Source organism: Desulfosporosinus sp. HMP52 (genome assembly GCF_000765145.1).
Lineage (GTDB): Bacteria > Bacillota > Desulfitobacteriia > Desulfitobacteriales > Desulfitobacteriaceae > Desulfosporosinus.
This window is the reverse complement of the sequence record NZ_JMGA01000020.1, coordinates 115,343-173,013: the sequence shown is the minus strand read 5'-3', so window position 1 is coordinate 173,013 and position 57,671 is coordinate 115,343. Positions and strand designations below refer to the sequence as shown.

Sequence of the window (57,671 nt, the reverse complement as noted above, 5' to 3'; positions counted from 1 at the left end):
GAGTAGTTTCCAAACTCATCTATATCTACCAGAATCCTTTGTCCTTCCTTGAATTCCCCCTCCAATAGTTTAAGCGCTAAGGAGTTTTGCAACCGCTGTTGGATTACTCGCTTAAGTGGCCTTGCTCCGTACACCGGATCATATCCCTCGTTAGTGAGTTGCTCTTTCGCCTTTAAGGACAGCTCCAATGTCAATTTCCTTTCGCTTAAACGCTTATGCAACTGATTGAGCTGGATATCGACAATTTGACCAATATGCTCCCGGCCGAGTGGATGGAAGACTATTATCTCATCGAGACGGTTAAGGAATTCTGGCCGGAAATAGTGTCGGAGTTCTCCGTTAATAGTGTTTCTAACTTCCTCTTTACTAGCATTACGTTGAGTCAGCTCTTGAATTGACGGACTGGCAATATTACTGGTTAAGATTACTACAGTATTTTTAAAATTAACGATTCTTCCCTGTCCATCCGTCAATCTTCCATCATCTAAAAGCTGAAGTAAAACATTTGAAACATCCGTATGAGCCTTCTCTACTTCATCAAACAGTATAACACTATAAGGTTTACGTCGTACCGCTTCTGTAAGTTGTCCGCCCTCTTCATAACCTACATATCCCGGAGGAGCTCCAATTAATCGTGAAACAGTATGCTTTTCCATATACTCGGACATATCAATTCTTACAATTGCCTGATCGTCATCAAACAAAAATTCTGCTAAGGCCCTCGATAATTCTGTCTTGCCAACACCTGTTGGACCTAAGAAAAGGAACGATCCTAACGGCCTATTGGGATCTTGCAGCCCGGCACGTGCACGACGAACAGCGTCAGCTACAGCGCGGACAGCTTCTTCTTGGCCAATAACTCTTCGATGAATCCGTTCTTCCATTTGTACAAGCTTTTGCATCTCACTTTCCAAAAGTTTAGTGACCGGAACATGAGTCCAGGTTGCAACGACTTCAGCAATATCTTGTTCTACGACTTCCTGCTTTAATAAAGTGTCTTTCTTAACTTGAAGCTTCTCTTCAGTAGCTTTAAGTTCTTTCTCTAAGCTCGGAATTATACCATATTGAAGTTCTGCAGCTTTATTATAGTCTAACTGCTGTTGGGCTTGCTCCATTAAGGTTCGGGATCGATCAACTTCTTCTTTAAGTTGTTGAATTCTAACCAGAGTCTCACGTTCCCCTTGCAACTGAGCTTCCATTCCATAGCGTTCTTCTTTTAGATTGCCTAGCTCTTCTTCGATCTTTGCCAAGCGTTCTTTACTTGCTTCATCTTTTTCCTTCTTCAATGCTTCCCGTTCAATTTCTAACTGCATCATTCGCCGCTTTATTTGATCTAATTCATAGGGATCACTGGTAATCTCCATACGCATCCGCGCACCAGCTTCATCAATTAAATCAATTGCTTTATCTGGAAGAAAGCGATCACTAATATAGCGATCTGATAACACTGCTGCAGCTATAATTGCGCCATCGGTGATTCGTACCCCATGGTGAGTTTCATAGCGTTCTTTAAGACCTCTCAGAATCGATATAGTATCTTCAACCGTAGGTGCATCAACCATAATCGGTTGGAATCGTCTCTCAAGAGCAGCATCCTTCTCAATGTACTTGCGGTATTCAGCGAGTGTTGTAGCCCCCAGCATGCTGAGTTCTCCCCGAGCGAGCATTGGCTTAAGCATGTTACTGGCATCCATGGCGCCCTCAGCTGCTCCTGCACCAACCACAGTATGCAACTCATCTATGAATAAGATTACATCATCTCGATCTTGGATTTCTTTTAGTACTGCTTTTAACCGTTCTTCAAATTCTCCTCGATATTTTGCCCCGGCAATTAAAGTTCCCATATCAAGTGAAATCACCTGTTTATCTTTAATTGCTTCAGGCACATCTCCCCTAACAATTCTTTGGGCTAAGCCTTCAACAATCGCCGTTTTCCCTACCCCCGGCTCGCCAATGAGAACCGGATTATTCTTAGTCCGTCTGGAAAGAGTTTGAATAACTCGGCGGATTTCTTCGTCACGGCCAATAACCGGATCAAGTCGACCTCGCCTTGCTTGTCGTACTAAATTTAGTCCATATTGCTCAAGGGCTGCATAAGTTCCTTCTGGGTTTGGACTTGTAACCCGCTGAGTCCCTCTGATTTCACGCAGGGCTTGGAGTAATTTTTCTCTAGTCAACCCGGCTTGCTTGAGTACTTTTTCCGCTGCCCCTCCAGATTTTTCCCAAATTCCAAGCAAGAGATGTTCTGTGCTTACATATTCATCCCCAAAAGGGGCCATTTCATCATGAGCTGCCACCAATACAGTTCTTAGACGAGGAGAGATACTCATTTGCACATTGCTTCCACTAATTCGCGGGAAACGGTTAATCTCTTGACGAATCGTCGAGATTAGACTCCCAACTGCTACACCTAATTTCGTTAAAACCTGAGGAACAACTCCATCACCTTGCTCTAATAAAGTGAGCAAAAGGTGTTCAGGCTCTACTTGACTGTTTCCATTTCTCTCGGCCATTGTTTGGGCTTCCGATATTGCTTCCTGAGATTTCTGGGTAAAACGATTTGTGTCAAATGACATAATGTACTCACTCCTTTTTCAAGCTGGTAAATAGTTTTCGAGGGATTAACTCAAATTGCTTTATACCTACTTTATACCACGATTAGCAGCCAGTTCACGCAGGGTTGAAAGCTCTGCATCACTCATATTCTCGGGCAGCTTGATTGTGACTTCAACAAAAAGATCTCCTTGTTGAGTGGGCTTTTCTAAACTTGGCATTCCTTTGCCCTTTAATCGAAATTTCTTTCCGCTTTGGGAAAGTGGGGGGATTTTTAGCAAGACTTCCCCATCGAATGTTCGGATACTGACTTCCCCGCCGAGAATAGCTCTATAAAAATCAACTGGAATTTCGGTTCTTAAGTTATCCCCTTCTCGAACAAAACTCGAATGAGGACTAACGGTTATGATTAAATATAGATTGCCTGCCGGGCCGCCAGATATCCCAGCTCCACCTTGACCTGATAGCCTTACCTTTGAACCAGTTCGTACACCCTTTGGAATCTTGGCCTCGATTTGTTTATCACCGGTTTTAACGACTCTTGTAGTTCCGGCATAAGATTCTTCAAGGGTTACTTGAACCTCTACTTCTAGATCCTGACCTGGTCGAGAACGCCCAACAGTAGCACCTCCGCCAAACCCCCGTCCCGCTCCCCCAATTCCCCCGAAAAGCGTAGAAAAGAAATCCGAATATCCTTCCCCGCCAAAACTGAACCCTCCGGTTCTACCTGTACCACCGAACAGATCTGCTATATCCTCCGGAGACATAGTGTAGGTATATCCTCCACTACCACCACTAGGGTTGGACTGCCAACGATCCCAATTATAGTCCCCTCTGCCTCCCCGTGCTTTCCATTGCTGGTAATCCTGACGGAGTTCATCGTATTTACGACGTTTTTCAGGATCACTGATTGCTTGATAGGCTTCTGTTGCCTCTTTAAATTTCTCTTCGGCACCCTTATCTCCAGGATTAACGTCGGGGTGATATTTTTTAGCTAATTTCTGATACGCTTTTTTTATTGTCTTTTCGTCGGCGTCAGGTGAAACACCTAAGCTGACATAGTAATCTTTAAAATCCATAAAAATCACCTCATCAACTCATTTTAAGTACTATTTATAGAATAACTATTCCCAACAAATTTCCATCTTAAAATTCTTTATTAGATTTTATACTATCTTAAGATTCTCAGTAATTTTTACTTGTTATCCAAATTATAGTCCATTTACACCTAAAGGTCAATATTGGTCAGACATTTTCTTGACCAATATTGACCTTTAGGGCGAATTAGGATAGGTTAGGTTATCATAATGAATTTGGGAATAAACTATTTCAAGTTGAATATCCTAATCTTATTTCTCATCCCCAGTTCACTTCTATATACATTGAAGCAAAAACGATCTTTTTCCGTTTGGCCTGTGGAAAAAGATCGTTTTTAGCATAAAAACATTGATTATAGGGCCAGATTTTCTCAAGGCCCCTCCTTGCCCCTCCGGAATTGATTAACATTAATATCCCCATAAACAAAGTATACTTGGCATAAGTCTAAACTGGATAGGACCTTGTCCGGGCTGCTCTCCATCCAGATCAAGCAAAATCCTTTGATCAGATGATACTGCCACGGATTGACCCCTATATACTCCAACACCAGGAATTTTCAGATGGGTTCCACGATAAATCTTAGGAATATTTCTTAATATTGTCCAAGTTGAGAAATCGCCTAAAACCACAATATCGAATAGAGCATCATCTAACTCAGCATGTGGAGCGATCATCATCCCACCGCCGATATAACGACCGTTGGCAACCATAATACTATTAAGGCGACCACTGCAGACGACCTTTCCATCAATTTCACAGCTCATCATTTTATTGCGATACTTAAAAATGCTTATAATTGAACCGATTAGAAATGAGAGCTTCCCTCCAAGGAGTTTACTTTGTTGGTTAACCCGTGCGACTGTTTCCCCACCTAAACCAACATCAGCAACATTGAGAAAATATCTTTGAAGCTGCTTTCCATAGTTATCGTAAAAGAGTACTTCCCCAACATCAACTTGACGCTTATTGCCTCGTTTTAAGATTTGGATAAAACCCTCAATCCCTTTGGGAATTTGTAATGTCCGAATAAAGTCACATCCAGTACCATGTGAAAAAACAGCCAGTTCAGCCTGTGGATTAATAAGGCGATTATCTGAGAAGAAACCGTTGACCACCTCATTCATGGTTCCGTCTCCTCCCACGGAGATAATATGTGTATACCCGTCCTTTAAGAGATTTCGGGTGATACGGGTACCCTCTCCCGGTCCAGTCGTATATGTATAATCAATAAGAAATCCTTCTTCAAGTAAACGTTTATGATAATGCGGCCATCGTTTCTGCGTTTTGCCGTTCGCGGAATGTGGATTAACAATAGCGAACCATTGGCTACTTTTATGCATTTAGATAATTCTCCCCTTTTGGTAGCGCCTCATCTCGGGAGAATTCGACGTTTACTATAAAATTCCTTTATTATAATTTACCAGTTCTAATTTTAGCTATCCGATACATAACATCTTCTTTTACACCATGAAGTAAATCTTCAGCTTCCTCCAAGGTAGTTCCTTTTACGGAGAAATAAAATTTGATTTTCGGCTCCGTTCCTGAGGGGCGTACCATCACAAATCCTCCCTCTGCAAAAGAATACCTTAAGACATTGGAGCGGGGAAGTTTAAGAGAATAGTTCTCACCGGTTCTTAAGTCTTTTCCTATTCTCTGTTCATAATCATCTACTCTTCCAATCAAGATGCCACACATTTCATGGATATCCAAGTTACGAAAAGAATCCATTATTAAAGCCATTTCTTCTTTACCACGTTTACCTTCGAAAGTCAGGGATTCTTGATCCTCTAGGTAATAACCAAATTGTTGATAGATACTATCAAGAACGGCAAAGAAATTACGCTTTTCTACTTGTTGATAATAAAGTGCCGCTTCAGCTAAGATAACCGAAGCTATAATTGCGTCTTTATCTCTAACAAAGTCCCCAGCTAAATATCCATAACTCTCTTCAAAGCCAAATTGGAAGGAACCCCATCCGCCTTCCTCCATTTCCTTTTCTTTTTCAGCAATGAATTTAAACCCAGTCAGTACATTCTCTGCGCGTACATTAAAATATTGCGCAACTTGATCTGCCAAGTCTGTTGAAGCCACTGTTTTGATGATTGCTGCATTGTCTGGTAGAATTCCTAAGGCTTTCTTCTGAGATAAAATATAATAAGTTAGAATAATTCCGATTTGATTTCCGGTAAGCTGCAGATAGTCCCCTTCAGGAGTGCGTAAAGCAACTCCTAAGCGATCAGCATCAGGGTCAGTCGCCAGTAATAAATCTGCCTCAAGAGCCTTACCATATTTTCGAGCAAGTTCAAAAGTTGCTGGAATTTCAGGGTTGGGATAGGGAACCGTCGTGAAGTTAGGGTCGGGATGCTCTTGTTCTGCTACAACAGTGACAGAACTAAAACCAAGTTCAGCCAGTGCCTTTCGAACCAGCATATTTCCTGCTCCATGCAGAGGGGTATAAACAATCTGAAGATCTTTCCCTTTTTCTTTGTCAAGTTCAGGATATAGTGCCAGCTCATGAACCCGGGCAAGATAAGGCTCATCAATATCCTGACCGATTATTTGCAGTAAACCCAGCTGTTTAGCTTCTTCAACTGAAAGAGTCTCAATACCAAGCCAGCTCTCACGAGCGTTAATACGAGCAAGAATTTGATCTGCTTTCGCCGGCGGTACCTGACCACCATCTTCCCAATATACTTTATAACCATTATAGGATTTTGGATTGTGACTTGCAGTAACTACAATCCCTGCTAAAGCCTGTAAATAGCGTACAGCAAAAGACAACTCCGGCGTGGGACGCAGTGCCTCAAACAGATATACTTTGATTCCATTACGTGCCAGCACTAAGGCTGCTTCGAGTGCGAATTCAGGTGAGAACCTCCGGGAATCGTAGGCAATAACGACTCCACGCTTCATGCCCTCTTCCCCTAAATCACAAACACATTCTGCTAAACCTTGGGTTACCTTTCGGATGACATATTTATTCATCCGATTTGTGCCCGCGCCAATAATCCCTCTTAGGCCACCTGTTCCGAATTCTAAATCCGTATAAAAACGCTCCTCAATTTCTTGTGGATCGGTAATGTTTTTGAGTTCTAATCTTGTCTCTTCATCAAAGTAGGAATTTTCCGACCATAAGCGATATCTATCTTGAATGCTCACCCAATAATCCTCCTTTTTGTATTTCATTTTTGTTCCGATTGAAAGAAGCCCCAGCAACTGGATAATCTTCCCTATTAAGTGAGTATAGCATACCGAAACTTAGTTTAACAACTTAGTTAATGCTAGATGATAATTTTTAGTGTTAATAGTAATTAGTCAGTAAACAAAAAGCTCAGTCTAAGACTGAGCTGTAACAACAGGAGAGATTATAACACCTACAAGCCCAGGGCCTGTGTGAACGCCCATCACCGGGCTAATCTGGTTAAAGAACAATTCTTTGATATTGGGTAGTTCTTTGGCTTTTTGCCAGAGCTTGCGCGCTTCCTGTTCAGCCCCACCGTGTACAATAGCCACCAGATATTGACCTGTTTGAGTGCTTTCAATCAAAATATCAAATAATTTTTTAAGAGATTGATCTCGTCCTCGGACTTTAGCATATGTAATATATTTACCTTCTGAATTTATGGAAATAATCGGTTTAATATTAAGTAGCTCACCTATAGTACCGGATACATATCCAATACGTCCACCACGTTTAAGATATTCTAATGTAGATAAGACGAAATATAGTTTGGTTTTGCCGGAAACGTTTTGTGCTAACTTAACTATTTCTTGAAAATCAGTAGAGGTCTGAAGTTTTCTAGCGGCTTCCAAAACGGGAAAACCCAGGCCCATTGAAAGTGCTTTTGAATCCATAACTTCGATCTTCATTTCTTTAAAGTCTCTTGCAACTTGACTTACTGTCTCGTAAGTGCCGCTTAGACCACTTGATATATGCATAGAGAGAACATGGGTATAGTTTTCATCTCTCAGTCGGCTAAACAAATTTGAAATTTCTGCAGGGGATGGTAGAGATGTTGTGGGAACTTCAACATCCATATTATCATATACCTCATTCGGACTGATATTTAGCCCATCAAGATATTCTCGATCTTTATAAACAACATGCAATGGAAGAATTTCAATTCCAAGTTCCTCGGTCATGTCTTTATTAAGATCGCTTGTGCTATCTGTGACAATCGCAATTTTAGGGTCTGAGTTTTGTCGCATGAAGCTTTGTTCCTTTCATAAAAGCATAATACTGTAATAATTAGTATAACACAATGAGCTATGATTCGACTAGATAAGTTTTTCTAATATTTAGGATATCAGCAACGATTGAGTGGCTCTATGTACTTCTACGAATGCATCAGGGGACTTTTCAATATCACCAGCCTGATCAATTCCACTATATAAGCATGCCTTAGTGTATTGAATATCCAACATATGAAAGAAAGTCTTTATAGAGCGCTCTGCACATTCAAAAACATTGGGCAACATTGTTCCTGCTGTAGAAATAAACAAACCCCTTCGCTCAGGCCCTACCGACTTAACCAATGTTTGATTGAGAAGATATTTACGCGCCCAGAAGGTTTGCATTCGATCAATCATAGTTTTTGTTTGAGAATTAATCCCCATAAAATATATCGGAGCAGCAATAATTAAGCGATTGCAGTTTACCAACTTGTCTTGGAGTTTTAAGATATCATCACGAATTACACAAACTCCTTTTGCAGAGCAAGCTCCGCATCCTTGGCAAGGGTTAATCTTAAGATCTGTCAGATAAATCAACTCTGCTTGATGTCCCTCAGCGTGAGCATCTTTTAGGCTTTCTAATAATAATCTGGTCGTATTACCGTTTCTCCGCGGACTACAGGCTATACCTAAAACTGATAAAGCCATATGACTTCACTCCATTCTATAAATTACTCTCACTAAGTACAAAAGCGAGGTTCTTAGCTCTTAAGAATCTCGCTTTCATATTTGGCTTTTTCCGAATGGGTCTAAGTTAATTAGGTTACACTTTAGGATTAGAATCCGGGTCAAAATACCGCTCCCTTTCTGTAACTACCTTATATTACTTATCCTTTTTCATGAATTCGCCTTTGGGTCTGAGTAGGCTTGATTGATTCTAGTCCCACAGACTCCAAAATTGCATTAATCATTAATTGATCTTGTTGTGTCATAAGCATTCTTCCTTTCCGTTTAGTTAACAATTGATTATATACTTTTTTCGAAAAAATTACAAGTATCTAGAAAAAATAATAAAAGTTTACAACGATTAGAATTTCATTACTGACTAGCAAACACCATTCTTATCAGTTGTACAAATACCGACCCGCTTTTAATTATCCAGACTCAAATAGTTTATGCACAGGTTAATAACTTTATGACAATTCAACACACATTTCATATTGGATTGCAGTTGGGTTTATCCCATATAAACGAAGGGCCGTAGAAATCCAATCATTAGGTTGATTGATAAGCGACAAGACAGAATCGGTACGATGTAGGATAGCTGAGAGAATTTCCTTTGCTCCTGCTAAGTTAGCACTCCAAACATCAAGCAATAATCCGGATTTATCACCGCTAAGCAAGGCACCAGCAGTTTCTGAATCATTTAGAAATGCCTTATAAGTGCTGTAACGTCTTAGATACCTTTCTCTTCTCTGCCAAGTAGGGCTGAAAAAAGAGTGACTACGATTGCTAAAATACTCTTCTAGTGTAGTCGAGAACACCGGAGGAATCCTGAGAATTTCATTTTTACACTCCTTAATATTCAGGGTACGATAGACATTAAGTTGGCGAGTGATGACAAATCCTACTGCTTGATAAGCTTGACGAGCATAATTCTGTTCTAATACTTCCAAGTAAATTTTTTTCAGAAAGATACTTTTTGCCAAATTTAATTGTGAAGCCAGTAATATTTTAAAAAGTCCATTATTACGGTATGCAGGGTCAATACAAGCCCCAGCAATCCATCCCTCATTTTTATCGATGGCAAGCAATGTAAATCCTACAACACGCCTGTCGTGGTAAATAGCTGTGGAATATTCCAAAGAAACTCGACTTAACTCAAGCCAAACTTTCATATGTTCTCTTGAATATGACATATTATAATAATAACCAAGCCAACAGCGATTCCATATTTCGGTAATATCCTGCAAGTTAAGATTGGCAAGTGTTTCAACATGTACATTTCTAATATTTATCTCCAAAATTATATCCCACAATTCTCTAATTGTTTTAAGGTTCATAGTCTGAGTGATTACTATTAGTATATACTTGATTTCATGTACAGGAAATAATTATTTGCCCCTTGCCTAATATTTACTTATAGTTAAATTGAGATGAGAAAGGTGGTTATGTAAATGACAACTTCATATATTAGTAAGAAGGAACTAGTATTTGCTCAAGAACTACTTGACTTTATTGAACAAAGCCCATCATCTTTCCATGCCGTAGACAGCATAAAAACCCTCCTTATTCCAGAAGGATTTCAGGAATTATCATTGTCAAACAAATGGACATTACACCCTGGCGGAAAGTATTTTGTTACTCGCAATAATTCTGCGCTTTTGGCCTTCATTGTGGGCTCGGGAGAACCGGAGGAACATGGTTTTCGTCTCGTTGCAGCTCATACAGATAGCCCTACTTTCCGCGTCAAACCCTTACCCGAGATGTCAGTCGAGGGTAAATATCTTAAATTAAATGTGGAGGCCTATGGTGGCCCAATCCTTAATACTTGGCTTGATCGTCCTCTTTCACTGGCAGGTCGCATAATTAAACGGGGGGTTTCTCCGTTTACGCCTGAAAACATTCTTTATCGTAGCCCTCAGCCCTTGCTAGTCATCCCGAATATATCGATTCATATGAACCGCAGAGTAAATGAGGGTTTAGAATTAAATAAACAAAAGGATATGCTGCCCTTATTGGCTCAAATCACCGAGGGTTTACAAAAAGAAAGGCTTTTGATTAACCATCTTGCCCAAAAGGTTAATTGTCTGCCAGAAGATATCCTGGACTTTGACTTATTCTTGTATGAAGCAGAAAAAGGCTGTCTTGTAGGACTTCAACAAGAGTTCTTATCAAGTTCACGTTTAGATGATTTGGCTATGATCCATGCGGGAGCACAAGCCATGGCCAAGGCAAAACAGACATTACCAACTCAAGTGCTCATCTGCTTTGACCATGAAGAATGTGGCAGCACCACAAGGCAAGGTGCAGCATCTCCTTTGCTCCCTCATGTTTTAGAACGTATTATGCTTGCCCTTAAAAAAGATCGTGAGGCATATTTTCGTGCCATCGAGCATTCGTTTCTAATTTCTGCTGATATGGCCCATGCTCTTCATCCAAATGCCAGCGAAAAGCATGATCCGATTAATCATCCAGTTCTTAACGGCGGTCCGGTTATAAAAATAAGTGCCAACCAAAGTTATACCACTGATGCCGAATCTTCAGCAATTTTTTCTTCCCTCTGTGAAGCTGTAGACGTTCCCGTTCAGAAATTTGTCAATCGGTCCGACGAACGCGGAGGATCAACCATTGGACCTATATCTAGTACACAGCTAGATATTCGTGCCGTAGATATTGGAAATCCTATCTTAGCCATGCATTCTGTTCGCGAGCTTGGAGGCGTTAAAGATCACTTAGCAATTACAAAAGTCTTAAGTGCATTCTATGAATCTATTTAAAGCACAGGTTATCCCGGAAATCTTACCTCCACTGTACTTCATCTCCGATTCGGGTATTGGTTAATTCCCCCCATCCTTCCGGGAATTCAATAATGCTATTGGCTCTATCTAGGCGAGGAGCAATTTGCCAGGGTTTTAAATTATCAATAATTGAGCATACCCGTCCATGATTATCCAAATACCAAATTGAAAGGGGAAACTTCATTCCTATCATATGAACTTGCTGACAACCCTTAAGCCAGAGCCCTTCTCCATGTTTAAGGGAAGACTTCCCAAGAAGGCCTCGAAAACGCAACCAAAAAGAATCGGCTATAACTAATTGAGCAGCAACCATCTGTCCTGTTCGAAGATTCCACAACTCTCCCGATTTCATCGTTCTGCACTTCCCTTTTCGTAAAGAAACTTGTCTTAAAGAACATAGTTCCAGTCACGCTTCTAAGTAATCTTTATTACTTCAAAACATTAATGATTTGGATAATCGCTGGTCCGATCACAATAATAAATATCGTAGGAAAAATGAAAAAGACTAATGGTATCATCATCTTAATGGGAGCCTTTTGGGCCTTTTCTTCAATACGTTGACGTTGTTTCTGTCTAATCTGGGCAGCTTGATTGCGAAGAACACCCCCTATGGATATCCCAAGCTGATCAGCTTGAACCAAAGAAGCAATCACATTGCCCAGATCTTTAGCATGTTTGTTTCGTCTTGCTAAGTCCCTCAGAGTCTCCCGCCGAGGCCGTCCCATTTTAATTTCTTGCAGCAGTCCAAGAAATTCTTCTGCAAGAACACCTTTTTTCTTCTCGACAACTTTAAGTAACGCTGCATCGAACCCTAGGCCAGCTTCCACACTCACTGTCAGAAGGTCTAGAATATCCGGCAAAGTCTTTTCTATTTCGCTTTGTCGTTGTTGAGCTTTAATTTTTAACCAATAATTGGGGATAAAATACCCAATTATTAAACCCATTAGACTAATTTCTAAGCGAACTATAAGTGAAGAATTAATGAATGAAGCTATCCCCAAAGTTGATAGACCAACAAAGATGCTCAAGACATATTGAAAGCTATTCCACTCCACCTCTTCCCATGTATCAGATATCCCAGCTGCACTAAGCTTAATTGCAATTTGCTCCTTTTGTCGATTAGGCGCGATTACCGACAATCGATGGGAAAATCTATGAAGTACCGGACGCAGTACACGATCAGTCAACGTTCTGGTATCTTCTTCAACCGAAATCTCTCTTTGTCCAAGTGCCCTAGATATCCGCAGTTTTGTCTCTTTAGCCTGGTTCTTGGAAAATACAGCAATAATAGCAAAGTAAACTGCCCCAAATACACTCAATAATATGACAATTAAGGACATTGAGGCCACTCCTTCTTTCGTCAAAAATTATTCTGTACAGTATCATACCTCGATGGTCACGATTTTTCGAATAACAATAAAACCGATGAATTGGGAAACTAGCCCCCCAGCAAGCATTACCATACCTATTTGATTAGCAAATAGTATGGAAAGATAATTGGGATTGATTATGCTGAGAACTGCCGCGATCCCAAAAGGTAAAGCTGCAATAATATACCCTGACATTCGGCCTTGAGCAGTGAGGGTTTTAATTTCTTGTTGGACACGCAAGCGATTCTGAATTGTTTCATGAATATTCAGAAGCACTTCAGCGAGATTTCCGCCGGCTTGACGCTGTATGAGCATGGCAGTGACGAGGAGATCTAACACATCACTCCCAACCCTCTCTGATAAATGAATCAGTGCTGTTTCTGTTGCAGTTCCGTAGATCATTTCTTTTAAAGCAAGCTGAAATTCTCCGGAGATAGGATTGGACATTTCTTGACTAACCATTTCCATAGCTTGCAAAAGACTAAAGCCAGCCTTCAGGGAATTGGCCAAAACCAGCAAGGCATCTGCAAGCTGATTATTAAATTGACGACGTTTCTTTTTTTGAGCAGATCTTAGCCACACCCTTGGAACAATCCATCCAACTACGGACAATATTAGCGCACCATAAATTTCACGAGTCAATATTAGACCAGTTAGAAAGAATAAAAGGACAAGTAGCCATTGGAGTGCTAGAAACTCTGCCCCCCTCAAAGGAACATTTCCCTGAATTAGTTGAATATCCAACCCTTGGCTCCACCGACGTGGTGCTAACCTTCCTAGTTTAGTGAGCATGAGTTTCGGATCACGTTTTTTACTCTCAATACTAATGGGTTCTCTTATTGCAGTAAATCGTTGGAGTTTTACTGCAAGAGTTTCCTCCCGACGTACTAAGGCCAATATACCCAGGTAAAACGCTAAAAAAGTTGTGCCAGAGGCAATCAAAATTGTTATTTTGTAAGTATCGCTTAGCATATCTTCCTCCTTTCGGAGATCTCAATTAATTAGAAAACAGCCCTTCAGAAAGCTTTTGACCAGCCGAAATTAATTTCTCAATAAAATGAGGCCGAATTCCCGTTGCACGGAAGTATCCTTGTACCTTTCCTTGCTTGTCAATTCCGGTTTGTTCGAAGCGAAAAATATCTTGCAGCACAATCACATCTCCCTCCATACCCATAACCTCGGTTATATGAGTAATTTTTCGACTTCCGTCTCGCAGACGACTCTGTTGAACAATAAGGTCAATAGCACTAGAAATCTGCTCGCGAATAGCTCGAACTGGCAAATCCATACCTGCCATTAACACCATTGTTTCAAGGCGGGAGAGCATATCACGAGGAGTATTTGCGTGCCCGGTTGTGAGAGACCCATCGTGTCCGGTATTCATAGCTTGTAACATATCTAAGGCTTCCCCGCTACGGACTTCTCCTACAATAATTCGTTCCGGCCTCATCCTTAAAGCATTACGAACCAGATCTCTTATCATCACTGCTCCCCTACCTTCAATGTTTGCCGGACGAGTTTCCAAAGTAACGACATGAGTCTGGCGAAGCTGTAGTTCTGCAGCATCTTCAATCGTAATTATTCGCTCATCCTCAGGAATGAAAGCTGAGATCACCCCTAAAGTCGTTGTTTTACCAGAACCTGTTCCTCCAGAAACAATGATATTTATACGTGATTTTACACAAGCATTAATAAATTCAGCCATTTCTGATGTTAAGGTTCCAAATCCAACAAGGTCTGCTACTCCAAATGGAATTTGAGAAAACTTTCTGATGGTCAAAATGGGGCCATTCAAGGCTAAAGGAGGAATAATAGCATTAACCCTAGACCCATCAGGTAACCTGGCATCAACCATCGGCTGACTCTCATCAATTCGGCGTCCTAAGGGCGCAACTATCTTTTCGATAATGTGCAAAACATGTTCATCATCATAAAAAGTAACCTTAGTTAACTCAAGCTTCCCCTTACGTTCAACGTACACTTGTTGAGATCCATTAACCATAATTTCACTAATAGAGGAGTCCTTGAGCAATGGGTCGATTGGACCAAAGCCCAGAATTTCATCCATGATCTCCTGTACCATACGAAGACGTTCTGTGCGCGGAGGTGTCAATCCTAGAGCGTCCGCTCGAAGGTCAAAGGTAAGGTCAACAATAGGCTGTAGTGTTTCGGAATTTAAATCTTCAATGCTATTTTTGTCCAGAGCTTGTATGACTTCATGATGGACTGCACTTTTAAAATCACGCCATGGATCCGCCGGAATAATGGGACGAGACGCTCTTAGTTCTTTTCTTGGCTCTTCTTGGGTATGAACTTTCTGTTTTTCTAAGCGCTTAAGCAAAGACATTTTCTCACCCCTCCCTAAAATCCAAACACCTTACGCAACCCTTTTAACGGACGGCGATTTCCAAGCTCCTGGTCTAGAGCCTCACTTTTAACTGCCTGGTTATGCGCTGACATTAGCTTTTTAGCCATGTTTTTTATTCCTTCTGTAGCTTTACTTTGAGGATGGGATGTAACAAATGGTATACCTTGGTTAAGAGCGGCAACGAGAGCCCTCCCATCGCTAGTAATTTCATAGTCAATTTTTACATTTAAACTCTTTTCAACATCTTGAGGGGTCATCCCCATTTCTTTGCTTGCACGATTCAGAACAACTTTAACTTTAGAAGTATGATGAAGACCCTCAATTACCTCAAGACTAAGTTTTGCATTTTTTAGTGTCGGGACATCCATAGCTAATACTAAACAAATCTGGGTGGATACATCGAAACTCACTAGGCTCACATCGTCAAATCGACTGATATTATCACAAATTATAAAGTCAAACTTATCCTTAACTTCTTTAAGAATCTGTTCTACGTGTTCCGCAGTAACTAAATCGGCATACTCAGGACGCGTTGGAGCAGCCAAGACTTGAAGCCCCGAAGAATGGGTCAATAAGTATGATTGAATCTCAGAGTACTTAATAACCCCAGATTGAGTTAAATCTGCGATGGTTCGTTTAGGAATAAGATTTAAGAAAACCGCAACATCACCGAACTGAAGGTTTAAATCGATTAGAAGGACTCGCAACTTTCCTGAACTTGCTAATTGCACTGCTAAATTTGTAGCTAATGTGGTGTTGCCAACTCCTCCTTTGGTGCTAAAGAACGAAATGATCTCACTATTTTGTCTCTTATGATTGGTATCCGATTTTATCTGATATCCCAAAACGTCTTTTTTTTGTTGATCCATTTCAAAGACTTTTGCAATCACATTTGACAACTCATCTCCAGTAAAAGGCTTAACGATATATTCTCGAGCTCCGGCCATCATAGCTCTCCGTAAGTACGCCTGTTCACCTTGAACTGACATAATAATCACCGAACAATCTGGTGCACGTTGAGCAAGGAGTTCAGTAGTACGTATTCCATCCATTTCAGGCATATTTATATCCATCAAGATAATATCCGGCCTTTCGACTTCTGCAAACAGTATTGCTTCAGATCCTGATCCAACATCACCTACTACCTCAATATCATTTTCAAACTGAAGCAGCCGCCGGATACTATCCCGAGTGTCACTGATATCATCGACAATCAATACACTGATGCGTTTCACAGTAGCCCTCCTTATTTGTAGTTATTAATATAATTTGGCTCCATATAGTTTTTCTCTGAAAACGGTGCATCTTGACGAATTTCCGTATTTAATGGATTCCTTAGCATTAATCGCAAGCTGCCCTTTTCACTCCCATGGGTTACTGCTAAAGCTTGAGGCACACTCAAGGATAAGATATATGATTTTGTTTCAACCTTGGCTTTCTCATCTTTAGCATCCCCCACACTCAACACTAAGACATCCTGAGCAGCTAAAGTGGTTGTCGTAAAGGATTGAGTATTAACGTTGGGGTCTTTTATTTCTATCGTAACCATTACATCCACATGATCCCCAGGTTTAATAGCATATCCCACACCACTAACTAAGCCGATGGGAACAGCAACTGCCCTTTTACCATTAGGTACAGTTAGGGAGGTTGTGCTTCCCGTCGCTTTTCCATCACTGTTAGTCCGGATACTTTGATGCTCTACCATAGCATTAACAACTAAATCACCAGCACTTAAATTTAGCAAAGCTACAGAACCCTCAACACTTTGAATCGTAGAAAAACCACCTTGTGGGTAGCCTTGGATAGGAATTTCTACAACCTCTAACTGGCTGGCTGTTATCACTGTCCGTGCTGGAATATTAGTTTTAGCTCTCACCAGTGGTTTTAAAGCGAATGTTTGGCTCTGGCTCGCTTTGTTCAGATAGATATACATAGAACCCGCTGCAATAAGTCCGCAGATTAAAGCAAGTAGAAAAAAACCTTTGCGCTGCATATAATTACCCCACAATTCAAGATCCTTCGGAAAACTTCTAACCTTAATTCATCACAAGTTTGGGAGAGTATAACCCAAAGTCATTACTAGTAACCCCATTTTCCATTTCCTGTTCAGTTTTAAGTAAATCAGAGAGAGAGTCTGCGGTATAACCATTGGGGACTAGTGCCTTAATAAACCAACCAGTAACAATTGATTGATTGCCATTGCCTCCAACCCCTTCGAGGAAAAATGCTGCGAATCCCGTTATTTGCACTTGATGAATAGAATTTCCACTTTCAGAAATAATCTTGACAATCGGGATATATACGATCTGTGGAGCGTTTCTTTCATAATTATCAATTGTATTTTTGGGAACTCGAAGATCTCGGCTTATACGTGTATTAATCCCATCAGCTGTAGGTCCACTCATATTTCCGTGCTTTACGCTTAAAATTTGTCCAACTGCTAAATCACCCTGATAACCATTAATTAGATCAGATTCATACGTATTTGCCCCAGTACCGCTAAGTTCTAGAACTCCGTACCACCCAGAGGTTCCAGATTCTTCGCCTGACTTCATAACACTATTTCTTTTATCTTCATCTAGGTACCATTCTGTCGTTCCAGACCCACCACCGGATTTCAGAACATACTTTTGCCCATAAACAAATTCCTGCTCTTGAATGCTAAGAGGTATTGCACCTGACAATGTCTTAGGGGGAACCATCATTGCTTTGGCTGAAGCTGAAATCTGTTCCTCATTAATCCCCCAAATGCGAGCAAAGAAGGTGGGAACCGTTTCCGTTGCTTGAACAATAATTTTCTTATTATTCGCTTCCAGTGCAATATCCACATTCTCAACTCCATTTTTGCTTGCATACTCTGTAGCTATACTTTCAGCTTCAGAGGGATTGTCTGGAAGTTCCTGGACGCCCGCGAGAGCTGCAGCATCTACCGAATTTTGCAGACTACTCTTTTGAGCATATAATAATCCCAGATCAGCAACAAATGCGCAAAATCCAAGCAAGACGGTTAATAATAGAGTCACGATTACAACAACACTTCCGCGTTCTTGGCAAGGATTAACTTGGGCCCTAGTCTTTACCTGAGTTAGAACCATACCACTCCTCCTTTGCACGGAATGGACATATCTTCTGTATTTTCTGTATTTACTCTTGACGCATAATAATACTTGTACTTACTTCGATTGGATTAGGAATCATATCGATTATCGGGGCAAGAAGATTAACCGAATATTTAACATTAACCGTTACCGTTTGACCTGACCTTCGGTCAGCTTCAATTGGGTATATTGTAATCACCATGACTGCAGAATCTAATAAAGGTGTTGCATTAATGACTGAGTTTTTGATTTCCAGGTCAGTTCCACCGATTGTAGCAACCCTCCCACCTTCCCTGGCTGCGTTACTGATAGAAATATAAGCATAACCCACCCTTGCCATCTCAATCACACCAAACAATAACAGTAACAACAGTGGCAATACTAGGGCCATCTCTACTAAAGCTTGGCCATGTTCACTTTTATCGAGTTTTCGAGTCATAAATTGAATCCCCCTTACGATAGAGCTAGGCTTATTAAAGCACCTAATACAATAGCAATACCATAAGGAAATTTTTCTTGGCGAGCATTGTTCATTGACTCGCTAAAATTATGTGGCTTCTTTAACAATGGCAAAAATAGCAGAAAATGCTTTATTGTATCAATCAATGCCTTACGGTGAGCTAACAGTATTCCTGAAATGATACCGCCGATAATAGCACCATAAAGAAAGCTTGTTATAACAAATTGAGAACCTCCGAAGGCACCAATTACCGTTAACAACTTCACATCCCCTGCGCCCATCCCGCCCATTAGATACGGCAACAATAATAACAAAAAACCTATTAATGCACCTAGAAGACTACTTGTCAATCCTAATCGACCACCATATATGGTGTTAAGCATTAGAGCTATGAAAAATGCGGGAACGAGAAGCTTATTATAAATCTTACGATCACGCCAATCTGTGAATGCTGCAATTCCTAATGTAAATCCTAACGCAATCTCATTGACTCCCATATGGCCCCCCTTTGATGAAGAACCCTACTGCGGACAGTAGGGTTCTAGTATTAAGCGCAACTTTAGAAAAGGAACCTTGATGAAGAGAAAGTTTAAAATTTTAGCTGTCCAGGGCGTCGCTTGTTGCTTGGAAATAATTCGTAATTTTCGGTCCAATTACTACTATTACCGCGATAGCAGCAATTGAAATGAGGGCAATAATCAGTCCATATTCTGTCATACCTTGCCCTTGCTCATCCTTGAAAAGTCCCTTTAATTTTTCTTTCATTACCAACACTTCCTTTTTTTAAAGTACTTCGGTACTTATGTAACTCATTATAAGTTCAGATTAAATATCATGATATAAGGCAATAGTCGCAAAAACGCAAAGGAAGTCCTAGTCTTTGGTCCTAACTTTCTGAGGCCTGTCTTCATGCCTAATTAACAAAGACCTCTAGATAAACAAAAATAGATAGAGCTTTTAGAGCTCTACCTACTGTTTTGTATATGTATTCTTCTACTATTGAAGACTAGCTAGACATTTTTGTACGAATTCTGGAGCATAATTGCTGCGCACAGCAACAATCTGATCAGATGTTGAACTTAATGGCAAAAAGATTGCCACCACTTCAGTAAGGTCATAGATTTTTTCGCCGCTAAACTGGCATATCAAATACCCATTTTCTATCAAAAGAGCTTCAAGTCTCTGAATGCCAACAATTCTATCTGGAAGTGTTCCCATATAATTATGGCTCATCTATATCACCTGTCTTTCGGTTTTTAAAGTTTAGAGTTAAGACTCACCTTTAGTTAATAACTTGTTAGGCAATTTTATTCTTATGCTATTCAGCTGATTATTATTACAAAACAAAGATTTCTTGTGTTTCGAGCCAGGCATTTACATTTTGTATTGTACTCACCAATTCTCAATATTAACCAATTTTTCAATAATTTAATCCTTAATATAGCATATAATGGTTGTTGTTCCACAAACAGGATTGACTAATATTTGGTATTTAGCTATAATTAAGTTGCTCGAAGTACTTGAGGATTTCCAAAAAGCTTCTCGATTGCCTAAGGCTGTGGGAAGATACAGAACTTCCCATGTCGCGGGTAATAAGATTTCGGAGGTTTTTTGATGTTTAGTGACAAAGTTTTGGTATGTAAAGAATGTGGTCGTGAATTTGAATTTACAGCCTCAGAGCAGGAATTCTACGCAGAAAAAGGGTTCACTAATGAGCCAGGTCGCTGCCCGGAATGCCGCGCTGCCAGAAAACAAAATAGAAATAACGGCGGCGGGGGATATTCTCGTCAACCTCGTGAAATGTTCTCAGCAATTTGTGCTACCTGCGGAAAAGAAACCACAGTCCCTTTTCAGCCCTCTGGCGATAGACCTGTTTATTGCAGAGACTGCTACCAACCAAGATCACGAAACAATTGGTAAACAGTAAAAAAATATGTTTCCGGTCAATTTATTGATTAACTATAATTGTTTTATTAATTACAAAAAAACCCATCCTAAACCATGAAATTTAGGATGGGTTTTCTGTTCGATCAATGGACTATCTGTCTATGATGTCTAATTCGATGAGCTCATGATAGAGTTCTTTTCTTCGATCAGCAAGAAAAAAGCTATCTCGCATAGATGTTCGCTCCGGACGTCGAATATGATTGATCCTCTCTGCTGATAGGGTAGCTGCAAGGATTCCGTCCTCCCCAATTTGTGCTTGCTCAAACAAGTCACCTTTAGGACCAACAATAATTGCCCCGCCACTAAATTTTTTGGATTTTCCGTTATTTCCGACTAAATTACAGGCACCTATATAGACAGAATTATCATAGGCTCTAGCACCAAGGTATCTCATCCAGATCTCTTTACGGTCTCCTGCTACTAATGGTGAAGCATGAGGTGCAAATAATACCTCAGCTCCTTTGAGAGAATAAATTGCAGCTGTTTCTGGGAAATGCCAATCCCAACATATCCCAACTGCAAACGAAGTACCATGAGCTGTAAAAATCGGAAAATTATCTCCGGGTGAAAAGAATTCTAACTCACTACGTCCTAAATGAACTTTACGATATACCTTAGGTTCCTCACCAGGTGTCAAGATAACATGGGATATATAAGGCTTATGCTCCTTAGACTTCTGCTCAACCATACCAACTAGAAGGGTCAGTCCCAGGTCTACTGAGCACTCTCTTAGATGTTTAATCCACGTACTTTCCAGGGAGGTTGCTATTTCTGAAGCATGATTAGGAGAATACCCATTTAGGGCACATTCCGGAAAGCATAGCAGGGAGACCTCCTGCTTTTGAGCATTTTCAGCTAAATGAATGATATTATTAAAGTTTCGTTCAGTCTCCCCCACGATTGATTCCATCTGAACGAGTCCGATTCGGCAATCATCTTTCATCTTATCTTGTGCTCGTCCTTCCTTTTATCTCTAAGCGGCTAACTCCTATTCCATATCGACAATTTCATTATAATCTCTGCTTAAAACATCTGAAAGCAGCCTGTGATCATGAAGCAGGTTTATCAAAATACGTTCATCTTTTGTTTGCGAAGTCCTGGCATTTGTAAGAATACTTAGAGGTCGATAAATAGGGGCATCTTGAATCTTTAAGGTTTTGAATAGTTTTTGATCTGCTTCTCGGCTAACCGTTAAGGAAGATATTATAGTAATACCTAGACCAGCAGAAACCAATTGTTTAATCGCTTGGGTACTGCCCAACTCCATTGAGACGTTTAATTGATCCGGATCCATTCCCCTCTCCTGGAGTGCCATTTCCATTACCTTTCGTGTTCCTGAACCATCTTCTCTTGTCACTAAGCGTTCATTGGGAAGTTCAGCAAGAGTAATGCTTTTCCGTGATGCCCAAGGATGAAAATTTGATACTACTACAACTAACTCGTCTTCCCAAAAGTTTTCGACATTTAAATCCTTGTGCTGTGGAACCGGCCCTTCAATTAAACCGATATGTATCTTCTTTTCAAGGACATCTTGTGAAATTGACTCTGTATTAGCTATTTTTACCTTAAAATCTACATCAGGGTGGGTTTTAAATAAAAAAGCTAAAATATTGGGTAGAATATACTCGCCAATAGTTAAAGTAGACCCAAGATAGATCAATCCTCGTTGATCCTTAGCAAGTGCGCTAATTTGCTCTTTAGCATTGGATAAAATATCTAATACACTGCGTACATGCGCATAAAAGATTTTTCCCTCTTTAGTTAGAGTTACACCTTTATTAGTACGATCAAAAAAGCGCGCACCATATTGATTCTCTAAATTTTGAATCTGTAAACTAATACTTGGTTGACTCATATGCAGCTTTTTCGCAGCTAAAGTTATGTTTCTAGTTTCTGCCACCTCTTTGAAGACAAGAAGGTGTTGTTCCATGATGATGTATCCCCTTCCTAGATCCCTTATATAATTAGCTCTCTCTACAAATCATTGTAAACACATTAAGCTATCACTATTATTAATAATCATTGCATAAATAAGGCCTACAAATGCTCCTAAAAAAATTGGTGCTTACATCCAATCATAAAGAAATATAATAATAAGATTCCCCTTCCCTCCTAGGTATATTAAAGAAACATTTATCCATCATTACAAAACAAATGGATCAATCTCTATTCATATAATATCACCCAAATCAGTTATTAGCCAGATGGAGACTAATCTTTTCGAAAAAAAGGTTTATAGAAATAGGAAATAAGCTAAATCAAAAATAAAAGCCTTCCAATATTGGAAAGCTTTATTATTATTGATTAGTATAGTGATTTTTAATCAATAGAAGCTTAAGAACTATAAAAATTTTATATTAGCCTGATATTTTTTCGACCTTTGACCATCTTGTATTGCTATAAAGCATTGCCATATTTATTAAACCTTCAGCCCATTCCGGACAACCCAAAGCATGAATGTGATTATAGGCAGCAAATATATTTTTATAACAAAGTCCATCATGCTGACCATCAATTCCATGACCTCTCTTAACCTTAAAACCAAACTTCAGATTAGGTGCTAAATTAATAACACGAGAGTTATGGAATTCATGCCCCCGAATTTGAGTCTTATCTGGAAACCAAAGCTGATCGGGATTTGTCTCCATAATAGTATAGCCGTGACCTTGAGGCTTAACTTCCATCTGAGTATCAAAAGGAAGCAAACCAACCATCTCATAATTTTGAGTAGTAGTCCGAATAGAGCGGCCAAGATACATTAGTCCGCCGCACTCTGCATAAATAGGTAAGCCCTTTTCTCCGGCAAGTCGTATCTCATCGCGCAATAAATAATTAGCTTCGAGCCTTTGAGCAAAGACCTCAGGAAACCCCCCGCCGATATAAAGCGCATCAAGATTATCAGGAAGTTGATTATCCAAAAGTGCACTAATAGGAACCACATCAGCTCTTCGTTCTAAAATTTCAATATTCTCCTGATAATAAAAACTGAAAGCTGCGTCCTGTATAATCCCTATCTTAGGTTTAATACTTCTATTCTTAAAAGATAGATCTGGAGACGAATTAAGAACTATAGACTCTGAATAACTTGGTAGTTCCGGAGCATTTTGTGCTAAGGCAAAAATCTTTGTTAAATCAACATGTTCACTGATTACATCAGCAAGATAATCTAGCAATTTATCCGTTTCAGCATACTCTCCATTGGTAACCAAGCCAAGATGTCGATCTGGGATACATAATTTTGCATCTTTAGGAATTGCCCCTACAACCGGTATTTTACAAAATTCTTCTATAGCCTCTCTAGCAACCTTTTCATGACGAGCCCGTGCTACTTTATTAAGGACAACTCCAACGATTTTAACATCCGGATCAAAATGCTGGTACCCCATTACCATTGCTGCAATACTTCTAGTCATACGTGTGGCATCAACCACAAATAATACCGGCGTACGAGTGACTTTAGCAATTTCCGCGGTAGAGCTGCTGCCTTGAAGGTCAAGACCATCATACAGTCCCATAGCTCCCTCAATGATCGTTATTTGTTTATCAGAAGCTTGATCAAGAATTGAGCTGCAAATTTGAGTTTTATTCATGAAAAAAGAATCTAAGTTGCGACAGGTCTTACCTGCGGCTGCTGAGTGCCAACTGGCATCAATATAGTCTGGGCCTTTTTTAAAAGGCTGTACGGCTAACCCTTGTCGTGCGAAAGCCCTGAGTAGTCCAAGGGTAAAAGTCGTTTTTCCGCTCCGCCCCTGAGGTGCTCCAATTACTAAGCGAGGGACATTTTTAATGCTCTGATCATTCATTAATAAAGATTTCATAATACCCACACCTTTCTTGGAGATATTTTTCAGGAGAGAAATTACGTTAAATAGTTAGTAGGGCTGACCTATCTCATGAGATAAAAGTGACCACCCTGAATCCCGTTCCTATAATGCAGATCCAATCAGCAGAAACAGGAACATCGGGTATTTAGGATGGTCTATATACTCATAAGATCATGTCTATCTAGAGTAGTAGAATCAGTTCAATTAGTCTGGAGTTTGAACCTTTCCTTTTAAGCAAATGAAGGTTGTAGTGATATAGAGGTACTCAACGAGATCTTCAGCAGTTAATTCCTTGACTGCATTGTCAACATCACTCTTTGAGGCTCCAATAGCTACAGCAACATCTCTGCTTTTAGCTTTTTGGACTTTGCCAAGGTATTCTAAAACCTTAGCTTTAATTTCGGGATCTGCTGGTCCTCTTGCCATTTTAAATACCAACTTTCTACATTATTCCTTCAGATTAGTACTTAAATTGTGCTGAAGTACGGAACGTCTCTCTTGAGAAGATATAGTCATCAATCAACATGTCTGAGAACGGAAGCTCAGCCAAGGTGAAGAATCTTTCCCAACCAATTCGCTCAACCCACTCGCCTACACGCTCTCCGTCATTTGCATTCGCAATCCAGAGTTCAAGAATTTTACGAATTGCTTCTGTAGTCTCAGGCCAACGAGGTGCAGTGTTTGGAAGGAAAGGAATAACCATACGAGAGAAGCTCGGTGAAGTTCGAGCATTAGAAGTCTTCCCACCAATAAGGATGGCAATACCATCATTTTTGGGATCATAGATTTCCATAGCTGGTGACATGGTATAACAGTTACCGCAATACATACATTTGTCTTCATTAACGATAACGCTCTTGTTTTTCGGGTCTGGACGAATAGCTCCTGTTGGGCAGCTAGCAACAAGACTTGGGATCTCTGTACCTTTACGAATTACTTCGTGGTTGATACGAGGAGGAGTTCTATGAACACCTACAATTGCGATATCACTGCAGTGTGCAGCTCCACACATATTCAAACAGCATGCTAAGCCCATTTTTAATTTAGCAGGAAGCTTCATGGTATTAAAATACTCATACAAGTCATCCATTACGGCTTTAACAACACCTGAAGCATCGGTAGCTGGTGTATGACAGTGTACCCACCCTTGAGTGTGTACGATATTGCTTACGGAGCGTCCTGTTCCGCCAACACTATAGCCTTCTGCTTCTAATTTTTGGAGCAAAGGATTAAGTTTAGCTTCGTCTGAAACTAAAAACTCGACGTTATTACGAGTTGTCCAGCGAAGGTAACCATCGCAGTACTCATCAGCTATTACACAAACATCGCGAATAAAATCAATACTGACTAATCGTGGGGTACCAACACGTACGCTATACAGAGCAGCTCCACTTTCACCAACATGCTTTAGAACGCCTGGACGAGGAATTTCATGATATTTCCATTTACCATAATTCTCTTCTATAATAGGAGGAAGCATCTTTTTATAATGCGGAGGTCCTTGATCTAAAATTGCCATCGTTATCCACCTCTCGTTAGCTACTTATTATTTTAAGACTAGAGCTTTGATCCGTCAAGTGCTGTTCCACTTCTGTCAAGATCGTCTTGATTCCAGAACACATAAGGATTAGCACGTGGGCGGAAGACCATTTGTGGTACAGGAGCAACTTCAATACCATTAAGGAATTTAGTCATCCCTAAGCGATAAATAGTTTCACCGATACGTTCGCGGGATTTGCCATGCTCATCCCACCACTCCCAGATACGACGCATAAGATCTTTGAACTCTGCAAAATCATCTTCTGCTTCCATTTTCATGAATGGTACAATAACCCAAGACATGAAGGCGGACTGAACAATGGTTGATTTACCACCGATTAAGATGGTTGCGCCTTTTTCTTTTCCAGGCTGAATAGCTTTAGGCATCACATTGATGCAATGCATACAACGTGTGCAATCTTCACCCACTACGCTGAGTTCTTGTGTCTCAGCATTGAAGGTCAGACAGCTAGTTGGGCATTTGTCACAGACAGCTGCTTTAATATTCATTTTAGCTGCATATTCTTTAACAGCCTCTTGGTCAATTCTTAGTGTATCTCGCCAGGTACCAATTACTGAGCAGTCAGAACGAGCAATTGAAGATGTGCAGTCGTTTGCACAACCGGAGAACTTAATTTTGCTCTTATATGGCCACATAGGACGATGAAGCTCATCCATGAATTCGTTCGTAATATTATAACATGCTTCTAAGGTATCATAACAAGCATGTTCACAACGTCCTGGTCCAACGCAGCAGTTAGGAGTTCTTAGGCAAGATCCTGAACCACCGAGGTCGAATCCAGCTTCACTAAACTCGTCAAAGATAGGTTGGATATGCTCTGTTTTACAACCTAAAAGAATAATATCACCGGTAGATCCATGCATATTTGTCAAGCCGCTTCCGTACTTCTCCCAAATATCACAAACCGTACGTAATGTTTTTGTGTTGTAGAACCATCCTGATGGCTGAAGTAAACGAACTGTATGGAACTCAGCTACGTTAGGATAAGTTTGTGGCTCGTCAACATAACGACCGATAACTCCACCGCCGTAACCTCTAACTCCAACAATACCACCGTGTTTCCAGTGTCCTCTACGCTCTTTATAGGATCTTTCCAAGACTTGGAGCAATTCGCCTGCAGCTTCACTCTTCACTGCAGCGCGTTTAATTTCCGTCACAAAACTGGGCCATTTACCTTTTTCAAGTTCGTCCAGTAGTGGCGTATTCTTTTCTGTCATGGCACACCCTCCGTCTTTTAGTTTATGGGGTTTATTTACATTTCAGTGATAGTGATAGCACCAGTCGGACAAACTGAAGTGCAGCTTTCGCATCCCATGCATTCTGATTCGTCACCAGTAACATGAGCCTTGTCCTCGCTAAATCCAAGCAGGTGGGCGGGGCATCCTTCAGTACAAGAGTCACATCCCGAACATAGATCTTCGTCGATTGATACGATAAACACAATATACACCTCCTTAAACTATTAAAGAGAACAATCAAACATTGGACACTGTAAAAGTTTTCACTTGTGTAAATTAACACTAGTCCATGTAAATAATTTAACACCTGAAGTTCCATTCGTACAATATATAATACAGATTGCACTATATCTTTTTTTAATTATGGTCAAGGGTTGTAATGATTTTAGAAATGTGCTCTAGTGACTATAATTCCTCCTTGGAGGAAATTATACTTCTTAAACCCTCTTTTTTGAAGTATGAATGCGTTCATACCCTCTAATTCCTTGACCCAAGACACAGGCCTGAAGGCGGTTCTGACGGCTTTTGGAGTGATTCACTTAGCCTAAACCTAAACCCATGTTTTCTAACCTTGCTGCAGCATGAATAAGAACATCAATAACTTTTGCAAATGGAGGAGCATAAGCTAGCTCTATATCAATTTAAACGATACCCATTTCCTCCAAGAGGGGACAAGGGGTCTACCCACTCTCAATCTTAGGTTCCTTTAGAAAAGGCCATTTCAGAAAGTTCTGAAATGGCCTTTTGAGGATTCAAAATAGCTAAATATTACTTAGACTACACCCTACTCTAAGAATTCAAGGAAAGGTTTCTTCATCGATACAAGGGCATTAACCATAAGTTCAACTAAACCGCCATACTGAAGGTTATACTTCTCAGATGCATCGTAATGCTCCAAAATACCGCGCATTGCCCCTTTGCAGTTAGAACATGGTGCACAGATATATTTCGGGGTAGATACGTCTTCCATAGTTCCCTTAAATGCTCCAAGTATTTGGTTAAATTTAACTCGAGATGCAACCTGGGTTCTAAACTCAGGGAAGTTGGCGTAGTTCATTATGGCGAAACCGCTACCTCCACCACAGCAATAATTGTCAACACCATGTGGAGTCATTTCTCGAAACTGTGGTGCAATTGCTTTAAGAATGTTTCTTTGCGGCTCAACAATGCCCATTTGACGTACTATATTACATGGATCGTGGAGCGTGACCGGGAAGTTATTTTTACTTGGGTCAAGTTTTAGTTGTTTGTTTCTAACCATATCCCAAAGAAGAGGTAAACAACTTTCAACCGGAACCCTATCGGATGTCATACGATCACTTGTAATAATTGATGCCTTATGGGCATGCCCACACTCAGCTACGACCATTCTCTTGACGCCAAATTCTTTAGCAACTTTCATCTGCATTAAAGCAATCTTTTTGGCTTGGTAATCATCATACCAGAGACCGTAGTTTACACTGTCATACCCCATAATTTCGCTGCTAAGTGTCCAATTCAAGCCCGCTGCATCAAAGAGAATAGCAAAGGCTACTGGATTCTCGGGCCAAGCCATAAACTCTCCAGCATTATGGAGAACTAGGATATCAGCACCTTTTTTATCAACAGGAAATTTGAGCTTAATGCCAAATTTTTCTTCGGTGTCTTCTTCTAAGAACTCTAAAGTGTCTAGAAATGCCGGCTTACTTAATCCCGTTGATGAACCGGTCTTAATTTGCAGCATCGTTCCCTTAGTATGGAGTGGGGTTGGGGCAATCCCCATTTCTTGGCTGAAAATCTTACGAATTTCCTTGGAAAGGATCGCATTGTCTAAGCCCAATGGACATGTTTGCGCACAACGTCGACATAAGTTACAACGATAGGCTAACTCACCTAATCGAGCAATTGTTTCCCAATTGACATCAATATCCGCTCCGACGAATCCACCAAGCAGTTTCCCACTCGTTGTAAAATATTTCTTCACGATTTTACGCAAAACTTCCGAACGGAAAATAGGTCTATACAATTCATTGTTTCCTGTAGCAGAATAAATATGACAGGCATCTGAACAGGTATTACATTTTGCACAATATTCAAAAGACAGTAGGAGCGGTTGTAATACACCATTATTAGCATCAGAAAAGATTTTTTCCAGACCGCTCAAGAACTTGCGAACAAATTCATCTTCTTCCTCTTTAGATTTAGGACGAGTCAGGGTATCTATCCCGACATATCCATCTAAAGAGGTGCAAAATTTCTCTTTCCAGGCTGGCTTGGGATCAGTTAAAGGGGATTCCATCCCTGGTTTGTCGTATGGTGCTAATAAAGGTATGAGATTGTCCAGTTTAATAAGTTGCTCATCTGAACGTCCCATATCCTTTGGACGTAAATCTCTTTGATTTAGCATGTCTTAGATCCCTACTTTCCATAAAGTTAACATACACGAATCAGACTATTTCTCGGGTGCGGCGGGTGGATTAATATGAGGCGCAGACCAAGATGTGGTTGGACGGAATGAAGATGCTTTCTTTATTTCCTGCTCAACTCCACTCCCCTTTAGATTCGGATTATTATCCCAGAGAACCTTATGGAACGTAAAGTATTTTCCAACATAGTGGCTCATTTTGCTGATTGGAATATAAATTAACATGATACCTACGAGGAAAATGTGCAAAGTAAGCAGGCCATTAGCTGAAAAAGGCGTAAATGTTACAAGGTTTGCAGTCACTTCTCTGGCATAACCAAAGCTTAAGTCATTCCCCCATGTGAAAATTCCGGTAACAAGTGCAGCGAAAATTAATAAAAGATTAAAGTACTCTTGAGGGGTAGTGTACTTTTTAAGCGTATTATCAAACGCTCTGCGTAGAAATAATAAACCTGAACCCAATGTTGCAAGCGCTAGCCCAAAATAACCTGTTAAAGCTGTGACGTAATAGACCAAGAGACCCAGTATGCTTGAAGTATTTGCGGCTACTGAAATTCCATTAACTTCAAACAGTCCACCCACTACCAAAAGGATTGTCCAGGCCATTAAGAAATAAATCCCTAAATGGAGCGCGTAAGAAATCCACCAGAAAGGTCGTTGATTTTCAAACAGCTTCTTGATAAATAAGATCTCTTTAAGCATCTCGACAATTTCTCTCATGTGAGAAACTTCATGTGGTTTAGTCCACCAAGCTGTTTCCTCGTAGTATGATCCACCATGTTCGAAACCTTTTTCTTTAGGGACAGGATAAAGATCCATTCTTCCATGAAAGGGCATCTTCGCAAACTGATACGCTTTGAAAACCGAAATACCTACGAAAAGACCAATGGAAAGATACGCAATAATACTAAGAATCACAATCCCCAACCTCCTTCTCTTGTTATCTTTGCACATTATAGTCTAAGTGAGTTTGTATGCCTTGTAAAATTATCATTTCTCATAATACAATTGCATATATTGATGACTGTTCGTTCACCTTTTTCCTAAATATGTACATTCTTTCACCTTTTATCCTTTCTAATTATTATAAATCTGCAATTAATAGCTAATTAAATTAATAATTTAGTTAATACTGATATTTTGTAATTAAAAAAAATAATAAAGAGCACTCCTTTCTTGGAATGCTCTTTATTGTTTTTAAATTTTAGAAGATTACACCAAGAGCAATGAGAATAAGAATAGCAATTGAAATAATGCCTACCCCAACATAACTTCCAACACCACATCCTGCACCGTATCCGTACATGAAATTTCCTCCTTTCAAATCAACCAGATTGTTAGACTAGAATACAATTCCCATTGCGATGAGTAGAAGGATAATAACTACTACAACAGCAATACCCGGTAACCAGTTAGGTCCACATGTTCCTTCAACAGCTCCGCCAAATGCCATTTTATATTCCTCCATTTCCTGTATTTTATGGGTGATTTTCTTAATTTAACTTATGCTTTTTTCGTTAAATTGTTACCACTATTTACCATGCGGCCCATATTTTAATTAGCATTTCTCACAGAGTCTTTAGAGAACTCAGAAGCAAAGGAGATAAAACCTTCCTTTTATATCCTTACCCTCTTAGGTAGCTACTGTCAGATAACTTTATTATTCTTAAATTTTGGTATAACATATGATTATCTGGTTATGTTCCAAATATAAGGGGGATATCAATGAAAGCATTAGTTACTCTTACCTCAAGTGAATCGAAACGACTTATCGCCAAAGGCACAATCGGATTGCCCAGTGTCCAAAATGCCTTAGAAAAACACACTATTATTGTTGCCGGCGGAACTACGAATGCCTATGTTGCTGAAGAAATGTTAGGAGTCCAAATCGAGGACAAAGCAGGCTATACAATGGGCATTGTTACCAAAGGTGAGCTAGGTATAAGCAAATCTTCTAAAAAGACTCAACCCTACGTAATTATTAAAGGACAAGCGCAGGAAATCCCTTGGAAAGAATATTTGCCTAAATTGAAGAGGGGAGATATCTTTATCAAGGGTGGCAACGCAGTTGATCACACTGGTTTAGCCGCAGTAATGGTTTCAGACCCCATGGGAGGAACAATTGGGGCTGCCCAAGGGATTATATATGCTAGAGGAATTGAATTAATTGTACCAATCGGACTGGAAAAAATGGTTCCCGATGTCCGTAAAGCCGTGGAATTTATGACAATGTCTACAGTTGACGAAGCCATCGGTAATAAGGTTGGACTGATCCCTATGGTTGGGGCCAGGGTAGTGACAGAATTAACTGCTCTAGAAACTCTTTATGATGTTGAAGTGTCTTGTATTGCCGCAGGAGGGGTCGACGGATCAGAAGGTTCGGTGACACTTGCAATTGAAGGACTTGATGAAGAAGTTGAACGGGCAATCAAAGATATAAGTTCACTAAAAGGCGAACCGCAAATTTTAGTGAACTAGAAAACAAAAAATGGGCTGAATTCATATAATTTCCTCAACATGAATTCTAAAGCCCATTTTTTCCTTCATTAATATAATGAACTAATTCAATACTTTTAATTATTAGATTAGTTCATTATCGTTTCTTAAGTTGTTATCTAGGTGGTCGAGGGCCAAAAAATTGATAGTAATGGCATTCTAATCGACCATTATAGAGCTTTCGACTTTTATCCCAGCGTCTTCCAATTAATGTTTCCGGGGATTCAAAATTGGTTAATATATGAAGCGACCAGTTGTTGAGACCTTTATAAGTTTCTCCAAGTTCTTGATACAGCCCTTTGACATCGTCAATCTCTCCAAGTCGTTCTCCATAAGGTGGGTTTGCAATAAGATGCCCGAAGCTAAATCGGGATCGTACTTCAGCAACAGGCAGGCGCTGAAAGTGTACAAGTCCTTCAACACCCGCTTCTGTGGCGTGGATTCGAGCTAACTCCAAAGCTTTAGGGTCAATATCAGAACCAAAGATATTTAATGTAGTCTCTCGGTCCCATAGATCCAGGGCCTCTTGCCAGGCTTCTTGCCATAGTCCCCGAGGAATTTGGGGCCATTTTTCGGCTGCAAAGCTTCTCTTTAGGCCAGGAGCACGATTTTGCGCTATTAAGGCGGCTTCAATGGGAATTGTTCCGGTTCCGCAAAAGGGGTCGATTAAGGCCCGATCCTTATTCCAATAGCTAAGCTGAATCATAGCTGCCGCTAATGTCTCTTTAAGGGGCGCTTGTCCTGCAAGTTTTCGATATCCTCGTTTATGTAAACCAATCCCAGAAGTATCAATTGTTAAAGTGACCTTATCGTTTAATAACGCTACTTCGATCTGATAACGAGGACCACTCTCTTCAAACCAGTTACAATTATATGTTTCTTTGAGACGTTCTACAATTGCCTTTTTTACAATGGCTTGACAGTCGGAAACACTATAAAGTTTCGATTTTACGGATTTCCCTTGAACAGGAAAATTTGCATCTATAGAGAGCCAATCTTCCCAAGGTAGAGACTTAGTTTGCTGAAAAAGCTCTTCAAAAGTTCGAGCTTCAAAGGATCCTATTCTTAATAACACACGATCCGCACTTCGGAGCCATAAATTTGTTCGGCAGATTCCCAATTCATCAGTTTTAAGTATTACTTTTCCATTTTCTACAATTATATCATCATACCCCAGTTGTTTGAGTTCACGTGCAACAATAGATTCTAAGCCAAAGGCTGCTGTTGCAATAAGTTCAATTTTAGCCATCAGGATCCAACCTCTCTCAGTTCAAGTGCTAAACGGTTTTTTTATTCTTTTATATCATAAGGTGAGGAGATCCAAATGGCAAGTTTATTGAATTTTTTTCGACCTTCCATGAGGGACAGTACTAAAACCTTTGCCATCTCTATATCCTTTTTCATAGGCTGCTTTACCATCCGTACTGTCCTTTCGGGTATGTTTGGATGTTTTCCCACGGCCTAATTCCATATTCCTGTAAGTCTGGATAACTAGTGCATCTTTAACAAGAACCAGTCCCCATCCCTCTTTGCTGACTTGTTGTGCATACTGGGCCTCTAATCCGGAGATCCAACCTTCAACATAATTGTTTCTGACTCCTCTTTGCTGGGTAAGACTAGGGCGCTGTCCCTCAACCTTTAGATATTCCTTGCGGTAATTCTTCATAAATAGGTCAGCTCCAAGCCGGATAGAATCCGTAGCAAATTTAAAGGCCATGACAGCAATTTCTGCATCCTCTTTTAAGCCCATGAATGCTAGCCTGGTATACCCGTTATATTTATTAAGATAAGAATAGCACCTAAAATTCTGAGCGATTATTTTGCCAAGACTCTTTTTCCACCAAGACAGTTTTTCAAATTCGGTAGCATAATCATCGAGGATCTCTTTTTTATAATCTGCTTCTCTAGAAGTGTTGATTTCTAATTCGTCAATTCCATTTTCAGCCATATAACGCTGAGCCATTAATAGAGCAGATTTAGCTTCATTACCTTCTGGATCCCCCCCATTTCTCGCCAAGTTTAGTAATGCCCGCACTTTATGTAGGACTTTCTCATCGACTGACAAAATATCACCTTCCTGTTTTTTACATATCGCCTAATACTTCTCCTTGGACAGTTACTGTCATAACTTCCAAGGAGTCTTTAGTCTCTCTACCATCTTCAATCTGGTGTGATTCCCACACCCCTTCTCCATTTCTGAACAGTGTACGTCTGTTTTCTTCTATTTTCCATTTATCTTCCAGGATAACATCTAAGACCTGTTCTCTTAACGAATCCTTCATTAGTTCAACGACATGGTTTAGCATAGATTCATCATAATCCTCAATGGCAACGTTAACGTAGGCGCTTATCCTTTTAGTCATTTTACATCTCGCTCACTTCTATATCGATTTTGACTTGTGATATGACTATCTCTAATTATACACATTTTGCATAAACCTTCTATAAAACAAAATCAAACTATGATATCCCCACCTCTAAAGCAGGTGTATCATAGTTTGATTTTAATAATGCAAACAAAATTTATTTCCAAAATTCTTAATAGAGCATTTCCAGAAACTTGGTTATTGCCCTATTTACCTGATCCGGTCTCTCTATCATAGCCATATGACCAGCATTAATAACCGGTACTAAATTTGAATTAGGTATATTCTTACTCAAGTACTCCGAATATTTAAGAGGAGTCATCTGATCGTCTTTTCCACAGATTATTAAAGCAGGCACTTTAATCCTGGGTAGGCGATTCATAATATCAAACTTGTTACATGCAAAAAAATCAGCTTTAAGTACATCAATTGGAACATTATTCATTGCTAACTTTGCCTTGTCTAGAGTTGCCGGAGGTGAATTCTTGGAGTAGCTGTACTCAATATTCTCAACTGGGTACCTACCCTTGGACAGGGCATCCAGTATAGAAGGATTTACGCGCAGCCTCGCCCCACTACCAACAATAATCAAACCCTTTAAAACTATTGGATGCGCAAAGGCTAACTCTAAAGCTATTGCCCCTCCCATCGAATGGCCCATAAGGACATATGAACTTATTTCTAAAGCCTGCGCAAAGTTTAAAACAAAATCTCGATACTCATTAATACTGTCTGAGGGGGAACCTTCAGACAGGCCATGTCCCGGAAGATCGAGTGCAATAATGTTACAATTATCAACTCTGTCTAACTGATAGATCCAATTCTCACTGGTTCCCCCAGCTCCATGTAGACAGAGTATTGTCTTCAGCTCCGCTTGGAAATCACCACTTTTTTGTTGAAAAAATGTTTTCTTCCCTAATACATCTATATAAGGCAATTTGTAAATCTCCTTTGCTCCCTATTTATGCTCATTATATTATCTAAATTTTCAATTTAATACTCTTAGTACACCTTAAAACCTGGTAATAGTCAATAGGGTATTTGATTAATTGTGAAATTATTAAAATAGTTTCCATCAATGGTCTGATAAGAATTAGAACGAATTAATTAGGAAACCCTAACATTGGTTACCCGATTATTAAAAAGGAGAAAACAAATAATGAGCAATAAAAAAACAGACAAATCAAGAACTCATGCCGCTAATCTTGATGACCAGCGTTTAAACTCGGATAATGATAAGAAAAAGGTACCAACTAGCCCTACCAACAACCCCAAGAGTCCCTGATAGGTTCTAACAAGATCCCAAATCAATAAGGCTGTAACATAAATTTGTTACAGCCTTATTGAATAATGGCCAGACTTCATTCACCCAAGCTATCACAGATAAATGAACTGCCTAAATCCTTATTGGCCTTTTTCAGTAGACTCTTTTGCATCCTTTTGTTCCTGCTTAAACTCAGCACTTCGAGAATCATATTTAGCACTTGTATACCCTTTAGTGTGTTTTTGTATCTCACCAGTCTTTTTCATCACTACCTCCACTTATCTTTATTCACCTTGATTCTTAGTATGTTCTGTATCATTAATATCATGTACCTTAAAAGTTGTGTCACCTTTTTGTCTATAGATAAATATCATGCTAACAGAGCATATAGCCTAAGATATCTTTAGATAGAGGTGATTAAATGAATTTGAATTTTAAACTATCCCGTTCTAGTTATAGACATTTAATTGTCGGAGCTGATACTAAGATCCCACTTTCTAACGGCCTATATAAAACAGCCATCAACTTCGATAACGCCGCTTCTACTCCACCATTTATTTCTGTCATGGAAGAGATAAATCAATTTGCAGGTATGTATTCGTCAATTCATCGTGGAACAGGTTATAAATCACAGCTTTCTTCGAAGGTTTATGAAGAAGCAAGATCTACAATTCTAAAATTTGTTAATGCTGATCGCTTTCGCGATACTGTCATCTTTGTCAAAAATACGACGGAAGCTATTAATAAATTATCTTATCGCTTATGGGATGGGAATAAAAAAAGTGTTATTCTCTCAACCTGGATGGAACACCATTCCAATGATCTCCCTTGGAGAAACAAATATCAAGTGGATTATGTACAGACAGATCCCTCAGGAAAATTAAGCCTCGAAGATTTAGAGGCCAGATTAGCAAAATATAAAGGGAATGTCAAGCTTGTAACTGTTACGGGCGCCTCTAATGTTACAGGATATGTAAACCCGATACATAAAATTGCTGAATTGGCACATCGCTATAATGCAAAAATTCTTGTCGACGGGGCCCAATTAGTTCCGCATAATTCTATAAATATGAATCCTCAAAACTCCCTGCAATCCATTGATTACCTAGTGTTTTCTGCTCATAAAATGTATGCCCCTTTCGGAACAGGTGTACTTATCGGACCTCAAGAAACCTTCAATAGAGGTATTTCTGAGTTTGTTGGAGGAGGGACAGCAGAAACCGTAACCCATAATTGGGTAGTTTGGGAAAAACCTCCTCATAACGAAGAAGCAGGAACTCCTAACCTAATGGGAGTTGTTGCTCTGGCAGCAGCGATTAAAACTCTCAGCGCATTGGGTATGAAAAATATAGATCACTACGAAAACCAACTAACAAGCTATGCAAATTCAAAGCTCAATTCCATTCCCGGTATCAAAGTTTACTCCCATACTTTACCTGGCGAACCTAGAATCGGAGTGATTCCCTTTAACATTAAAGGGATTGCTCATGAACAAGTAGCAAAAGTTTTATCGAATCAGGCGGCAATTGCTGTAAGAACCGGTTGCTTTTGTACTCAACCTTACATTCAAAGTCTACTAGGGATTTCTGCAAAGCAAATGGAACTCTACAGGAAACGCCGAGACATTCCCCGCCCTGGGGTGGTTCGTATAAGCTTTGGGTTGTACAATGATTTTAGTGAGATCGATATTTTAATTCAATTACTTGAAAGAATCGCCAAGCATCCAACATCTTACATCTGATCAACTTATATAAAAGCCTATTTCTACTTATAATAGGCTTGAAGATGATCAGTAAAGGGGTTGCACAAATTGAACAAGAAAATGAATCTACTAATGTTTAGCGGAGACTATGATAAAGCTCTAGCTGCACTGATCCTGGCTAATTCTGCCCGAGAATTGGATGTAGATGTGACAATGTTTTTTGCATTTTGGGGGCTCTGTCTAGTTCGCGATCCTGAAAAGGCTACATCAGATGACAAAACTCTTTACGAAAAAATGTTTGGAATGGTTACTCCTAAAGGGCCGGAAGAATTACCTCTTTCACGACTGAACATGGTTGGCCTCGGAAAACAAATGCTTCTTGAAATGATGGAAGATGACAAAGCACCTTCATTAACCGACTTTCTCAATGGAGCCCGTAAAAAGGGAGTAAAGTTCTACGGCTGTAAACTATCTGTTGACGTAATGGGCTTTAAGCCTGAGGAACTATTGCCGGAAGTCGAAATTATAACAGCCAAAGAATATTTATCTGATGCTCTTGACTCAGACATGCAGCTATTTATATAAATTACTTTGATCCTATCCCCAGAGCCTTTTTTGCTAACTGGTCTACGTAATCGTTAAAACGATCACCTGAATGACCAGCAACTTTTTTAAACTCATATAAACCTTGATGCTCTCTCATGAACTTAACATACGCTTGGGTAAATTTATTTTTAGCTTGCCAATCCCCTGTAACCCAATGAGAAATACCTGAATAATCATGAAAAATTCGTATTCGGACGTTTAATGATTTCGCCTTTTCTACAGCATGTTTTACCGCTGCAATTTCTCCCGCAACATTCCTCATTGCGGCGGCCTCAAGATCTTCTCCAACCCCATTACTTTCGAGAACCACTTCCCCATCCTTAACAAACGCATAACCGTAAGAATATTTTCCATTGACAAAGCTACCATCAGTATAGACCTCATAGTCAACATTATTAATCGAAGAAGTAGGTAGGTCTAAACTCGTGTTCTCCTTATGATTCGGACTTATTGTGTTATTCAACCATTCAAGTGCTTCGGCCTTTGTTTCAAAACCTTTATAGACGGCACCTTTATACCCTTTCACAGATGCTTGACAGTCAGGCCAATTATTAAAGATGCCTGTTTTGTGACCTTGTTTAACACTATAATAGTTTTTTTTAGCCAAAGTTGTCTCCCCCTAAGTGTATACTAATTAACCTCATGGTAATCGTTAATAAATTTCCAAAATCATTACCTTTTGCTCCCATATATTAATAACTCCAGTAAAAAAAGTCAACTTAATTAAATGTGTAAACGTAGTAGCCCAAAAAATTTCTTTTGCATATATTTATTAGAAGGAATATTCTGATTATTGTTGAAGCTATAATAGTAATACCCCCTACCGGCCTTAACCCTATTATAAATTAAGTTGAAGGAGGAGTATTTATGGAGACGTATCGGGTAAAGGTTGGAACAAAAGGAGAAATCATTTTACCCAAAGAACTACGTGAACTCTTTGGACTAGTGGAAGAAGATACCCTAGATTTATGTGTCGATTCGGAAGGAAAAGTATTTGTACGGACAGCTGAGCGCTCAGTTCGACCACTATCAGATTTCTTCGAAGACTTAATTATTAGCGATTTACTGGCAGAAGGTTGTAATGGGGATTGTCTTAAAAACAAATTATTAGAGCACAAGCTTAAGTTGAGCACTGTCTTAGATCGCTTATCGGAAGAAGCCCATAGAGCCCATAAAAACGGTCAATCCATTCGGTGGTGGGAGGCTCAAGCTTTATCATCATTGGGAATTCACAAAACTGATAGAGGACAATTCAATGTCATGATTACTACTCGTGGTGTTCATGATCTAGTAGTTCTGCGTAAGGAAGAACTCAAGGAAATACCAGCAGTTTTTGAATGCTTAGAACAAGACCCCTTTGCTTTTAAGCGGCTTCGCGGACCATTTTATGAAACTTATCGAGTATCTTTCCGCAGTGGTACTAAGGAACACAGAGTTATTTACACCGTCTTTTCTCAAGAAAATTTAATTGTAATTTTGACTGTAGGTGCTCGAGAGGTTATATATGACCGGCTTAACGGTATAGCCTAAGGGAGCTAAAACAAGAACACATTTTCAATGAGAGAAAAGGAAGCCCTTGAGATATCAGGGCTTCCTTAATTATTCACGGAGGACATACCTAGCACTCAGCGCATTTTCCATTGCAGGACTGGTCAATTTCTGTACTCCCAAATAAACTAATGCCTTTAGTTGACATATCTTCAACCGCAACTGTGACCTTATCCAGTTGGGTGAATATACTTCTTGATAAGACTTCTGCCCTGCTATAGGATTCTTGAGCACTTACATGTTGCCCTGCTTTAACTGCCTCAATTCCGATTTGCCCTATTTTATGCAAATCATTATGAATAGCTTCAATTTTATCCCACTCTTCAGCAATGGAACAGTGGGACACTTGAACTGCATGGTAAAAATGTCCGAAAGCGCATTTTGTACCATCTGTCTGCAGCGGATAAATCGTCATATCAGTAACTATTTTTTTCAAGTTGTCCAGCCATTTGGTGTGCGCCTTTTTAGCATCGCTAATAGTAGCAAGAAATTCTTCATTGTTTAAAGCATTACTACTGCCGATTAATGAACTCATCTGCTCCTTAACAATACTAGATATTTCGTCATCAATAATAGCAATTTCTTTAGCTGATTCAGCGCTGGCCAGGGCGTCACTATGAATGATTTGGGTCATCATAGTCAACTCCTCAGCATCACGACTCGATACATCCATAGCCTGGTTAATCTCATTAGTTGCAATTTTTATACCTTCCATTGATTGATTAATAAACTGTACATCTCGGATCGTTGTTTGCAGCATTTCCACATTTTTTTCCATAGTCTCAGTGATAGTTTCAATCTTTAGGCTCATTTTTTCGGTTAAAGACATTGTATTATCCATGCTTTGTTTACCTTCTTGGGCAGCAGTTTGAATGTTTCCAACGAAAGACCTCATACCTTCGAGGCTTCTTTTTGTATCATCAGCCAATTTACGAATTTCTTCAGCCACAACAGAAAAACCACGTCCGTTTTCTCCTGCACGCGCTGCCTCAATCGAGGCGTTAAGCGCAAGTAAATTAGTTTGTTCAGCTATCTCCCCCACCCCGAGGACTATTTCATTCACTCTATTAGCCATTTCAACTAATTGTGCAATTTTTTCTCCCATAATGTTAGCATCGAGCATAACATTGTCTTTCAGTTCATTTACTTCCTTAAGTTGATTTAAACTAACATGATTATTTCGAACAAGATCTTCTGAAGCCTCGGATAACTGGGATAATGTCTGAGATGTTTTTTCTACCGTAGAATTCACCTCACTCATCCCAGCATTAGTTTGTTCTACAACAGCTAGATTTGATTCACTTAATAGGGCCATTTTCTTTGCAAAATCAATAAGCTTATGAGCAATATGCGACATATTTACATCAAAGGTACTTAAAACAGCTGCAATATTCAATAGTTTCTTTGCTGAATTAGCCATTTGACGTTCATTGTTAAATAGTTTTACAAAGTGCCCCACCATCCTCCTATGGATTGGATATTCAAGCTTTGGTTCGACTGCATCAATCCCTTTGAATTTGTCTTCAACATATTTAAAAATAAAATTTGTTTCCTCACAGGGTTGTCTTTTTGAAAAAATATCGAGCACACTTTTCATTGTTTCTATCTCTCCTTTTGTAAGTCTTAGACCACATCTCATAAGCCTTCAGAGTTAGCTTAAATGCAATCAAAATTGGTATGATCTGCCATAGTTTTAAATACTCTAGTTATTCACCATATTTCCTGAAATTCCTTTAAAATTATACTAAAAGTGAATATTTTCTTTTTTGCTTAATATTATAAATGCTAAAAAAGCCGGCAACCCTTGATGAGCAAAGGTTGCCGGCATTACGTGACTTACTTCTTAACTAGTTTGCGTTTTGCAGCAATAATTGTCGCCGGAGAATCTTCCGTCCAAGGAGCTCCTTCATAATTACCCCACACTCCAGATATCTCCCAACCAGCCTCGAGTAAGGCCTTTTTCAAAACAGCACTTGGAATTGGAAACAAAATGTTGACCCCTGAAACGATTTCTTTGGTATCTGGAAATTCAATCTTCATGGAAAAGTCGATTTTCCCATCAGACCTATAATCATAGTAGCGATAAAAGGTAAGATGAGGAGTCTTAATGACAGGAAACTCACGAATTCTCGCAGCCAGCATCCGGTCATAGTTAACTGTTTGCACTAACAGGTGAGTTCCCTTTTTCAAGAACTCAATAAGTACATCCTTTAGCTCAGTTTCTCCTGAAACATGCGCCAAGGTATTTCCTAAACATAGTACACCTGCGAATTCAGTTTCAATTTTGCTTAGATCCCCCATGTCTGCAACTGCAAACGATGCGTCCCCCCCAGACTCCTGAGCCTTCTTCTTGGAAATTCCAATCATCTCTTCGCTTAAATCAACACCAAGCACATGTAAACCCATTCGACTAATTTCTAAAGCAAATGTCCCGGTACCACAGCCAATATCCAAGACTGATTCAAGTTTTTCTTTGGTCACATAATCATGTAAGAATCTCTTCTGCTGTTCCTTCAGTGGAAATATTTCATCATAATGCTCAGATAAAGAGCGATAAAAATCCATCCTTTCAACCTCCTTCTCCCCACTTTACAATATTCTTAGCCACAATGCCAATCCATTAGAGGATTAGATGGATTTTGTGTGTTTGACCATCATCCTTAAGAAGTATGACCGGTTCCTCTAACTCTTTATCATCAAGCACTATTTTCTGGCATCCAAAGGAGCGAGAATTTGGATTTTCCACATTAATCTCATAGTTTGTAGATTCATATTGGTAAGTCATGCTAAATCCCGGCCAACGACTAGGAATACACGGTTTCAAAACTAAAGAATCTCCAAGACGTTTAAAGCCTAATATACCTTCCACTCCAGCCTGATACATCCACCCGGCCGCTCCGGTATACCAGGTCCATCCGCCTCGTCCGACATGGGATTGAGTGGCATAAACATCTGCGGCCATGACATAGGGCTCTACCTTATAGCGATTCACTTCATGTTCTGTTCTAGCATGATGAATAGGATTCAGCATCTGAAAAAGTTCCGTTGCCTTGTCCCCTTCTCCTAAGGTAGTATAGGCTAATATAGCCCAGGCTGCTCCATGAGTGTATTGTCCTCCATTTTCCCTAACGCCGGGAACATATCCTTTTATATAACCGGGATCAGGCAATAGCTTGTCAAAGGGCGGGGTCAAAAGGAGAAGTAAGCCATCTTCCTTTCGCCATAAATAATGTTCTAGGGCTAACATAGCATCCTGAGTACGAGTAGCCCTGGCTGCTCCTGATAGTACAGACCACGACTGGGCTAGTGCATCAATTTGGCATTCAGAATTCTGAGACGATCCTAAGGGGGTACCATCGTCGAAATAGGCACGTCTGTACCATCCTCCATCCCAACCATGCTGTTCAATATTGTTGAGGAGCTCTTCCGCTACCTTACGGTAGCGGTTTCCACGTTCTTGATCTTGACGTAAATCACAAAGGTCTGCAAAGCGAGTCAAAGTAATATATAAGAACCAGCCCAGCCAAACACTTTCCCCTTTCCCCTTGTGTCCTATCCGACTAAAGCCATCATTCCAATCCCCAGAGCCGATAAGGGGTAAACCATGCTCACCAAACTTTAACCCTCTCTCAATAGCACGCAGACAATGCTCGTACACAGTGCCCTGCTCCTCTGAAACAGTTGGAATCGAATAGCGTTCATCTTCACCATCTTTTAATGGTTCATCTTCTAAAAACTCAGTTACCTCATCTAAAACGCTAGTATCCCCAGTTCGATCGATATAGTGGATAGTCACAAATGGTAACCACAGCAAATCATCGGAAAACTTAGTACGTATTCCCTTCCCTTTTTCCGCATGCCACCAGTGTTGCACATCTCCTTCTCTAAATTGATGTTTGCAATGAATAAGAATCTGTTGTCGTGTAACGGATGAATTCGTATATACCAGAGCCATCACATCCTGAAGCTGATCCCTGAAGCCATAGGCCCCTCCCGATTGATAAAAAGCTGAACGTGCCCATAAACGACATACTACCGTTTGATAAAGCAGCCATCTGTTTAAAAGCAAATTCATAGACAGTTCTGGAGTCTGGACCTGAATGTTGCCTAAAACTCTGTCCCAATAGCGCTTAACCTCGGTAAAGGCATCACTAATCTTCTCAGGTTGATGATAAAATTTGATAATCTCTTCCGCCTCATGGTTACTCTCCGTTTCACCTATTAGAATAGTTACCGTCTTAGTCTCACCAGGCCTTATTGATAGTTCAAGCCTCATTGCTGTACAAGGATCAAGCCCTGCTCCAATTGTTCCAGAGAATGAATCCAGTTTTAAGCCAATCGGATCTTCCAAACTTCCGTTACGCCCAATAAATTCAGACCGATCTCCGGTATAACTTGTAACCTCAGCGCCAAGTACCGTCACAAATCCAATCCGTCCCATATATTCTTCTTGATAGGTGTTTCTGACATAGAACGTCTGGATTTCTTGGTTATACTCAGTCACTAAATAGGGGGCTGTATGATCACGCACAACTCCCATAACCCACTCCACATAATGAGTTGCACTTAGTTTCATTTCACCATCTCTAATATTTTCAAGAGTTAGTTCAACGATCTTAACCGGCTTATCTATGGGGACGAAAAGATTCAAAGTTTGCTTCAAACCTCGGCTGCAATGCTCAAAAATCGAGTATCCTTGCCCATGACGAATTTTGTAGACACCGCTATCTCGTTTAGGGCTGGCTGTAACAGACCAAGATTCCCCAGACTCTCCATCTGTGAGAAAAAGAGCCTCACCTACAGGGTCAAGAATCGGGTCATTTGACCAAGGAGTAAGCTTGTATTCACGACTATTCCTCGACCAAGTATATCCAGCTCCCACTTCAGATACTTGAAAGCCAAAGCTTGAATTTGCGATAACATTAATCCACGGTAAGGGAGTATTGATATCGTCTTGTAACTCGATAATATATTCCTTCCCATCTTCACTAAAACCACCGTATCCGTTGGCAAAATTCAGTGGAGTACCTATTCCCTCAGTCCCATCTCGGTATTTACTAAGAATTCCTTGATTCTTTAATTCAGATAGTTCGTTAGTCTCATAAGACACTTTCATAGATTCCTTAACAGTGAGCTTAGCCTTTTTACGTACTTGGGCAGAGCAGGAGCCTCCCTCGCCATTAAAGGTTATACGGGCTACCGTACAGAGTAAATTGAGATCCTCTCCTTTAACAAGATCTTTTTGTAGGAGAAAGACACCTCCTGGTTGATTCAGAAGATCTCTGGCATGTCCCATGGAGACAAAATCACGCAATGTATCTTGAAAAGCCTGTACATATCCGCTTTCATCCTCATTCAGAATTACGAGATCGGTCAAAAGCCCTTTTAACCTCCAGTATTCATGAATTGTTAGGATTCTTCGTAACAAGTCCAAATGCTCCGCACTAGAGACTCTAACAAGTACTACCGGAAGATCACCAGAAATCGCATATGGCCATAAAGCTGATTGCCCTCTGCGGTTTTGTTTGATACATTCTTCAAATTCTCTGCGACAAGGACTCAAATATATTAAATGTCCGCCAAGGCTTAAAGCTTCATTAGCCTGAGCTGATGTCAGATTTAAATGCCGTAGTTCCATCTTACTGTGGGTCCAGGCTAACTCAAATGCTCTATTTACTGAGAGAGGATCTCGATATTTCTCTGCAATGCGGTTTATTTCTTCACGGCTCTCTGCGTAGCCAATCGAAAAGGAGACTCTGACGGTTTGACCTGGTGAGATCTTTACCCGCTGACGCAGGCTCATGATAGGGTCAAGAACTGCTCCAACCGTGTTGGATAAAGGGTGATTGGCATCCATCGCTCGAGGTCTCGCCATACTTCTGCCCCGTCCAAGGAAGCGCGAGCGATCTGTTTCAAATTGCAAAGAGCCTACTTTTTCTCCCTCTGTTGCAACAGTATGCATAAGCCATAATCTGGTTTGGTTTTCACTCCTAGGTCTTCGGGACGCTATTAGCGCATCATTAGCAAATTCAGTTTCAATAAATAGATTGCTAAATGCCGGATGAGCCAGATCATCGTTTTGCCTGGCCAGAACTACCTCAAAATAACTTGTTACCTCAACAGTTCTGTCATGCTCACTATGATTTGTCAAGGAAATACGGCGCATTTCTGCATTGTCTTCAGGGGATACAACAACTTCAGTATGGGTTGTAATATTACCATCCTTCCGACAGTACTCTACTTGATCTGGCGCGTAGGTCACCTTGTAATTTTCGCCTAAGCTTTTACAAGGTTGATAAGCTGCTGACCATACATCTCCCGAATTGAGATTTTGAATATAAAAATAGACGCCCCATGAGTCCCTTGTAACATCCTCTCGCCAGCGCGAAAGGCTAATATTTTTATAACGGCTAAGCCCTGCTCCCGAATTCGTCATCATAACAGAGTACTGGCCATTCGAGATACAATGAGCAATCGGTATAGGACTATTAACATTATTCAAAAGAACAAACTGATTCTTTTCAACATCGTGAGATTTCCCTTGCTTTTGCATAACTTGATACTCATCTTCGGGTTGTGGAATAATTGGTACAAAATTCGGAATCCGTTCTTGGAGTAAGAGCTCTGATGATTGAATTAGTGCTTCGTTGTGTAACCTCTCCTGCATAACATTTTCAAACAGCACATTATCGATTGCTAAGAGACTCATTCCTTGATGATGGGCCATAAAACTTTGGACAACCTTATAAGAACGTCCAACCGGAATACGATCCTTAGTAAAATCAATAGCTTCGTAAAGCCCGTAACGACCGCTAAAACCTTTTTGTTCCATGGCAGAAATGTTAGACACTGCTTCACGAGATGCAACTTGGAGAGCCAAAAAGGTTGCGTATGGCGCTATAACCAGGTCTTGAATCAAACCTCTTTTTAAGCCCAGTCCCGGTACACCAAAGGCTTTGTACTGATAATTCAATTGTGGATCAAAAGCATAGAATCCTGACTCTGAAATACCCCATGGAATACTCCGCTCCTGGCCATACTTCTTTTGAACATTTACAACAGAGTTATAGGTTTCATGGAGAAGAGTTCCCTCATAATCTCGCATCACAAGGAGAGGCATTAGGAATTCAAACATCGTCCCACTCCAGGAAACTAAACTTCGTTTACCTTTAGTTAAGGTTAAAGAACGTCCAAGTTTAAACCAATGGCTGGCTGGCACATCCCCTTTGGCAATTGCAAAAAAGCTTGCCTGGCGTGCTTCAGAAGCTAAGAGATCATAATAAGAATTGTCAAGCTTACTGTCTGTGACTCGATAACCAATTGAAAATAGTTGACGTGATTCATCAAACAAGGGCATAAAATCTGTAGCCAGGGCCATCTTCTCCAGCTTTAGCTGAAGCTCCTTGGAGATTTGAACATAATTAAGCACCTTGCTGAGAGCAGCCTCAATAACCTCTTTATCTTCAGGAATAACACTACCTTTTCTAAGACCTTCAGAATACTGTTTTACCAAACCCTCCATAGTTAAGTTAATCCTAACTTGATTGTCCAGTGTTGATGATTTTTCAAAAGTACCAGAACCAGTTGCCCAGGGACATAATTCTTCTAGTTCAAAACGAAAAGATCTCACCATAGCATCCAGTCGATTAGCCCAATAAAATCCCTCTTTACCCAGATCCTGACCTAGAATATTATCTGGCCATTCTGATAATAGCTTAAGCCATGTATTGAGATTCCAACTTTCTTCAGATGATCTTAATACCTCATCTAAAGCCAGATTAAAGGATTTAAGCTCGTCACAAGCATCTTCGCCTATTGCTTCAAGCAAAAGAACCTGGGTATCCTTAAGTCCTTTTACATATTGCCTGTCGCATAGAGGTCTTTCCAAAAGCTCCGCAAGCCCAGATTTCAGGGTCAATAGGTACATAACAAAGTTGCCACTATCAACAGTTGATATATAGCGAGGTTCTAAAGGGGTTAGAGTCTGTGTATCATACCAATTATAAAGATGCCCTTGCCATTGCTCTAATTTTTCTATAGTTTGAAAGGTATTCTGAATGTTCTCAAGCACCTTCGTTAAGGGAATATAACCAAAATCTCTGGCTGCTAAATTAGTTAATAAAGCTAAGCCTATATTGGTAGGAGAAGTCCTATGAGCTACACCGTTAGGCGGTTCAATTTGAACATTGTCCGGAGGAAGCCAATGATCCTGTTCACAAACAAACTCTTCAAAAAAAGCCCAAATTTTTCGACTGTACCTCCGTAATACAAACTCTTCTGCAAGTGAGAGCGCAGCCTTTTGGGGTTGAATAGGCATACTTAAATAATGGGCAACCCATATTGAGACAAGCCAAACCATCGCAATCGGAATAAAAAGTAGTATTTTAGTTGAATAAAAATAGATTAACAAAACTGCGAGTAAGGCAAAGAGCATAATGGGCCACATCTTATTAGACATAGTTTTAAGATTCGCATCAAGGCGCTTTTCAGCATCCGAAGCAGTTTCCCATTCTAATAGATTACGATGTGAAACAAATTGGCGGTAAAGACTCCTAACAATCGCATCCAACATAATCCAAGTATTATAGGGAAGAAACACGAATTGAACTACAAGCTGTATTACTAAAGTAATCAAGTCATGACTGAGATTACCCTTGTCAGAACGCTCAGTGAATAGTTGACTGAGCAGATATAGAACAACGGGCGAAAATAAGCTTAGAGATACTATTCCAACCCAAATAAGCGGATTTCCTGAAAGAAAAATATAGCCTAGTATTATCAGCAAGAGTAGGGATGGTGCTTCCAAACTTCTTCTTAAATTATCGAGAATTTTCCATCGGGATAAAATTGGCAGGGGCTTAAATAACCAAGGTAACAACTGCCAATCCCCTCTTACCCATCTATGTTGACGACACATAAAGGCGAGGTAATTTGCTGGGTAGCCATCGACAAGTTCCACATCAGAGACTAATCCCGCCCGAGCATAGATCCCTTCAATTAAGTCATGACTTAATATTTTATTATCCGGAAATGATTGATCGGTTACTTGATGGAAGACATTTATATCATAAATTCCTTTTCCAGTAAAAATACCCTCTCCAAACAAGTCCTGATACACGTCTGAAACAGCAGTTGTATATGGATCGACCCCAACTTTACCAGAAAAAATCCGGGCAAATCTTGAAGCATTAGCTTTCAGCACGGATACTCCTACTCGAGGTTGAAGGATTCCGTAACCTTGAACCACCCTTTTTCCATCCGTGCTTAGTCTTGGGGTATGCAAAGGATGAGCGATAGTCCCGATCAACTTTTTGGCAATCCCCCGCGGCAATTGTGTATCTGCATCAAGAGTAATAATATACCGAATAGTTGAAAGTATGGATATTTCTCCGATTTGTACATAGTAGCTGGTTGCACCTGCTTGTCTTAAAAGGCGATTAAACTCTACAAGCTTTCCACGTTTCCGCTCCCATCCCATCCATACGCCTTCCGAGTCATTATAAATCCTTTTTCGATGAAAGAAGAAAAATCGCTCTCTGCCATATTTAGTATTCAATCTCTCAATGGCAGTAGTAGCGGCTGAAATAATTGTACTATCCTCTGGAGTATTCTCGGAAGCAGCATCAGCAAAATCACCAAGCAAGGCAAAATGAATGTTCTCATCACGATTAGCAAGATGATATACTTCTATTTCACTGACAATCTCATTAACTCGATTCGTATTTGTTAATAGAGTAGGAATTACAACCATTGTCCGCAATTCATCAGGGATACTTTCCCCTAACTCTAGTTTTGGTAAGAAAGATGGCCTGAATAGTTCAGAAGATATCCAGTTTAGAAATGGGATGACTAGACTGCTTGACCAAATTAGCAGTCCGAATAGTAGAAAGATAAAGCTCAAGGAGATTGGTGTGTCGTCAAACACATAATTTAGTACTAAAGTCAATATAGTTCCGATCCCAAATAACATACTGCCAAAATAGTAAAGGTTAGGCCTTTTACGTATTTTTTGGCGCACCTTATCCAATATATCCCCTGATTTTCCAAAATCCTCTTCTAATTCTTTCTCAAGGTCATTTCGACCATTACCAAGCAAATAGTATCCGACATGGGCTGCTTCATTATCCTCCTCAGAGCTTGCCTTTTCAGCCTTAGCAAGTATTTTACGAGCCACAACTAACTCCGATACTTTGTAAATTCTAGAAATCTTTTCAACACAGTGACGATAAAAATCTCGAGACTGAAAATCCATGGCTGAATAAATGTTGCTTGGATCCTTTGCAAATAAACTTTCTACTAAACTGACATCTTCAAAAAAACGAGGCCAGTTTTCAGCGTTGACAAAATGAATGCTCAAAATTGCATGGCCCATTGATACTTGATACATGGTTTGTCTCTGACGTTCCAGTTTAGCAAGTTCTTCGATAGTCGTATCTTGTTTTGCTACAGCTTTATCAACCCGTTGTAAAAGGGGACCCACATCAGATCCGATGTCACGGATACGCTTTAGAAGTTGCTCTGCATAAGCAGATGAGTATTCCTCTTGGGGCGTCAGAGTCTTTAAAAGACTACCCCACTCCTCAAATCCGTGCTCAGTTTCTAACAACGGCAATACCCATTGATCTGCAGCATCTCTTTCTTTCTGTGTGTAAATTATTTGTTCTGTGATTCTACGAATGTTTTCCAGCAGAATAATGCGCAGTATGATTGGGATGGCCCAGAGTTCACCACTTGATAAAGGTACTTGAACTTGATAAGCTCTGATAAACGCTTTAAGTGTTTCCCCTTTTATCTGACTATCCGTGTGTTCAACAAGTTCAATCAGCAATCCATAAATTCTTGGATAGCCTTGAAAGTCACCTATGGAATTTATAGGCAATTGACGTTCAAACTTGTCGGGAAGACTATTTTCAATCTCAATTTTTAAGTCTTTTAAACTATAGTAGTTATCCAATAACCATTCGGTAGCAGGTACACTATCTTGCGTTCTTGCAGAATAATCCGAGATATCCCGGTAGGCTTGTTCTAAAAATTTTATATTTTGCTTCACTCTGGGCAGCAGGGAGCCCTTTAAATAGCCAGTCCCCTGATTGGCATTGGATCTTGCAATTTCTTCAGCATGACTCAGCAAGTCTTCGCCATGAAGAACAATATCTTTATAGGGCTTATTCTTGGTTAGTGATCGTGTAAAAAACTTCATTCTCCATCTCCGTCTTGTTTTTTTACATTATTTATGAATTATTCCCATTTCCTTTCACTTCATTCATCCAAGAAGTTTTTAGGCTAACAAAAAAACACTCTTACCAAAAGGCAAGAGTGTTTTTTGTTGTTTACTTATCCAAAACGTTCATTGAATTCTTCGAGAGTTATTAGAACTTGTCGTGGTTTACTTCCTTCGTAACCTCCTACAACCCCTTGTTCTTCTAGCATATCCATTAAGCGGGCAGCCCTGGTATAGCCTAATTTTAATCTGCGCTGAAGGAAAGAGACACTAGCCATACCTGTCCTAATTAATAGTTGACCGGCATCTATAAATAAAGCGTCATCCGGACCATTACCTTCTTCACTTTTGACAGTTGTTTCGGCAAAGAGTCTTTCAGGATCCAAGTACTCAGGTTTCCCCATCCCTTTCCAATGCATTATTACTCTCTGTACTTCGTCATCGGTTACCAAACAACCTTGTACTCGAAGAGCTTTATTTTGACCAAGCGGGGAATAGAGCATATCTCCTCTGCCCAGTAATTTCTCTGCCCCAGTTGCATCGAGTATAGTACGCGAATCAATTTGTGATGAAACAGCAAAAGATATCCGACTAGGAATATTGGCTTTAATAACTCCAGTAATAACATCGACGGATGGACGCTGGGTAGCTATTACCAAATGAATTCCTGCTGCCCTTGCCATTTGAGCTAAACGACAGATCGCTTCCTCCACTTCTCCAGCAGCAACCATCATCAAGTCAGCTAACTCATCAATTATCACTACAACAAAGGGTAATGCCGGTTTAGTTGAAGATTCGCTAAAGTTTAGACGATTATAGCGTTCAATGTCTCGAACTCCTGAAGCAGCAAATAGTTCGTATCTGTTTTCCATTTCTTTAACAATCCATTTCAGGGCACTGGCAGCCTTCTTTGGATCAATAACCACAGGTGCTAAGAGGTGAGGAATACCGTTATATTGACTGAGTTCAACCATTTTGGGATCTACCAGCAACAGCTTAACTTCGTCGGGAGTAGCATTAAACAAAATAGAATTGATGATTGTAGTTATACATACACTTTTCCCTGAACCTGTGGCCCCTGCAACGAGTAAATGAGGCATCTTTATCAAATCAGCGATAATAGGTTGATCTGAAATATCTTTACCTAAGGCGACCTTAAGTTTTGAAGAATGCTGTTTAAAACTTGGGGTTTCTAACACCTCTCTAAAAACTACCGATAAAGCTTGCTTATTGGGAACCTCTATGCCGATTGCAGCTTTTCCCGGGATCGGTGCTTCAATTCGCACGTCGCGAGCAGCCAGAGCAAGAGCAATATCGTCGGACAAATTAACGATTTTGCTAATTTTTACCCCTGGTGCAGGAGCTAGCTCATAACGAGTAATGACAGGACCTCTCGTCACCCGAATTAATTTAGCTTTAACTCCGAAATCAAAGAGTACTTTTTCTAGCTGCATAGAGGTTTCTGTATCTTGGATAATCGTTTTTTCCGGCAAGGGGTCTAGGATATCAAAACCCGGAAACTCCCATTGCTTAAGTTCTTTGACATTAACCTCACACGCCTTTGTAACTTGTTCAATTACCTTTGGTTTCGAGACAGAATCTATCTCTTTATGCTCATAAGTACAATATCCTAAGATAAGCTCAGTCGCAGCAACCTCTGATTGAACATATGTAAGCTCAGAAATTTTATCGTTATAGTTATCCCTATAGTTATTAGTTTCGTTTTTAGTTTCGATTTCAGTTTGTGCTTCATCTTCAGTTACAATTATCAGCTCGGATAATTCCTCCACATTGGATTCTAGTTCGATTTCTAGTTCGTCAGATTGTTGAATTGCTACTCCTTGCTGAATCTCTTCAATATGGCTCTTCTCCACTGTGTCTTCAGAATCAACCGAATCAATTATAAGAGAAGTACAATCTTCTTTATACTGAGCCAAGAACTCTTCTTGTTCAGTTTTAGTCTTAAATATTGGCGAATATTTTTCTCGTTTTTCAGTAGAAATATTGGAATGATTCCCAGATTCATGGCGACTATTTTGAAGACTATTAACACTGGCACTAGCGTCCTTATCAACCTCAGAAAAATAATTATTAAGCCCTTTCAAACTTGTCAAGCCATATTTTTTTGCGGGAAAAACAGATTTTCCTATTCCAAAGTAAGACGGAAAATCTGTCCCCATTTCTTTCATTTCCTCATTCATTAAGTTGTCTTTATCCTTCAGCTCTACCCATTCCGGAGAAGAAAAATATTGATTAAATCCTTTAAGGGATACAATTTTTCCTGCAGGTAGAGGAATGTCCGAAGAGTCTTGTATTGGTTCTAAAATCTTAGGTTTTTTAGAAGGATTTTTCTTGGATTTAGCTGGTTCCATTATTAAATCAGCAATTTTTGCCGTATTAACCCAAAGCAAAAGCCCTATTATAAAGCATATGAAGGGACCAGTCCAGGCTAGACTTCCCATTGTGATTGTGAATAAGTTATCGATATATTTGCCAATGGATAGACCAAAAGCACCTAAGAGCCCTAGAAAGGAAACCGTAAATAAAAGTGCACTTGCTAGTTTAAGCCAAAAAAAATAATTAGTTCTTGATTTCTTTTTTGACATTTCTTCCACCTCCTCCAATTATTCATTATGGTAGATATTCTAGGGGAATGTCAAAGATTTTTTTAAATTAGGATCAATAACTCAGTTGCACACCTTTTTGATTGGGCAAAGGATGGAAAATTTCATGAGATATTTCTCCCTCTAAGGTTAAATAGACATTACCAGTATAGATAAAGTCGCCCTTGGCCCAATAACGCAAATCCAAGAATTCTACAACACACTCTTCATTATCCTTATAGTGGGCAATCACATGATAATACGGTGTAAATTGATTAAATATCTCAGCTAGATTCCCTTCCAAGGCATTAGCAACAGACGGATTATCCCCGTTTACTTTAGGAAGGACACGACAAATTACAGGCACCTGATGGCGAATGGTTCCAAAGCATACCTGCTCTTTTTGGAAAAGCAGAAAATTCCAAGTGAAAGGATGGTACATCGCTGGAATAATCTTTACTTGCTCCTTATCCTCAAGATTATAAGCATTGGCCAAACGATCTCTTATTTCAATCTTACCTAAATACCTAAGTCCTAAATATACAGCACTAAGCAGTATAGCACTGAGTGAAGATGTTCTGGCAATCTCAGGTTTAATAAGTGAGGTTATTAAGGATAAGAATACTAAACCTAGTACCACTGGATCTGTAAGCATAATCATATCGAGGGTTATCTTTTTTCTTGAAAAAGGCCACAAAAGTTCTGCCCCGTAAGAATTCAATAAGTCGAAAATTCCGTGAGACATTGTTCCTATTAATGTCCAAATAAAAATAGTAGACCATGATGTAGTTGGAAAAAGGAAATATAGAGCAGAACTGAGCCCTAACGCAGATGTTGTCAAAGCAATTAGTGAGTGACTGGCACCTCTATGATTTAACAGATAATTCAAGCGGCCTTTTACATGAGCAATAATATCTAAATCCGGGAGGATTGCACCTAACGTGCAGCCTAGAAAAACCGGATCATTAAGCTGTAGGGGATGACCGGATAGACTACTAAATGCGATCCCAATTAATCCATGTGTCAGTGGATCCAGAATAGTTCACCTCATCTTTACTTTGATGCATTTTTAAGGCAGTTTAATATACAGTCATCATTATAGCACGACTAAGCAACGAAAAAACATTGTCTTTTTATTTCTGTAATTCCATTTTATGTTTATAATTTAATAATTGAAGCAAGTTTATCAATCAAACCTTTAGGCTAATATCATTTACTGCAAGGTTTGAGGACAAAACTTTGAGCCCTCATCACACCATAAGTGTTATGAAGGCTCAGAGTTTTGTGATTATCTAGTTGTGTAACTAAGGTTGTTTATTTACTTGAATGTGCGGCTACTTTTATTGAATTATTAACTTCGTGGATTTCCGGAATGTGATGAATAATCTTTTCAGCCCATTCCCTATCTTCATCGGAGTAAACTTCGCCAGTTAAAAAAGCGATCCCGCCTTTAACAAAAGCGCGTATTTGCCCAGAATTTAGACGGTGTTGACCAAGCTTAGAAACTAATTGTTCTGTTAACCACAGATCGTCTCCTTGAGATTGATGCCGAGTATAAATCTCGCTAACTACTGCCTTCACTCCAGACACCTTATAGGCGGTCTCAACCGCCCATTCCATTGCTTCCTGAGTATCGACAAGACCGGTTAGGGTAATTAATCCATTACGGGCCTCAGTCTTAATCTCATGGGCATCTACCCAAGGTGACTCAACAAAAGCTGTTTCAACACGGTTGACTAATGTAGCATCGTCGACAGCTTTTTCTAAAAACTGAATTTCACTTCGAATTTCTTTAACTCCTCTAATTTGTGAAGCCAGACGTTTGGCAAATCGCTCGGCACTTTGATTATCTAAATGTCCCAGTAAAGTAACAATACCCCGGCTAACTCGGCACCCTAAACGTGCAATATCCTCATAGTTAGACCCTTGGAAACGTTCAATAATGTCTCTTTCAATATCCTTATCCAGGATCTTCCCGTCATTGGCTACTGTCAGCGAATTATCCAGTTCTTTAATCCCAGCAATCCTTGCTATTCTGCTTCCAAAAAAATCTTTTTCTACAAGGCTGTCTACTGTTCCCCAGATTGTCGCTCGATCCCCTTTTACCTCAACATGTATACCTTGAGCGCTCTCTCCGAAATGAGTCTGAATAAGTTTTTTAATATCCTGCAGGATGTCTTGTTCAGAACGTGAATTTCGCATAAATCTCCCTCCACCATGAAAAGTGTTTCTGCTTTGATAGAGGGTATTTTATCCCAAGACTTCTCCTTTTAACCAAAAGCAATGGGATTGTTAAGATTTACAATTTGAAAAGTCTGCGGCTAGTTCTTCTAACCGATGTAATTGATCTCTTAAACCTAGGACAATTAATAGATCTCCCTGGTATATTTCATCCCCCGCACTAGGATTACTGATTACTTGATTTTCTCGTAATATAGCTAGTACAATTGCACCTGTTTGTTGTTTAATTCCACTTGTTAGTAAGGTTCTACCAACTAAACAGGATCCTTCATCAATTTTCAATTCTACCATTTCCATTTCGATATTATGGTCATGAATAACTGTTTCCAGATACTCTATACTAATAGGCTTTAATATGGACATGGCCATCCTCCAACCACTTAAGGTCGCAGGAGAAATGACTTTATCAGCCCCTGCACGAAGCAGCTTTTTTTCAGACTCCGGCTGATCCATACGTGCTACCACATTAATATTAGGGTTTAGCCCTTTGGCCGTCAAAGTGACAAAGACATTTAGAGAATCCTCCGGAAGAGCAGAGATAAGTCCCTTAGCCTTGCTTATGGCGGCTTTATTCAGGGTTTCATCATGGGTTGCATCATTATTGATAACTAAAAAGCCTTCAGCAATAAGTTCGTTAGCCAGCTCTTCCTTTTGTTCTATTACAACACATTGGGCACCTTCTTTACGAAGGCGATAAACAACTTGCCTGCCAACACGTCCCGCTCCGCAAACGATAACATGATCTTCTAGTTCTTCTATTTTTTTGTTCATCTTTCTTCTCCAATATACTCCAGCCAACTGACCCTCAATTAGAAAGGCCATTAATTGTCCAGCAAAATACAACATAGCACCGGCTCCACTCAGCATCAGGAATATTAAAAAGATATGCCCTGCTTCGGTTTGAGCCTGAATGTCTCCGAATCCCACCGTAGTTACTGTCTGAACCGTAAGATAGATAGCCCTTGATATAGTAAGATGCTCTGTAATTACTAGCCCAGCTGTGCCTATGATTATTGTAACAAGTAAAGCGATAAAGGCTATCCAAACCCTTCTAACCACGATTTGCACCTCTTCTGTTAAGTCAAGCATTACATATTCTATTAGTCTTAAATTGTTAAGTAATCTCTTAGTTTAAGGATATTTTCATAGGGTATATCTATTTGTCCTAATTGTACATACCCTGAAGGTCCATGATAATCACTTCCACCGGTTGCTATGATTGCATTTTTTTCAGCAACCTCCGTGTAATATTGAATCAGCACCGTTTGTCTTTCCCAATATCCATAATATACTTCAAGTCCTATTGGGCGATAGGCCAATAACGAAAACACTATTTGGGGATCCCAGAGTAGTCCTGGATGGGCTATAACGGGTAGTCCTCCACAAGAGAATATTAAATCTACAGCATCCTCGAAAGCATGGTTTAAATAGGGTAAATGCGCTACTCCTCCCGGACGAAAGTGTGCTGCTATCTCTCGCCAGTTCTTAGAAGAGTTGCCATCTTCCTGGTGATACATAGCTCTCATGATATGTCCTTTTGTAACGGCACCATCGGCACCGACTTCTTTCTCAACATCTTGCCATTTTAGGGATATTCCATTGCTAACTAAACAATCAACCATATCATGGGCTAAACTAGTGCGCTGTGCTCGGATCTCTTTTAAACGCCCTTGGAGAAGTGGATGATTAACATTATTAAAATACCCCAGAAGGTGAACCTCATGACCTCTGTAGCTTGTTAATAATTCTACTCCAGGGATGATTTTGATATTTAATTCTTCAGCAAGTTTCTCAGCCTTGCTGACGGCTTGCGTGCTTTCATGGTCCGTAATTGCTATAGTTTGAACATTATTAGCATGAGCAAGGCTAATGACCTCTTCTACTGAAAGCAAGCCATCAGACTCATGAGTATGAATGTGTAAATCGGACCTCAAGTACATCCCTCCCTCAAATTGTATTTGCTTTCGTAAAATATATTATAGTATGCCTATTCTTGTTTTTCTTCA

Annotated in this window: 48 protein-coding genes (1 of these 48 cut by a window edge); 7 read left to right on the top strand and 41 right to left on the bottom strand. The window is 39.9% G+C overall.

Annotated elements, in window-relative coordinates:
• The 7 genes from clpB to DP73_RS09320 all read right to left on the bottom strand — a co-directional run.
• On the bottom strand, positions 1–2,576 hold the 5' portion of the coding sequence (gene clpB / locus DP73_RS09350; protein WP_034599057.1) for an ATP-dependent chaperone ClpB. 19 nt of this gene lie to the left of the window's left edge; only the first 2,576 of its 2,595 coding nucleotides appear in the window; its start codon is at positions 2,574–2,576; its stop codon lies off the left edge, out of view.
• 66 nt (positions 2,577–2,642) lie between these two features.
• The gene (locus DP73_RS09345) at positions 2,643–3,632 is read right to left on the bottom strand and encodes a J domain-containing protein (RefSeq protein WP_034599056.1); all 990 of its coding nucleotides are present in this window, start codon (positions 3,630–3,632) and stop codon (positions 2,643–2,645) included.
• A gap of 426 nt (positions 3,633–4,058) precedes the next feature.
• A complete protein-coding gene (locus DP73_RS09340) occupies positions 4,059–4,991 on the bottom strand; it encodes a diacylglycerol kinase family protein (RefSeq protein WP_034599055.1) in 933 nt (310 codons plus the stop codon).
• A gap of 70 nt (positions 4,992–5,061) precedes the next feature.
• On the bottom strand, positions 5,062–6,810 hold the full coding sequence (locus DP73_RS09335; protein ID WP_205623377.1) for a phospho-sugar mutase: 1,749 nt from the start codon (positions 6,808–6,810) through the stop codon (positions 5,062–5,064).
• A 177-nt stretch (positions 6,811–6,987) separates the two neighbouring features.
• A complete protein-coding gene (locus tag DP73_RS09330; protein ID WP_034599054.1) occupies positions 6,988–7,860 on the bottom strand; it encodes a DegV family protein in 873 nt (290 codons plus the stop codon).
• 90 nt (positions 7,861–7,950) lie between these two features.
• Complete coding sequence (locus tag DP73_RS09325) at positions 7,951–8,532, bottom strand: flavodoxin family protein (protein WP_034599053.1); 582 nt, start codon at positions 8,530–8,532, stop codon at positions 7,951–7,953.
• A 485-nt stretch (positions 8,533–9,017) separates the two neighbouring features.
• On the bottom strand, positions 9,018–9,848 hold the full coding sequence (locus tag DP73_RS09320) for a GNAT family N-acetyltransferase (protein WP_242865729.1): 831 nt from the start codon (positions 9,846–9,848) through the stop codon (positions 9,018–9,020).
• Between the two features lie 153 nt (positions 9,849–10,001).
• On the opposite strand from DP73_RS09320, the gene DP73_RS09315 reads away from it, so the two are divergent.
• Positions 10,002–11,324: a M18 family aminopeptidase gene (locus DP73_RS09315; protein ID WP_034599052.1), complete on the top strand. Its 1,323-nt coding sequence runs from the start codon at positions 10,002–10,004 to the stop codon at positions 11,322–11,324.
• 22 nt (positions 11,325–11,346) lie between these two features.
• Here DP73_RS09315 and DP73_RS09310 read toward each other — a convergent pair whose 3' ends face one another.
• From DP73_RS09310 to DP73_RS09265, 11 genes are all read right to left on the bottom strand, one after another.
• Positions 11,347–11,697: a DUF192 domain-containing protein gene (locus DP73_RS09310; protein WP_034599051.1), complete on the bottom strand. Its 351-nt coding sequence runs from the start codon at positions 11,695–11,697 to the stop codon at positions 11,347–11,349.
• Positions 11,698–11,773: 76 nt separating this feature from the next.
• Entirely contained in the window at positions 11,774–12,685 is a 912-nt protein-coding gene (locus DP73_RS09305) for a type II secretion system F family protein (protein WP_034599049.1), read from the bottom strand.
• A 42-nt stretch (positions 12,686–12,727) separates the two neighbouring features.
• The gene (locus tag DP73_RS09300; RefSeq protein ID WP_034599048.1) at positions 12,728–13,687 is read right to left on the bottom strand and encodes a type II secretion system F family protein; all 960 of its coding nucleotides are present in this window, start codon (positions 13,685–13,687) and stop codon (positions 12,728–12,730) included.
• A gap of 25 nt (positions 13,688–13,712) precedes the next feature.
• A complete protein-coding gene (locus DP73_RS09295; protein WP_034599047.1) occupies positions 13,713–15,062 on the bottom strand; it encodes a CpaF family protein in 1,350 nt (449 codons plus the stop codon).
• Positions 15,063–15,076: 14 nt separating this feature from the next.
• A complete protein-coding gene (locus tag DP73_RS09290; RefSeq protein WP_034599046.1) occupies positions 15,077–16,318 on the bottom strand; it encodes a response regulator in 1,242 nt (413 codons plus the stop codon).
• 11 nt (positions 16,319–16,329) lie between these two features.
• Complete coding sequence (gene cpaB / locus DP73_RS09285) at positions 16,330–17,079, bottom strand: Flp pilus assembly protein CpaB (protein ID WP_034599045.1); 750 nt, start codon at positions 17,077–17,079, stop codon at positions 16,330–16,332.
• A gap of 43 nt (positions 17,080–17,122) precedes the next feature.
• Positions 17,123–18,181, bottom strand: a complete 1,059-nt coding sequence (locus DP73_RS09280) for a pilus assembly protein TadG-related protein (protein WP_034599044.1) — start codon at positions 18,179–18,181, stop codon at positions 17,123–17,125.
• Between the two features lie 49 nt (positions 18,182–18,230).
• Complete coding sequence (locus tag DP73_RS09275; protein WP_034599043.1) at positions 18,231–18,623, bottom strand: TadE/TadG family type IV pilus assembly protein; 393 nt, start codon at positions 18,621–18,623, stop codon at positions 18,231–18,233.
• Between the two features lie 14 nt (positions 18,624–18,637).
• Positions 18,638–19,141, bottom strand: a complete 504-nt coding sequence (locus DP73_RS09270) for an A24 family peptidase (protein WP_034599042.1) — start codon at positions 19,139–19,141, stop codon at positions 18,638–18,640.
• A gap of 100 nt (positions 19,142–19,241) precedes the next feature.
• The gene (locus DP73_RS22475) at positions 19,242–19,409 is read right to left on the bottom strand and encodes a Flp family type IVb pilin (RefSeq protein ID WP_081963000.1); all 168 of its coding nucleotides are present in this window, start codon (positions 19,407–19,409) and stop codon (positions 19,242–19,244) included.
• A 231-nt stretch (positions 19,410–19,640) separates the two neighbouring features.
• Positions 19,641–19,877, bottom strand: a complete 237-nt coding sequence (locus tag DP73_RS09265) for a hypothetical protein (RefSeq protein ID WP_034599041.1) — start codon at positions 19,875–19,877, stop codon at positions 19,641–19,643.
• Between the two features lie 381 nt (positions 19,878–20,258).
• Between DP73_RS09265 and DP73_RS09260 the strand changes: the two genes are divergently transcribed.
• Positions 20,259–20,564, top strand: coding sequence for a zinc-ribbon domain containing protein (locus DP73_RS09260; RefSeq protein ID WP_081962999.1), 306 nt, complete (start codon positions 20,259–20,261; stop codon positions 20,562–20,564).
• A 118-nt stretch (positions 20,565–20,682) separates the two neighbouring features.
• Here the strand turns inward: DP73_RS09260 and DP73_RS09255 are convergent, their stop codons facing one another.
• The 9 genes from DP73_RS09255 to DP73_RS09215 all read right to left on the bottom strand — a co-directional run bounded on the left by DP73_RS09255 (position 20,683) and on the right by DP73_RS09215 (position 30,536).
• Positions 20,683–21,534 carry a nitrilase-related carbon-nitrogen hydrolase gene (locus tag DP73_RS09255; RefSeq protein ID WP_034599038.1) on the bottom strand — a complete coding sequence of 284 codons (852 nt, stop codon included), beginning with the start codon at positions 21,532–21,534 and terminating at the stop codon, positions 20,683–20,685.
• 45 nt (positions 21,535–21,579) lie between these two features.
• On the bottom strand, positions 21,580–22,521 hold the full coding sequence (locus DP73_RS09250) for a LysR family transcriptional regulator (protein ID WP_014903392.1): 942 nt from the start codon (positions 22,519–22,521) through the stop codon (positions 21,580–21,582).
• Positions 22,522–22,948: 427 nt separating this feature from the next.
• On the bottom strand, positions 22,949–24,409 hold the full coding sequence (locus DP73_RS09245; RefSeq protein ID WP_034599036.1) for a cobyrinate a,c-diamide synthase: 1,461 nt from the start codon (positions 24,407–24,409) through the stop codon (positions 22,949–22,951).
• A 210-nt stretch (positions 24,410–24,619) separates the two neighbouring features.
• Complete coding sequence (locus DP73_RS09240) at positions 24,620–24,841, bottom strand: hypothetical protein (RefSeq protein ID WP_034599150.1); 222 nt, start codon at positions 24,839–24,841, stop codon at positions 24,620–24,622.
• Between the two features lie 34 nt (positions 24,842–24,875).
• A complete protein-coding gene (gene dsrB, locus DP73_RS09235) occupies positions 24,876–25,934 on the bottom strand; it encodes a dissimilatory-type sulfite reductase subunit beta (protein ID WP_034599035.1) in 1,059 nt (352 codons plus the stop codon).
• A gap of 38 nt (positions 25,935–25,972) precedes the next feature.
• Positions 25,973–27,193, bottom strand: a complete 1,221-nt coding sequence (gene dsrA / locus DP73_RS09230; protein ID WP_034599034.1) for a dissimilatory-type sulfite reductase subunit alpha — start codon at positions 27,191–27,193, stop codon at positions 25,973–25,975.
• Between the two features lie 35 nt (positions 27,194–27,228).
• Positions 27,229–27,417: a 4Fe-4S binding protein gene (locus DP73_RS09225; protein ID WP_014903397.1), complete on the bottom strand. Its 189-nt coding sequence runs from the start codon at positions 27,415–27,417 to the stop codon at positions 27,229–27,231.
• A gap of 581 nt (positions 27,418–27,998) precedes the next feature.
• Positions 27,999–29,600 (bottom strand): (Fe-S)-binding protein, encoded by a 1,602-nt coding sequence (locus DP73_RS09220; RefSeq protein ID WP_034599032.1) that lies wholly within the window; start codon positions 29,598–29,600, stop codon positions 27,999–28,001.
• Between the two features lie 45 nt (positions 29,601–29,645).
• On the bottom strand, positions 29,646–30,536 hold the full coding sequence (locus DP73_RS09215) for a respiratory nitrate reductase subunit gamma (protein ID WP_034599031.1): 891 nt from the start codon (positions 30,534–30,536) through the stop codon (positions 29,646–29,648).
• Between the two features lie 807 nt (positions 30,537–31,343).
• Here DP73_RS09215 and DP73_RS09205 point away from each other — a divergent pair.
• A complete protein-coding gene (locus DP73_RS09205; RefSeq protein WP_034599028.1) occupies positions 31,344–32,096 on the top strand; it encodes a hypothetical protein in 753 nt (250 codons plus the stop codon).
• Positions 32,097–32,229: 133 nt separating this feature from the next.
• Here the strand turns inward: DP73_RS09205 and DP73_RS09200 are convergent, their stop codons facing one another.
• The 4 genes from DP73_RS09200 to DP73_RS09185 form a co-directional block, all read right to left on the bottom strand.
• Positions 32,230–33,363, bottom strand: a complete 1,134-nt coding sequence (locus tag DP73_RS09200) for a class I SAM-dependent RNA methyltransferase (RefSeq protein ID WP_034599027.1) — start codon at positions 33,361–33,363, stop codon at positions 32,230–32,232.
• Between the two features lie 84 nt (positions 33,364–33,447).
• Entirely contained in the window at positions 33,448–34,179 is a 732-nt protein-coding gene (locus DP73_RS09195) for a DUF2786 domain-containing protein (RefSeq protein ID WP_034599026.1), read from the bottom strand.
• Positions 34,180–34,198: 19 nt separating this feature from the next.
• On the bottom strand, positions 34,199–34,477 hold the full coding sequence (locus DP73_RS09190; protein WP_034599025.1) for a hypothetical protein: 279 nt from the start codon (positions 34,475–34,477) through the stop codon (positions 34,199–34,201).
• Positions 34,478–34,652: 175 nt separating this feature from the next.
• Complete coding sequence (locus DP73_RS09185) at positions 34,653–35,417, bottom strand: alpha/beta hydrolase (RefSeq protein ID WP_034599024.1); 765 nt, start codon at positions 35,415–35,417, stop codon at positions 34,653–34,655.
• Positions 35,418–35,639: 222 nt separating this feature from the next.
• Between DP73_RS09185 and DP73_RS24180 the strand changes: the two genes are divergently transcribed.
• On the top strand, positions 35,640–35,765 hold the full coding sequence (locus DP73_RS24180) for a hypothetical protein (RefSeq protein WP_282432664.1): 126 nt from the start codon (positions 35,640–35,642) through the stop codon (positions 35,763–35,765).
• A gap of 119 nt (positions 35,766–35,884) precedes the next feature.
• On the opposite strand, the gene DP73_RS24175 is transcribed toward DP73_RS24180, so the two are convergent.
• Positions 35,885–36,010: a hypothetical protein gene (locus DP73_RS24175; protein ID WP_282432663.1), complete on the bottom strand. Its 126-nt coding sequence runs from the start codon at positions 36,008–36,010 to the stop codon at positions 35,885–35,887.
• A gap of 155 nt (positions 36,011–36,165) precedes the next feature.
• Between DP73_RS24175 and DP73_RS09180 the strand changes: the two genes are divergently transcribed.
• Positions 36,166–37,485: an aminotransferase class V-fold PLP-dependent enzyme gene (locus DP73_RS09180; protein WP_034599023.1), complete on the top strand. Its 1,320-nt coding sequence runs from the start codon at positions 36,166–36,168 to the stop codon at positions 37,483–37,485.
• 69 nt (positions 37,486–37,554) lie between these two features.
• On the top strand, positions 37,555–38,031 hold the full coding sequence (locus DP73_RS09175) for a DsrE/DsrF/DrsH-like family protein (protein ID WP_034599021.1): 477 nt from the start codon (positions 37,555–37,557) through the stop codon (positions 38,029–38,031).
• A 1-nt stretch (position 38,032) separates the two neighbouring features.
• Here the strand turns inward: DP73_RS09175 and DP73_RS09170 are convergent, their stop codons facing one another.
• The gene (locus DP73_RS09170) at positions 38,033–38,659 is read right to left on the bottom strand and encodes a ribonuclease H family protein (protein WP_034599020.1); all 627 of its coding nucleotides are present in this window, start codon (positions 38,657–38,659) and stop codon (positions 38,033–38,035) included.
• A 260-nt stretch (positions 38,660–38,919) separates the two neighbouring features.
• Here DP73_RS09170 and DP73_RS09165 point away from each other — a divergent pair, with 260 nt between their 5' ends.
• A complete protein-coding gene (locus DP73_RS09165; protein WP_034599018.1) occupies positions 38,920–39,582 on the top strand; it encodes an AbrB family transcriptional regulator in 663 nt (220 codons plus the stop codon).
• A gap of 88 nt (positions 39,583–39,670) precedes the next feature.
• Here DP73_RS09165 and DP73_RS09160 read toward each other — a convergent pair whose 3' ends face one another.
• From DP73_RS09160 to DP73_RS09125, 8 genes are all read right to left on the bottom strand, one after another.
• On the bottom strand, positions 39,671–41,197 hold the full coding sequence (locus DP73_RS09160) for a methyl-accepting chemotaxis protein (RefSeq protein ID WP_034599017.1): 1,527 nt from the start codon (positions 41,195–41,197) through the stop codon (positions 39,671–39,673).
• A gap of 239 nt (positions 41,198–41,436) precedes the next feature.
• Positions 41,437–42,165, bottom strand: coding sequence for a class I SAM-dependent methyltransferase (locus DP73_RS09155; protein ID WP_034599015.1), 729 nt, complete (start codon positions 42,163–42,165; stop codon positions 41,437–41,439).
• Positions 42,166–42,220: 55 nt separating this feature from the next.
• Complete coding sequence (locus tag DP73_RS09150) at positions 42,221–50,800, bottom strand: glucoamylase family protein (RefSeq protein WP_034599014.1); 8,580 nt, start codon at positions 50,798–50,800, stop codon at positions 42,221–42,223.
• Positions 50,801–50,934: 134 nt separating this feature from the next.
• Entirely contained in the window at positions 50,935–53,427 is a 2,493-nt protein-coding gene (locus DP73_RS09145; protein WP_034599012.1) for a DNA translocase FtsK, read from the bottom strand.
• 73 nt (positions 53,428–53,500) lie between these two features.
• Complete coding sequence (locus tag DP73_RS09140) at positions 53,501–54,463, bottom strand: metal-dependent hydrolase (RefSeq protein ID WP_034599011.1); 963 nt, start codon at positions 54,461–54,463, stop codon at positions 53,501–53,503.
• A 275-nt stretch (positions 54,464–54,738) separates the two neighbouring features.
• Positions 54,739–55,626 carry a BON domain-containing protein gene (locus DP73_RS09135; protein WP_034599010.1) on the bottom strand — a complete coding sequence of 296 codons (888 nt, stop codon included), beginning with the start codon at positions 55,624–55,626 and terminating at the stop codon, positions 54,739–54,741.
• Positions 55,627–55,716: 90 nt separating this feature from the next.
• Positions 55,717–56,724 (bottom strand): potassium channel protein, encoded by a 1,008-nt coding sequence (locus DP73_RS09130; RefSeq protein ID WP_034599008.1) that lies wholly within the window; start codon positions 56,722–56,724, stop codon positions 55,717–55,719.
• A gap of 47 nt (positions 56,725–56,771) precedes the next feature.
• Complete coding sequence (locus DP73_RS09125; RefSeq protein ID WP_128751397.1) at positions 56,772–57,599, bottom strand: PHP domain-containing protein; 828 nt, start codon at positions 57,597–57,599, stop codon at positions 56,772–56,774.
• Between the last annotated feature and the right edge of the window lie 72 nt (positions 57,600–57,671).

Bases quoted from the DNA above. Each gene is read 5' to 3' on its own strand.
- DP73_RS09345 (WP_034599056.1), bottom strand. From the start codon at position 3,632: ATGGATTTTAAAGATTACTATGTCAGCTTAGGTGTTTCACCTGACGCC.
- DP73_RS09340 (WP_034599055.1), bottom strand. From the start codon at position 4,991: ATGCATAAAAGTAGCCAATGGTTCGCTATTGTTAATCCACATTCCGCG.
- DP73_RS09330 (WP_034599054.1), bottom strand. From the start codon at position 7,860: ATGCGACAAAACTCAGACCCTAAAATTGCGATTGTCACAGATAGCACA.
- DP73_RS09325 (WP_034599053.1), bottom strand. From the start codon at position 8,532: ATGGCTTTATCAGTTTTAGGTATAGCCTGTAGTCCGCGGAGAAACGGT.
- DP73_RS09315 (WP_034599052.1), top strand. From the start codon at position 10,002: ATGACAACTTCATATATTAGTAAGAAGGAACTAGTATTTGCTCAAGAA.
- DP73_RS09310 (WP_034599051.1), bottom strand. From the start codon at position 11,697: ATGAAATCGGGAGAGTTGTGGAATCTTCGAACAGGACAGATGGTTGCT.
- DP73_RS09305 (WP_034599049.1), bottom strand. From the start codon at position 12,685: ATGTCCTTAATTGTCATATTATTGAGTGTATTTGGGGCAGTTTACTTT.
- DP73_RS09300 (WP_034599048.1), bottom strand. From the start codon at position 13,687: ATGCTAAGCGATACTTACAAAATAACAATTTTGATTGCCTCTGGCACA.
- DP73_RS09295 (WP_034599047.1), bottom strand. From the start codon at position 15,062: ATGTCTTTGCTTAAGCGCTTAGAAAAACAGAAAGTTCATACCCAAGAA.
- cpaB (WP_034599045.1), bottom strand. From the start codon at position 17,079: ATGCAGCGCAAAGGTTTTTTTCTACTTGCTTTAATCTGCGGACTTATT.
- DP73_RS09280 (WP_034599044.1), bottom strand. From the start codon at position 18,181: ATGGTTCTAACTCAGGTAAAGACTAGGGCCCAAGTTAATCCTTGCCAA.
- DP73_RS09275 (WP_034599043.1), bottom strand. From the start codon at position 18,623: ATGACTCGAAAACTCGATAAAAGTGAACATGGCCAAGCTTTAGTAGAG.
- DP73_RS09270 (WP_034599042.1), bottom strand. From the start codon at position 19,141: ATGGGAGTCAATGAGATTGCGTTAGGATTTACATTAGGAATTGCAGCA.
- DP73_RS22475 (WP_081963000.1), bottom strand. From the start codon at position 19,409: ATGAAAGAAAAATTAAAGGGACTTTTCAAGGATGAGCAAGGGCAAGGT.
- DP73_RS09265 (WP_034599041.1), bottom strand. From the start codon at position 19,877: ATGAGCCATAATTATATGGGAACACTTCCAGATAGAATTGTTGGCATT.
- DP73_RS09260 (WP_081962999.1), top strand. From the start codon at position 20,259: ATGTTTAGTGACAAAGTTTTGGTATGTAAAGAATGTGGTCGTGAATTT.
- DP73_RS09255 (WP_034599038.1), bottom strand. From the start codon at position 21,534: ATGAAAGATGATTGCCGAATCGGACTCGTTCAGATGGAATCAATCGTG.
- DP73_RS09250 (WP_014903392.1), bottom strand. From the start codon at position 22,521: ATGGAACAACACCTTCTTGTCTTCAAAGAGGTGGCAGAAACTAGAAAC.
- DP73_RS09245 (WP_034599036.1), bottom strand. From the start codon at position 24,409: ATGAAATCTTTATTAATGAATGATCAGAGCATTAAAAATGTCCCTCGC.
- DP73_RS09240 (WP_034599150.1), bottom strand. From the start codon at position 24,841: ATGGCAAGAGGACCAGCAGATCCCGAAATTAAAGCTAAGGTTTTAGAA.
- dsrB (WP_034599035.1), bottom strand. From the start codon at position 25,934: ATGGCAATTTTAGATCAAGGACCTCCGCATTATAAAAAGATGCTTCCT.
- dsrA (WP_034599034.1), bottom strand. From the start codon at position 27,193: ATGACAGAAAAGAATACGCCACTACTGGACGAACTTGAAAAAGGTAAA.
- DP73_RS09220 (WP_034599032.1), bottom strand. From the start codon at position 29,600: ATGCTAAATCAAAGAGATTTACGTCCAAAGGATATGGGACGTTCAGAT.
- DP73_RS09205 (WP_034599028.1), top strand. From the start codon at position 31,344: ATGAAAGCATTAGTTACTCTTACCTCAAGTGAATCGAAACGACTTATC.
- DP73_RS09200 (WP_034599027.1), bottom strand. From the start codon at position 33,363: ATGGCTAAAATTGAACTTATTGCAACAGCAGCCTTTGGCTTAGAATCT.
- DP73_RS09190 (WP_034599025.1), bottom strand. From the start codon at position 34,477: ATGACTAAAAGGATAAGCGCCTACGTTAACGTTGCCATTGAGGATTAT.
- DP73_RS24180 (WP_282432664.1), top strand. From the start codon at position 35,640: ATGAGCAATAAAAAAACAGACAAATCAAGAACTCATGCCGCTAATCTT.
- DP73_RS24175 (WP_282432663.1), bottom strand. From the start codon at position 36,010: ATGAAAAAGACTGGTGAGATACAAAAACACACTAAAGGGTATACAAGT.
- DP73_RS09180 (WP_034599023.1), top strand. From the start codon at position 36,166: ATGAATTTGAATTTTAAACTATCCCGTTCTAGTTATAGACATTTAATT.
- DP73_RS09165 (WP_034599018.1), top strand. From the start codon at position 38,920: ATGGAGACGTATCGGGTAAAGGTTGGAACAAAAGGAGAAATCATTTTA.
- DP73_RS09160 (WP_034599017.1), bottom strand. From the start codon at position 41,197: ATGAAAAGTGTGCTCGATATTTTTTCAAAAAGACAACCCTGTGAGGAA.
- DP73_RS09155 (WP_034599015.1), bottom strand. From the start codon at position 42,165: ATGGATTTTTATCGCTCTTTATCTGAGCATTATGATGAAATATTTCCA.
- DP73_RS09150 (WP_034599014.1), bottom strand. From the start codon at position 50,800: ATGAAGTTTTTTACACGATCACTAACCAAGAATAAGCCCTATAAAGAT.
- DP73_RS09145 (WP_034599012.1), bottom strand. From the start codon at position 53,427: ATGTCAAAAAAGAAATCAAGAACTAATTATTTTTTTTGGCTTAAACTA.
- DP73_RS09135 (WP_034599010.1), bottom strand. From the start codon at position 55,626: ATGCGAAATTCACGTTCTGAACAAGACATCCTGCAGGATATTAAAAAA.